The sequence below is a fragment of the Lewinella sp. W8 genome (assembly GCF_004375085.3).
In the GTDB taxonomy this organism is placed as follows: Bacteria; Bacteroidota; Bacteroidia; order Chitinophagales; family Saprospiraceae; genus Neolewinella.
In genome coordinates this window covers 57,672-115,342 of record NZ_SNAQ03000005.1, presented here as the reverse complement: position 1 = coordinate 115,342, position 57,671 = coordinate 57,672, and the positions used below count along the sequence as shown (strand labels likewise).

Annotated in this window: 40 protein-coding genes and 1 tRNA gene (2 of these 41 cut by a window edge); 18 read left to right on the top strand and 23 right to left on the bottom strand. The window is 57.5% G+C overall.

Translation table 11 applies throughout. From position 1 onward, the window contains the following. Positions 1-2,670 carry the 3' portion of an ExeM/NucH family extracellular endonuclease gene (locus tag E1J53_RS07620; protein WP_134272388.1) on the top strand. It extends 489 nt beyond the left edge of the window, so only the last 2,670 of its 3,159 coding nucleotides appear in the window; its start codon lies off the left edge, out of view; its stop codon occupies positions 2,668-2,670. On the opposite strand, the gene E1J53_RS07615 is transcribed toward E1J53_RS07620, so the two are convergent. Both E1J53_RS07615 and hemE read right to left on the bottom strand, forming a co-directional pair. Continuing rightward, positions 2,671-3,609: a M23 family metallopeptidase gene (locus E1J53_RS07615; protein WP_134272389.1), complete on the bottom strand. Its 939-nt coding sequence runs from the start codon at positions 3,607-3,609 to the stop codon at positions 2,671-2,673. 75 nt (positions 3,610-3,684) lie between these two features. After that, positions 3,685-4,713: a uroporphyrinogen decarboxylase gene (hemE, locus tag E1J53_RS07610; protein WP_134272390.1), complete on the bottom strand. Its 1,029-nt coding sequence runs from the start codon at positions 4,711-4,713 to the stop codon at positions 3,685-3,687. 109 nt (positions 4,714-4,822) lie between these two features. Here hemE and E1J53_RS07605 point away from each other — a divergent pair, with 109 nt between their 5' ends. The 4 genes from E1J53_RS07605 to E1J53_RS07590 all read left to right on the top strand — a co-directional run bounded on the left by E1J53_RS07605 (position 4,823) and on the right by E1J53_RS07590 (position 11,324). Continuing rightward, positions 4,823-5,818 carry a GRP family sugar transporter gene (locus E1J53_RS07605; protein WP_134272391.1) on the top strand — a complete coding sequence of 332 codons (996 nt, stop codon included), beginning with the start codon at positions 4,823-4,825 and terminating at the stop codon, positions 5,816-5,818. A 39-nt stretch (positions 5,819-5,857) separates the two neighbouring features. Continuing rightward, complete coding sequence (rbsK, locus tag E1J53_RS07600) at positions 5,858-6,739, top strand: ribokinase (RefSeq protein ID WP_134272392.1); 882 nt, start codon at positions 5,858-5,860, stop codon at positions 6,737-6,739. Between the two features lie 248 nt (positions 6,740-6,987). Beyond that, a complete protein-coding gene (locus tag E1J53_RS07595) occupies positions 6,988-10,161 on the top strand; it encodes a glycosyl hydrolase (protein WP_134272393.1) in 3,174 nt (1,057 codons plus the stop codon). Next, positions 10,158-11,324, top strand: a complete 1,167-nt coding sequence (locus E1J53_RS07590; protein WP_134272394.1) for an aminotransferase class V-fold PLP-dependent enzyme — start codon at positions 10,158-10,160, stop codon at positions 11,322-11,324. The genes E1J53_RS07595 and E1J53_RS07590 overlap by 4 nt, the downstream gene beginning before the upstream one ends. A gap of 26 nt (positions 11,325-11,350) precedes the next feature. Here the strand turns inward: E1J53_RS07590 and E1J53_RS07585 are convergent, their stop codons facing one another. Beyond that, a complete protein-coding gene (locus E1J53_RS07585; protein ID WP_134272395.1) occupies positions 11,351-13,477 on the bottom strand; it encodes a HAMP domain-containing sensor histidine kinase in 2,127 nt (708 codons plus the stop codon). A gap of 80 nt (positions 13,478-13,557) precedes the next feature. Between E1J53_RS07585 and E1J53_RS07580 the strand changes: the two genes are divergently transcribed. Both E1J53_RS07580 and E1J53_RS07575 read left to right on the top strand, forming a co-directional pair. After that, positions 13,558-14,298: a LytTR family DNA-binding domain-containing protein gene (locus tag E1J53_RS07580; RefSeq protein ID WP_134272396.1), complete on the top strand. Its 741-nt coding sequence runs from the start codon at positions 13,558-13,560 to the stop codon at positions 14,296-14,298. Between the two features lie 217 nt (positions 14,299-14,515). Continuing rightward, positions 14,516-16,246 carry a T9SS type A sorting domain-containing protein gene (locus tag E1J53_RS07575; protein WP_134272397.1) on the top strand — a complete coding sequence of 577 codons (1,731 nt, stop codon included), beginning with the start codon at positions 14,516-14,518 and terminating at the stop codon, positions 16,244-16,246. Between the two features lie 169 nt (positions 16,247-16,415). On the opposite strand, the gene E1J53_RS07570 is transcribed toward E1J53_RS07575, so the two are convergent. Further along, positions 16,416-18,050 carry an acyl-CoA carboxylase subunit beta gene (locus E1J53_RS07570; RefSeq protein ID WP_134272398.1) on the bottom strand — a complete coding sequence of 545 codons (1,635 nt, stop codon included), beginning with the start codon at positions 18,048-18,050 and terminating at the stop codon, positions 16,416-16,418. Positions 18,051-18,306: 256 nt separating this feature from the next. Between E1J53_RS07570 and E1J53_RS07565 the strand changes: the two genes are divergently transcribed. Beyond that, entirely contained in the window at positions 18,307-18,537 is a 231-nt protein-coding gene (locus E1J53_RS07565; protein WP_134272399.1) for a hypothetical protein, read from the top strand. 61 nt (positions 18,538-18,598) lie between these two features. On the opposite strand, the gene E1J53_RS07560 is transcribed toward E1J53_RS07565, so the two are convergent. After that, positions 18,599-18,684 (bottom strand) — tRNA-Leu (locus E1J53_RS07560). Between the two features lie 488 nt (positions 18,685-19,172). On the opposite strand from E1J53_RS07560, the gene E1J53_RS07555 reads away from it, so the two are divergent. Next, a complete protein-coding gene (locus E1J53_RS07555) occupies positions 19,173-19,937 on the top strand; it encodes a patatin-like phospholipase family protein (protein ID WP_134272400.1) in 765 nt (254 codons plus the stop codon). Between the two features lie 106 nt (positions 19,938-20,043). Here E1J53_RS07555 and E1J53_RS07550 read toward each other — a convergent pair whose 3' ends face one another. From E1J53_RS07550 to E1J53_RS07540, 3 genes are all read right to left on the bottom strand, one after another. After that, a complete protein-coding gene (locus E1J53_RS07550; RefSeq protein WP_173021399.1) occupies positions 20,044-25,947 on the bottom strand; it encodes a gliding motility-associated C-terminal domain-containing protein in 5,904 nt (1,967 codons plus the stop codon). A gap of 43 nt (positions 25,948-25,990) precedes the next feature. Continuing rightward, on the bottom strand, positions 25,991-26,947 hold the full coding sequence (locus E1J53_RS07545; protein ID WP_134272402.1) for a PorP/SprF family type IX secretion system membrane protein: 957 nt from the start codon (positions 26,945-26,947) through the stop codon (positions 25,991-25,993). 301 nt (positions 26,948-27,248) lie between these two features. Then, positions 27,249-28,328 (bottom strand): hypothetical protein, encoded by a 1,080-nt coding sequence (locus tag E1J53_RS07540; RefSeq protein ID WP_134272403.1) that lies wholly within the window; start codon positions 28,326-28,328, stop codon positions 27,249-27,251. A 277-nt stretch (positions 28,329-28,605) separates the two neighbouring features. Here E1J53_RS07540 and E1J53_RS07535 point away from each other — a divergent pair, with 277 nt between their 5' ends. Continuing rightward, the gene (locus E1J53_RS07535) at positions 28,606-29,649 is read left to right on the top strand and encodes a hypothetical protein (RefSeq protein WP_134272404.1); all 1,044 of its coding nucleotides are present in this window, start codon (positions 28,606-28,608) and stop codon (positions 29,647-29,649) included. A gap of 104 nt (positions 29,650-29,753) precedes the next feature. Here the strand turns inward: E1J53_RS07535 and E1J53_RS07530 are convergent, their stop codons facing one another. The 4 genes from E1J53_RS07530 to E1J53_RS07515 form a co-directional block, all read right to left on the bottom strand. Continuing rightward, on the bottom strand, positions 29,754-30,908 hold the full coding sequence (locus E1J53_RS07530; RefSeq protein ID WP_134272405.1) for a class I SAM-dependent RNA methyltransferase: 1,155 nt from the start codon (positions 30,906-30,908) through the stop codon (positions 29,754-29,756). Between the two features lie 43 nt (positions 30,909-30,951). Then, on the bottom strand, positions 30,952-32,091 hold the full coding sequence (locus E1J53_RS07525; RefSeq protein ID WP_216650021.1) for a glycosyl hydrolase: 1,140 nt from the start codon (positions 32,089-32,091) through the stop codon (positions 30,952-30,954). Positions 32,092-32,110: 19 nt separating this feature from the next. Continuing rightward, positions 32,111-33,211: a DUF3524 domain-containing protein gene (locus tag E1J53_RS07520; RefSeq protein ID WP_134272407.1), complete on the bottom strand. Its 1,101-nt coding sequence runs from the start codon at positions 33,209-33,211 to the stop codon at positions 32,111-32,113. A gap of 104 nt (positions 33,212-33,315) precedes the next feature. Next, on the bottom strand, positions 33,316-34,473 hold the full coding sequence (locus E1J53_RS07515) for a beta-ketoacyl synthase N-terminal-like domain-containing protein (RefSeq protein WP_173021398.1): 1,158 nt from the start codon (positions 34,471-34,473) through the stop codon (positions 33,316-33,318). A gap of 167 nt (positions 34,474-34,640) precedes the next feature. Here E1J53_RS07515 and E1J53_RS07510 point away from each other — a divergent pair, with 167 nt between their 5' ends. Next, positions 34,641-38,063, top strand: coding sequence for a HEAT repeat domain-containing protein (locus E1J53_RS07510; RefSeq protein WP_134272409.1), 3,423 nt, complete (start codon positions 34,641-34,643; stop codon positions 38,061-38,063). Here E1J53_RS07510 and E1J53_RS07505 read toward each other — a convergent pair whose 3' ends face one another. From E1J53_RS07505 to E1J53_RS07460, 10 genes are all read right to left on the bottom strand, one after another. Then, entirely contained in the window at positions 38,064-38,786 is a 723-nt protein-coding gene (locus tag E1J53_RS07505) for a DsbA family protein (RefSeq protein WP_134272410.1), read from the bottom strand. 143 nt (positions 38,787-38,929) lie between these two features. Then, positions 38,930-40,057 (bottom strand): M57 family metalloprotease, encoded by a 1,128-nt coding sequence (locus tag E1J53_RS07500; RefSeq protein ID WP_134272411.1) that lies wholly within the window; start codon positions 40,055-40,057, stop codon positions 38,930-38,932. A gap of 378 nt (positions 40,058-40,435) precedes the next feature. Continuing rightward, positions 40,436-42,013, bottom strand: a complete 1,578-nt coding sequence (locus E1J53_RS07495; RefSeq protein ID WP_134272412.1) for a M28 family peptidase — start codon at positions 42,011-42,013, stop codon at positions 40,436-40,438. Between the two features lie 158 nt (positions 42,014-42,171). Beyond that, positions 42,172-43,866, bottom strand: a complete 1,695-nt coding sequence (locus tag E1J53_RS07490) for a CoA-transferase (protein WP_134272413.1) — start codon at positions 43,864-43,866, stop codon at positions 42,172-42,174. Beyond that, positions 43,863-44,720, bottom strand: coding sequence for an SDR family oxidoreductase (locus E1J53_RS07485; protein ID WP_173021397.1), 858 nt, complete (start codon positions 44,718-44,720; stop codon positions 43,863-43,865). Before E1J53_RS07485 ends, E1J53_RS07490 begins: the two co-directional genes overlap by 4 nt. Before the next feature lie 197 nt (positions 44,721-44,917). Further along, positions 44,918-45,814: an amidohydrolase family protein gene (locus tag E1J53_RS07480; RefSeq protein ID WP_173021396.1), complete on the bottom strand. Its 897-nt coding sequence runs from the start codon at positions 45,812-45,814 to the stop codon at positions 44,918-44,920. 221 nt (positions 45,815-46,035) lie between these two features. Beyond that, positions 46,036-46,575, bottom strand: coding sequence for a hypothetical protein (locus E1J53_RS07475; protein ID WP_134272416.1), 540 nt, complete (start codon positions 46,573-46,575; stop codon positions 46,036-46,038). 646 nt (positions 46,576-47,221) lie between these two features. Next, the gene (locus tag E1J53_RS07470; protein WP_173021395.1) at positions 47,222-47,794 is read right to left on the bottom strand and encodes an outer membrane beta-barrel protein; all 573 of its coding nucleotides are present in this window, start codon (positions 47,792-47,794) and stop codon (positions 47,222-47,224) included. 272 nt (positions 47,795-48,066) lie between these two features. Then, entirely contained in the window at positions 48,067-49,218 is a 1,152-nt protein-coding gene (locus E1J53_RS07465; RefSeq protein WP_134272418.1) for a pyridoxal phosphate-dependent aminotransferase family protein, read from the bottom strand. Further along, the gene (locus E1J53_RS07460) at positions 49,218-49,916 is read right to left on the bottom strand and encodes an RluA family pseudouridine synthase (protein ID WP_134272419.1); all 699 of its coding nucleotides are present in this window, start codon (positions 49,914-49,916) and stop codon (positions 49,218-49,220) included. The genes E1J53_RS07465 and E1J53_RS07460 overlap by 1 nt, the downstream gene beginning before the upstream one ends. Before the next feature lie 77 nt (positions 49,917-49,993). On the opposite strand from E1J53_RS07460, the gene E1J53_RS07455 reads away from it, so the two are divergent. The 5 genes from E1J53_RS07455 to E1J53_RS07435 all read left to right on the top strand — a co-directional run bounded on the left by E1J53_RS07455 (position 49,994) and on the right by E1J53_RS07435 (position 55,097). After that, positions 49,994-50,914 (top strand): 1,4-dihydroxy-6-naphthoate synthase, encoded by a 921-nt coding sequence (locus E1J53_RS07455; RefSeq protein ID WP_134272420.1) that lies wholly within the window; start codon positions 49,994-49,996, stop codon positions 50,912-50,914. Between the two features lie 59 nt (positions 50,915-50,973). After that, a complete protein-coding gene (locus tag E1J53_RS07450; protein WP_134272421.1) occupies positions 50,974-51,855 on the top strand; it encodes a mechanosensitive ion channel family protein in 882 nt (293 codons plus the stop codon). A gap of 210 nt (positions 51,856-52,065) precedes the next feature. Next, positions 52,066-53,175: an AraC family transcriptional regulator gene (locus E1J53_RS07445; RefSeq protein WP_134272422.1), complete on the top strand. Its 1,110-nt coding sequence runs from the start codon at positions 52,066-52,068 to the stop codon at positions 53,173-53,175. A 102-nt stretch (positions 53,176-53,277) separates the two neighbouring features. After that, entirely contained in the window at positions 53,278-53,871 is a 594-nt protein-coding gene (locus tag E1J53_RS07440; protein ID WP_134272423.1) for a hypothetical protein, read from the top strand. Between the two features lie 32 nt (positions 53,872-53,903). After that, positions 53,904-55,097 carry a serine hydrolase gene (locus tag E1J53_RS07435; protein WP_173021394.1) on the top strand — a complete coding sequence of 398 codons (1,194 nt, stop codon included), beginning with the start codon at positions 53,904-53,906 and terminating at the stop codon, positions 55,095-55,097. On the opposite strand, the gene E1J53_RS07430 is transcribed toward E1J53_RS07435, so the two are convergent. Beyond that, positions 55,094-56,371: an aminotransferase class V-fold PLP-dependent enzyme gene (locus E1J53_RS07430; RefSeq protein ID WP_134272425.1), complete on the bottom strand. Its 1,278-nt coding sequence runs from the start codon at positions 56,369-56,371 to the stop codon at positions 55,094-55,096. The genes E1J53_RS07435 and E1J53_RS07430 overlap by 4 nt on opposite strands. 282 nt (positions 56,372-56,653) lie before the next feature. Here E1J53_RS07430 and E1J53_RS23940 point away from each other — a divergent pair, with 282 nt between their 5' ends. Together E1J53_RS23940 and E1J53_RS07425 are read left to right on the top strand one after the other, a co-directional pair. Beyond that, the gene (locus tag E1J53_RS23940) at positions 56,654-57,460 is read left to right on the top strand and encodes a hypothetical protein (RefSeq protein WP_173021393.1); all 807 of its coding nucleotides are present in this window, start codon (positions 56,654-56,656) and stop codon (positions 57,458-57,460) included. A gap of 10 nt (positions 57,461-57,470) precedes the next feature. Further along, positions 57,471-57,671, top strand: partial view of a T9SS type A sorting domain-containing protein gene (locus E1J53_RS07425; protein WP_173021392.1) — the beginning only. It continues 309 nt past the right edge of the window; 201 of the gene's 510 nt are visible here — the first part of the coding sequence; it begins with the start codon at positions 57,471-57,473; its stop codon lies beyond the right edge, outside the window.

Sequence of the window (57,671 nt, the reverse complement as noted above, 5' to 3'; positions counted from 1 at the left end):
AACTGGCAACTCGCCCCGAACGCCGTAGACGGGGAGCCCATCGGTAATTACGGAACCATAGTTCCCTTCGGCACCTATTCAACCACGCCTCCCGGACCCTCCGCGACGGTTGCCGCCAACGGCAACCTCTCCGAACCCGCCACCGACGGTGGCTTCACGGTCACCCTTTCCCAGACGGCTTCTGCTCCGGTCACGGTAAGCTACGCGCTGGCGGGGACGGCCACCCTGGGCGCCGATTACGCAGACCCCGGTGCCGGCTCCGTTACCATTCCGGCGGGCATGCTTTCCGCCGATATCTCCCTGACGGTCATCGACGATAACGATTCCGAACCCAGCGAAAGCATTGACCTTACGCTGACGGCCATTTCCGACATGACCTTCAGCCTGGGCTCGGGGGCTTCCATCTTCGTCCTGGACGATGAACCGGTAGCTGCGGTGCGTATCCACACCATTCAGGGGAGCGGAAACAGCAGTGCCCTGGTTGGGCAGGACCTCAGCATTGAGGGCATCGTCGTGGCGGACTTCCAGGGAGGAAGCGGCGTCGGACTCGGTGGATTCTTCGTACAGGAAGAAGACAGTGACGCAGACGGCGACCCCGCCACCTCCGAGGGTATCTGGGTTTTTGATGATGGTGCCGGCCCCGACGTGAACGTGGGCGATAAGGTGGCCGTTACCGGTCGGGTTTCCGAATTCGGTAACCTCACCCAACTGGACCTTACCGTAGGGGGGAGTAGCGTGACCATTATGAGCAGCAACAACACTCTGCCCACTCCAGCTTCGCTCGACCTACCCGTAGCTGCGCAAGGAGACTACGAAGCCTACGAGGGGATGCGAGTGGTACTGATCGACAACGTATCGATCACGAACAATTTCGGTCTGGCCCGATTTGGCGAGTTTGAGGTCAGCGAAGGGGAACGGCTCATTCAGTTCACGGAATGCGCTCCGCCCAACGCCGCCCAGCTGGCGACCTACAACGCGGCTCAGGATCTGCGCCGCTTAATCGTTGACGATGGCCGCAGCGGAGACAATAACTTCCCCATCCGCCTCCCGAACGGTACCAACCTGACGCCCTCCAACTCCTGGCGGGCAGGTGCCGTAATTACTGGCCTAACGGGCATCCTGGACGAACGCTTTACGGGCTACCGTCTGCAGGCCACCGGCCTGACGAGTGTGGGCGGAAACGAGCGTCCGGTAGCGGCCCCGGCCGTTGGCGGGGCGGTCAAGGTGGCCAGCATGAACGTCCTGAACTATTTTACCACGCTGGGCAGTCGGGGAGCCGATAACATTGATGAGTTTAACCGCCAGGAAGACAAAATCGTGGCGGCCATCTGCGCGCTGAACGCCGATATCGTCGGCCTGGTCGAAATCGAAAATAACGGCTACGGCGCCAACGGCGCCCTGGCACAACTCGTGGACGCCATCAGTACGAACTGCGGCATTGACTACGACTTTGTGATTTCCCCCAACGCCGGTGGCGACCAGATTCAGGTCGCCCTGATCTACAACACGGCCGTGGTGGAAGAAAGTGGCACGGCGGCGGCCCTCAGTACCCCGGCCAGTGTCTTTTCCAGTAACCGGGTGCCCCTGGCCCAGACCTTCCGGGTCATTCAGGCCGGCAACCCCAACCTTGGTCAACAGGTGACCGTCTGCGTCAACCACTGGAAAAGTAAGGGGGGTAGTTGCGGCCCCGGCGACGATGATACCGGCGGCGCGGGAAGCTGTGACGGTACCCGGACGGCGGCGGCTTCGGCCATCGCCGCCTGGATGGCCACCAATCCAACCGGAGTAGACGAACCCGATCAACTCGTAGTGGGCGACCTGAACGCCTACCGCTCCGAAGACCCCATTGAGACCATGTTGGGGGCGGGCTTCGTCAATACCGTTTCCGGCCCCGGTTTCCCCTGTGGCGGAAATGGCACCCCTTCCTACGTTTTCCGCGGAGAGTGGGGGAGCCTGGATTACATCCTGGCGAGCTCCAGTCTGGCCGGCAAGGTGACGGGGGCGGAGGCCTGGCAGGTAAATGCCGCCGAACCAACCGCCCTGGATTACGATACGGACTTCAACGATCCTTCCCTCTACGCTCCCGATTTCTACCGGTTCAGTGACCACAACCCCATCCTGGTGGGGATGAACCTGGGCGCTGCCCTGCCGGCGGAATTGCTCTCCTTCACCGGAGAAGAAAACCAGGGCGCGGTGGCGCTGAATTGGGCGACGGCCAACGAGGTAAATACCGATAAGTTCGAGGTGCAGCGTCGCAACGAAAACGGAGACTTCGTGACCATCGGCATGGTGGCGGCCGCCGGGAACAGCACCGAAACCATTAATTATGCCTTCACGGATGCCACTCCCTTTACCGGAGACAACGTCTACCGACTGCGGATTCTGGATCTGGATGGTTCCGAGGCTTTCAGTGATCTGATTACCGTAAACGTTGCGGGTACGACCTCGGTGGAGGTGCTCCAGACGGGCAACCGGCAATACCTGCTGAGCGGTGCACCGATCGGCACCCGCTATTTACTGACCGACGCCAAGGGCGCCGTCATCCGCGCCGCCGAAACCCGGGGGGACCTGACGGAAATTCAGGCCCTGGATTTACCGGCGGGAATTTACTTCCTTCTGGTGCGGATGCCCGGTCAGCAACCGGTTTCCTTCAAGGTGGTACTGCAGTAACTACTGCCCGGCTTTCGCTTTTTGGTACCGTTTGATTTGCCGCTTGGACATTTCCTGGAAAATGACCTTCTCGGGGTGCGTGCTCCGGTACGTTTCCCCAGGGAGGGGCTGCCCGATCTCGGAAAAGCGCGGGTTAACGTAAATGATTTCGGTGGAATGGGAACGATCTTTTCGTTTTTGCCTCATGACCTGGCGGGTGATTTCAGGGTAGTCGACATAAAAGCGAAGGTGACATCCACTGGAATAGGCTTCACCTTCATCGACTATTCCTAACGGAGTGCCGGCTTCCACCTCGTCTCCCTCCTTTACAAAAAGGGATTCCCGGTCAAAAAGCTCATAGTGTCCCCGGGTACAGTCTTCGTGCTCAATGGTCACGTAGGTTCTGAAGGAGGAATAATTCACGCCACGGTCAAACCCGTTACCCTCCACGGTTTTTGCGGTAATGACGATGCCTCGTCGACTGGCAAAAATGGTGTCACCAGGGGTGGCACTCATCCAGTAGGCAATCCAGTTTTGGGGGGCTTTTCGCCCCATGTACTTCGCTTCAAGATTTGAAAGGGTATCGATTCTGGTGGATTTTCCCGGAGCAATGGGTAATAGATACGTGACCTCTTTTGGTTCGGTATCAAGGCAACCCGTGAGGTAGGTATATCCGTATCCTGGAGTATCCCTGGTTTCAAACAGGGTGACCAATCGATTCATGCCGGGAGAAAGTGTGGTAATTACGGGTATTCCCCCATCGGCCCTTTTGTACACCCCACCGTTTAGCTCAAGGATGATGGTCTTCCGTTCAAATGAAGTGTTAGTAGCCGAAAAGACAATGTCGCGACTGTCTCCCCGTTGTTTTACGTCGCGATTGACCTTGACGGTGTGGGTTTGGGCGTAGGTGACGGCGGGCAGGGAGAACAGGCAGAGTAGAAATAACCAAAGGAATTTCATTGCGGATAGGTGTTTGGGTAATAATTGCCCCAAACATAAGCATTGCCTTCAGGAAGAAAAACTGCTGCTCTGCACTTAGTACCGGTGTGCCTTCACCGTATTGACGAAGGCCTTCACGCCATCCAGGGGGGTGTCGGGGTATACTCCGTGACCGAGGTTGACGATGTGGCGGTCGCCGTAGGCGCCGATCATCTTTTTGGTGGCGGCGATGATTTCCTCTTCGGGAGCGTATAGCTGCACGGGATCCAGATTGCCCTGCAGTACCTTATCACTCTGCACCTGCGACCGCGCCAACACCGGATCAGCAATCCAGTCCAGCTGAATTACCTGGCAGGGCAATTGTCCCAGTTCGGGGAGGGCATGGCGGGCATCCTTGGCGAATACGGTTACGGGCACCTCACTCAACTCCTCGCAAATCATCCGGATGTAGCGGAGACTGAATTCGCGGTAGTGGGCGGGCGGAAGTACCCCGGCCCAGCTATCGAAGAGCTGGATCAAATCCGCGCCGTGGCGGACCTTTTCCTTGAGGTAGGCGGCCGTTGCCCGCGCAATTTTTTCCAGGAGCAGGTGACTGGTAGCGGGGTCACGGTACAGCATCGCCCGTGCCTTGCTGAAGGTTTTGCTGCCACCGCCTTCGACCATGTAGGCGAAGATCGTCCAGGGCGCCCCGGCAAATCCGATCAGGGGAACGCGGTTGTTGAGTTCCCGCTTGGTGACGTCAAGGGCATCAAATACGTAGCGCAGGTGCCCGGGGGCGTCCTCCGCGGGGCGGAGCGCCTCAATATCGGCCTTGCTTTTAATCGTTTTGGGAAAACGGGGACCTACTTTCTCGACCATATTGTAGTCCAGGCCCAGGGCCTCGGGGATGACGAGGATATCGCTGAAGATGATGGCTACGTCCACGTCAAGTTCATCCACGGGCTGAATGGTCACTTCGGCGGCCAGGTCAGGCGTGGATACCAGTTCCTTGAATCCACTGAGTTTCGCCCGCAGCGCACGGTACTGGGGCAGGATGCGCCCGGCCTGGCGCATCAGCCAGACGGGGGGACGTTCAACTTGTTCGCCGCGGGCGGCGCGAAGGAATAAATCGTTGGCGTAAGACATGGTGGCGAAGATAATACGCCGGACGGCACCGACTGACTATCCTTGAATATGATGATGAAACGATTACATTTAAGGGGCGCTTTTTTCCGCCCTCGCAAAACCACCACTTATGTTTATCATCGGTTCCTACACCCTGGCCGTCGTTTTCTGCGTGATCACGATGTTCTGCTGGGGCTCCTGGGCGAATACCCAAAAGCTGGCGTCCGACCGCTGGCGGTTTGAGTTGTTTTACTGGGACTACGTCATTGGTATTGTCCTACTGGCCCTGTTTTTCGGGCTTACGATCGGGAGCGCCGGGGAAGGCGGGCGACCTTTTCTGGAGGACCTCGGCCAGGCCGATCATGCCTCCCTGCATTCGGCCCTGATTGGTGGGGTACTGTTCAACGCCGCCAACATTCTGCTGGTGGCCTCCATCGCGATTGCCGGTATGTCGGTGGCTTTCCCCACGGGGATTGGCCTGGCGCTGGTCATTGGGGTGATCGTCAACTACCTGGACCGCCCGGAAGGAAATCCCGCCCTGCTCTTCGGGGGCACGGCGCTCGTAGCCCTGGCTATCCTGTTCAACGCCTACGCCTATCGCCGGGCGAGTAAGGAGGAAAAAAGCGTTTCCACCAAGGGGCTCTTACTGGCCATCGTAGCTGGTGCGCTCATGGGACTGTTTTACAAGTACGTGGCCAACTCTATGTTCAGCGACTTTACCGTCCCGGAGGCCGGTAAGCTGAGCCCGTATTCGGCGGTCTTCGTGTTCTCCATCGGCATTCTGGTCAGTAATCTGCTCTTCAATACCCTCCTGATGCGGTTCCCCTTCGTGGGGGAACGGGTCAGTTTCCGGCAGTACTTCCGGGGGACCTCACGCGACCATCTGATGGGCGTCGTCGGCGGGGTGATCTGGTGCGTGGGTATGTCGTTCAGCATCCTGGCTTCGGACCAGGCCGGACCGGCCATCAGCTACGGCCTGGGCCAGGGAGCAACGATCGTGGCGGCCCTCTGGGGCATTTACATCTGGAAAGAATTTGCCGGAGCCCCCAGGGGGACCCAGACGATTCTCAACGTCATGTTGTTGTGCTACCTCGTTGGTTTGGGGATGATCGTCGCCGCCGGATAAGGGGCACCCAGTATCTTTCTCATCGTCTAATCCTGCAGTATGAAGCGCATAATTGTCGTTGGTTCTTCCAATACGGACATGGTGGTTAAAACCGACCGTTTTCCCCGCCCGGGGGAGACCATCGTTGGGGGTGAGTTTTTCCTCTTCGCCGGTGGTAAGGGAGCAAATCAGGCCGTGGCCGCCGCCCGCCTGGGCGGGCGGGTGCAGTTCGTCGCCCGGGTGGGGGAGGACCTCTTCGGGCAGCAAGCCATCGACGGATTCATGGAGGAAGGAATTGACTGCACCTTCATCGAACGGGACCCCGACCATGCGTCCGGTACGGCACTGATTACGGTAGACGGTCAGGGGGAGAACAGCATCGTGGTGGCTCCCGGAGCCAACGATGCCCTGCTGCCCGAACACCTGAGGGAGGTGGACTTTTCTGATGCGCTGGTCCTGGCCCAGCTGGAAACCCCCGTGCCAACGATCCTGGAGGCCGCCCGCCGGGCGGCGGGCGGGATGATCCTCAATCCGGCTCCCGCACGTCCGCTGCCGGAAGAAATTTACCCGCTGCTGCTGGCCATTACGCCCAACGAAACGGAAACCGAACTGCTCACGGGCGTGGCCATTACGGAAGAGCCCGGCACCCGCGACCTCGCCGCCAATAAATTACTCGCCAAAGGCGTCAAGCACGTCATCATCACCCTGGGCGCAAAGGGCGCCTACTACAGCAACGGCGAGGAATCCTTCATCGTTCCCGCACCGGTAGTAGATGCCGTGGACACCACCGCGGCGGGAGACGTCTTCAACGGAGCGCTGGTGGTGGCTCTGGCCCGCAACTACGCCTGGCGGGAGGCCATCAATTATGCGGTGAAGGCCGCCAGTATTGCCGTAACCAGAATGGGCGCACAAGCCTCGGCACCCAGGGAGGAAGAGCTGTAATCGAGCGGATCGGTCCGGGGCCCCGCCTTCCCACAATTCCTCTTATATTTCCCCTCAATTCATTAAGAGCTTGTTTGGAATTTAATAATCGACCTCAATTTGGCCTTTTTTGGCGCTAGTTTCGTTGGGAAAATCCTCATTTAGCCCTGCTAAACTCCGGTTTTCCCGCCTCGCTACCACCAAAAAATTCTCAAATTCGGCCAAATGAATAAAATCCAAACCAGCTCTAAGCACACACTTCCCAACCCATGCGGATTACCCATTTACTTCTCCTCCTGAGCCTGTTCTTCTGCGCCGACCTGGACGCCCAGCGTAAGCGCAAGAAGCAACAAGCCTCCAGCCCTCCGCCAGCGGCACTATCGATGATGCCCGCGGTGAGCGATACCCTTTTCCACGATTTGAAATGGCGCAACATCGGCCCCTACCGCGGCGGTAGAAGCGTGACTTCCGTGGGGGTGATTGGTCAGGACGGCGTCTACTACATGGGAAGCACCGGCGGTGGCATCTTCAAGACCACCAACGACGGCATCACCTGGGAAAACGTTTCGGACGGCTTTCTGCAAACGGGGACCGTGGGGGCACTGGCCGTGTCCGAATCCAACCCCAACATCGTCCTGGCGGGAATGGGCGAGCACGCCGCCCGGGGGGTAATGACCTCCATGGGCGACGGCGTTTACCGCTCCACGGACGCCGGTAAGACCTGGCATCATCTGGGGCTGGAGGAAAGTCGTCACATCGGGGACGTCATCATCCATCCCCGGAATCCGGACGTCATGTTCGTGGCCGCCCAGGGCGCCCAGTACGGCCCCGGTGGCGAACGGGGAGTGTACCGGACCACGGACGGTGGTAAAAACTGGGAACGGGTGCTCTACGTGAACGAAACCACGGGGGCCGTTTCCCTGGTGCTGGATTTCAACAATCCGCTCATCCTCTACGCCGCCATGTGGGATCACCAGCGCCGCCCCTGGACCATGATTTCCGGTGGCCCCGGTTCGGGCCTGTATAAATCCAGTGACGGCGGAAGCAACTGGGAAAAACTGACTAAAGGACTGCCCGAGGAGTTCGGGAAGGCGGGAATTTCCGTGTCCCGGGCTGACGGGGAGGTGGTCTATGCCGTTATTGAGGCCGAAGGGACCAAGTCGGGTGTTTATCGCAGCGCGGACGCAGGTGCCAGCTGGACCCAGGTGAGCAAAGATCGGGTGAACGTGGCCCGGTCGTGGTATTACATGGAGATCTTCGCCGACCCCCAGGAAGTGAATACCGTATACGTGCTCAACGCCCCGGTAATGAAGTCCACCGACGGTGGGCGTAGTTGGAATAACGTGTCCACACCCCACGGCGATAACCACCACCTGTGGATCAACCCCACGGACAACCGAAAGATGATCAACTCCAACGATGGCGGGGCCAACATCTCCAACAACGGAGGCCGCAACTGGAGTACCCAGCAGAATCAGGCGACCGCCCAGTTTTACCGGGTCATCACGGATAATCTCGTCCCCTACAACGTCTACGGTGGGCAGCAGGATAACTCGGCGATCCGCATCGCCAGCCGCACCAAGGACGGGGGCATCGACTGGAAGGACTGGGAATCCGTGGCCGGCTGCGAAAGTGCTTACCTGGCCTTCGATCCCGATAACCCCGCCGTCGTCTACGGCGGCTGTTACCAGGGCATCATCGAGAAGTACGTGATGGCCGCCAAAGAGGGAAAGTCCATCAAGGAATACCCCGAGCTGGCCCTGGGTAACGTGCCGGCCGACTTCAAATACCGCTACAACTGGAACGCCCCGATCATCAGCTCCCCCCACGACCGGAACACCATCTACCACGCCGGAAACGTAGTGTTCAAAACGACGGACGGTGGATTGAGTTGGTCCGTCGTCAGCCCCGATCTGACCCGGGACGAGGAAGACAAGCAGGGCCCCGGAGGAGGACCCTACACGAATGAGGCCGCCGGTGGCGAAAACTACAACACCATCATGTACCTGGTGGAGTCTCCCCACGAGGAGGGCGTGCTCTGGGCGGGAAGTGACGATGGCCTGATTCACCTGACCCGGAACGGGGGAGGCGACTGGACAAACGTCACGCCCCCCAACCTGCCAGAGGGCATCGTGAACAGCATTGAAGTTTCTCCCCACGACCCCGCAACGGCCTACGTGGCCGTCATGCGGTACAAACAAATGGACCTGAAGCCCTACGTTTTCAAGACGACGGATTACGGGCAGACCTGGACTTCCATTACCACGGGCATTACGGGCAAGCATACTTTTGTCCGGGTGGTCCGGGAAGACCCGAAGCGGAAGGGCTTACTGTATGCGGGCACCGAAACCGGATTATTTATCTCTACCGATGGGGGCGCCCAGTGGTCGCCCTTTCAGCTTAATCTGCCGGTAGTGCCGATCAATGACCTGTACATTCAGGACAATGATCTCATTGCCGCCACGGCCGGTCGTTCCTTTTGGATCCTGGATGATCTGGCGGCCCTGCAGGCCCTGCCGGATGACCGGCAAGCGGTGGAGCTCTTTTCGCCAAAACCAACCTACCGCATTGTGGGGGGAAGCAGTTCCCGTGGCAATGGATTAGGGCAGAATCCCGAATCGGGGGTGACGATGGACTATTATCTGGCGCAACCCGGAGACAGCGCTACCGTTACCCTGGATATTCTCAAAGATGGATTTCTGGTGCGCAGCTTCTCCAGCGAAGCGGTGAAGGATTTCAAGTCCTGGCCGGGTGGCCCTTCCCGGCCGGAAGTACTTCCGGCCAAAGCGGGCTACAACCGCTTTACCTGGGATTTCCGTAGGGAACCCCTCCCCGCGGTCGATCAGGTATTCGTGTACGGCAGTTACGCGGGCTCCATGGTGCCCCCGGGTACCTATACGCTCAGCCTGATGCAGGACGGAATGACGTCGGAAACCACGGTAGAAGTCTTGCCCGATCCGGCCATCCGGGCCAGTGCTGCGGCCTACGCCGCACAGGATGAGGTACTACAGCAAATCAGTACCGCCATCGGGGACATTCACACGGCGGTTGATCAGATGCGCTCCGCCAAAGAGCAAATTGCCGGGCACAAGAAGTTTTTCCCCGATCACGATCAGGCCGAGATCGTCTCGGCCATGGGAGATTCCATCGTGCAAAAGATTGATGCCTGGGAAAAGGCACTGATTCAACCCAGTCAGAAGACCTTCCAGGACGTAATCAACTTCCACAACCGCCTGAACGCGGAACTGATGAACCTCAAGGGGTACGTGGACGGTCCCATGCCCGAAGTTACCCAGGGAGCCCGGGAGCGATTGGCGGATCTGATGGCGGAGTGGAAGCAATACGCTGACCAGCACCGAAAGATCATTGAAGAGGACGTCAAGGAGTACAACGAAGCCTATGCGCGGCTCGACATGCCCGCCATCAACCTGGATAAACAATGAGGTTCTTCTCCGCGGACCATACAGCTAAATTCTGGCGAAAGATTCGGAAAGACTATGATCTTCCCGACGACGTCGTTTACCTGGAAAACGGTTACTACAACATCATGCCCCGTCCGGTCTTACGGGCCTTTCAGCGGCACGTGGAGGAGTTGAACCGGCGGGGCTCGCTGTACATGCGGACCCGCTTGTTTGAGGACAAGGACGTCGTAGCGGCCCGCGTTGCGGGGGTGATGGACTGTGCTCCGGAAGAGCTGATCCTCACCCGTAACACCACCGAGTCGATGAACACCATCATCAGTGGGCTGCGGTGGGAACGGGGAGATGAAGTGATCCTCTCCTACACCGATTACGGTTCAATGATCGATATGCTGCGGTTTCAGCGGGAATACGAAGGGGTGGAAACCAAAATCGTCAACGTCCCCCTGAATCCGCAGAGCGATCAGCAGATTCTTGACGTCTACGCCGAAAAGATGAGCCCGAAAACCCGGATGATTCTCGTGCCGCACATCATTCACCTGACGGGACAGATTCTACCGATCAAAAAGCTCTGCGCCCTGGCCCGCGAACGCGGGATCCAAGTGTTGGTCGACGGGGCCCATGCGGTGGGACAGATCGGGGTCTCGATGCGGGACCTGGACTGCGACTTCTACGGAACCAGCCTGCACAAGTGGATCAGCGCGCCCCTGGGGTGTGGTGCCTTATTCGTACGCGAAGCCCTGATCCCGGAGGTGCTGCCCACCTACGCCGACTATAATTTCGGAGAAGACGACATCAAAAAACTCAACCACACGGGCACCCACCCGGCGGCTACGGACCTGACCATCCCGGACGCGATCGATTACTATACCGCCATGGGTCCCCAGCGGAAAGAAGACCGGCTGCGGGAGTTGACCACTTACTGGACGAGCAGGGTCCGTGCTTTCGACCAGGTCCTGATGAACACACCGGAAGATTCCCGGCGGTATTGCGGAATCGCCAACTTCGGCATGCGGCACCTTTCGCCAAAAGAATTGCATACTGCGCTGCTGGAGCGCTTCAACATCTGGACGGTCGCGATTGATACACCGACCGTCAAGGGCGTCCGGGTAACGCTGAACGTGTTTAATACTTTCGGGGAACTGGATCAGTTGGTGGCGGCCGTAAGGCAGCTGAATAGGGTGTGAGGTTCTGAGTGTTGGCATCCACTAGCTTAGGAGTGGGCGGGCAGCCAAACCTGAAAAGCCGTACCTGTTCCTAGCGAACTTTGTACCTCAATGCGGCCCCGGTTGAGCTCCGTAAGCTCCCGCACCAACTGTAAACCGAGTCCAGCGCCAGTTTCCCCCGCCGTGCCCTGGCGGGAGCGCTGCGGACGCAGGAAGAGCTGGTCCAGTTGCCCGTCGGCCATGCCTGTTCCGGTATCCGTTACCTCGATGAGAATTTTATCATGGTGGACTGCTGCACTCAGGTTAACGTTTCCTTCTGGAGGGGTAAACTTCAGGGCATTGTTCAGTAGGTTTCGAACGATGGTGGCTACCGCCCGTGGATCGCTAAAAACGGTGAGGTCTTCCGAAGCAGAGACGGTCAGGCTAATACCCTTCGTGTTAGCCATTTCCCGGTAAAGTGTCAGGTTGTCCTGAAATACTTGTGCTACCGAAACTTCTTCGGGAGCATAGGGGATCATGCCCGTTTGGAGCAGGGCCCACTGCAGCAACTGGTTCAGCAAGTGCTCCAGTCCATTTGCCGTGGTGCTGATGTTGGCCGCCACGGTCTTGATTTTTTCCGGACGGTTACGGCTGAGGTGGAAGTTGACCTGTTCGTCAACACCCTGCAACGCGACGATTGGGCCCCGCAGATCGTGGGCGATGAGGCCAAAGAACTTATCCTTGGTAGCGTTCAACTCCGCCAGGCGTTCATTATTGGCCCGCAGTTTCGTTCTCGCCCGGGAGAGGAGCCACAGCAGGAGCCCACCAACGAGCAAAAGTCCGCCAAGCGCAAGGGCCAGTAATTGGAACGATCGACTGCGTGACCGGGCAAGCGCCGTTGCCAGCTCCGCCCGGTCGCGGGCGGAGCGTTCTTCTTCCACCTCCTGGAGCGTGCGTTCGTTGGCGATGGCTTGTTGGAGGTCCTCGTCGTAGATCACGTCCTGAAGGGCGGCGTGTTCCATGAAGTGATCAATGGCGATCTCGGGCCGTCCCCGGGCCCGCTCGATCCGGGCGAGAAACCAGTGAGAAATGGACGCTAATCGGGTATCCCCCTGACGGCGGGCCTGCTCGAGGGAGGCGGCTAAAACCGGAGGAATTTCGTCATAACGCTTCAGGGTATCCAGGTTACGGGCAATTTCGTAGTAGACGTACCGGCAGTCGGGTGGGGCGGACAACGGTTGACACATCTCCGCGAGCGGCTCTAATTCTGAAAGCGCCCGTTCAAACATTCCCCGGCCATTGTAATAGGTAGCGTAGTTACGCTGGATGGCAATCCGGCCCCCGGGGTTTTCCTCCGGATTCAGAAAGACCCGCGCTCGCTCCAGAACGATGGGCACCGAATCAAGTTCCCCCGCCTGAAGGAAATTGGCAGCCATCGAGGTGAGCGTCGCGACGGTACTCGTACTGTCGTTAATGGCGAGCGCTTCGTTCAGCCCACGTCGCATGGCCCGGCGGTATTGCTCCTTGTCGCCAGTAGCCCACAACACGGCAGCGTAATTATTCCACAGGGAGATGGTATTGGAATTAGCCGGCCGGTCTCCCCATAGATCCCGGAACTTGCGGAAGGCCCGCGTGGCTTCCGCGTAGTTTCCCTCATTTTTATACAGGTCCAGCTGACGGTCATAGCTGGCGAGCCGGGCTTCAGCAAATTTGCCGGGATACCCCTGCGCAAGGGTGTCAATCCGCTTCAATAGGGGGAAAGCCCTGGCCTGGTACCCGTAACTGGATAGCTGAAAACCGTAATAATTAAGGAAGGGAATCTCGAGCTCCGAATCTTCCAGGGTTACCAGATAGTTGTAGGCGGTATCCAGCAGTTTTACGTGTTCTTCCGGGTAGGCGGCCCATTGTTGAGCGGCAATGGAGTATTGAATGAAATTGAGGTGGTTTTCCAGGTCGGGTCGGCCTGGTGGCAGGACCGCAAGCGCGGAGTCGGCGTACTGCATGGCAAGGGCGTAATCTCCCGTAGCGTAGATCAGTCCGCTGAGCTGCCGCAGGGCGATACATTCTTCCGTTTGCTCTCCCCGGCTACGATGCCGTGCCAGTTCCGTAAAGAGACTGTCTATTTCAGTGGTCTGGGCGGGTATTTCCGAAGCGAGTACGATGACGAGCAGGCCGAGGAATACAGAGCGAGGCATGATGGGGGAGTTGTTCCGGTCGGTTATTGGTTAAATGTAAGCGTTATAACCGCTACCTTGTGTTGGTCGCGTGTTTGCCTATGAACATACTCATCATTGAAGACCAGCCCCTCTACGCCGATCAACTGGAAATTCTGTGCGAAAAACTGGGTTATACTGTGGTGGCTTGCTGCCCGGATGCTTTCACCGGCCTGGATGCCTTTCACCGCCATCATCCGGATCTGCTGCTCTCCGATATTCACCTGGCGGGTGACGTCGACGGCATTGATCTGGCCCAACAACTGAATGCACACCGACCCGTACCCGTCATTTTCATCACTTCGCTGCGGGACGCCGAAACCTTTGCCCGGGCACAATCAGTGCTACCGCTGGCCTTCATCGTCAAACCGTTTACCGAAATTCAGCTACAGCGCAGTATCGAGTTGGCTGTTGCCCGCCTGGCGGCCGCTGTGGACGGGGAAGAAGAGAAAACGGACTTCACGGAACGCGATTTGCACCACCAAAATGCCTTCTTCGTCAAAGTGGGGAATAAACTGGAAAAAATCTCGGTGGCGGACATTGCCTACGTAGCGGCCGACGGCCGCTACTGTATGATTCACCTCCGGTCGGGCCGAAAATTTGCCGTAAGGATTCCGCTTTCCGAGTTGTCCGGCAAATTGAGTGAGGAGGTTTTCGTCCAAAGCCACCGCAGCTATCTCGTGAACGCAGATTTATTGGAGAGCGTTAACCTCACCGAAATGACGCTACTGGTGTCCGGACAGGAGGTCCCCATCAGTAAAGGATACCGGGAAACGGTGTTGAATCGATTAGAGCAATTGTAAGCAAAGAGGGTAGGAAAAAGATACTTTACCATCGATGCTGATGGCCACCTTCAGCTCGTGACATAAATCGGGCAGTTCATGACCTCTCCCCGGTCGTTCGTGACCATTCGAAGGTTTCGCGTTCCCAAAGGGCTGATCATTGTAGGGTCAATGGGTTACACTAAGCCGTTGGCCATACCATAAATGCAGGGGCGTTTCGCCCGATAAATCCTTACTCATGCGCTTGCTTATCCTTGGCACCTTGCTGTGCCTCTCCACCGCTATGTCCGCCCAAATCCTGAACGACGAAATCAACGTTCTCTGGCGGGTTACCGAGGCTTTTGCCAATTTCGATGATGACTTTAACGAAGAGGAATATACCCTCACCTTTGGCACCTCCACTACCGCTGCGATTTCCAATCATTCCCTGTGCTACTTCATGGACGGGGAAAGTAGTGCCAGCTTTATCCCCTCCACGATCACGAACAGTGTAAATACGAACGTCCCCTTCACCAGCGAATTTTATATCGGCCTCCGGGCCTGGGAAGACGACGGTGGGGAGCGCTGTACCTACGATGACGGCGACGACGTATTCTACCTGGGGTTGGCCAGAATTTCGGGAGAGACGGTGCCCGGAACGGGCCGTTCCAGTCGCTGGTTAACGAACACCGGAAATCAGGGGGCGGAATGCGTTGGCGATGCCTTGTTACCCCCGATATCCAACCTGTATAACTTCTGCTACCGGGTGATCTGGCGGCACGTGAATGGTAACACCTTCAACGATCCCCTGGCTTTCGGCAACATTGTTTCCCTGGGACAACGCAATCACTTCAATTCCAATCGCCAGACCGCCGAACCCACCGGGGTTCCCGAAGCCACGCAGTACGGTAACCAGTACGGTGACCCATCTCCCGACGTGTACTACGTATTTTCTATCGACGAGGACCGGGAAAATGTGGTAATCTCTACGGACCACGATTACACCGATTTCGATACCCGCCTATATCTTCTGGACGCCAACGGTGACCTGCTTGTTGAGAACGATGACGTTAGCGGTAATAACCGCAAGTCGCGAATCGAACGGTCCCTGTGTGCGGGTACCTACTACGTGGTCGTGGAAGGCTTTGACGTGGAACGGGGAGATTTCCAACTCTCCGTAGAGGCCAGCGGTTTTCTGGCACCGGTGGAAGCCACGGCCACCATCACGAACGCCAGTTGTGACGGCGAGATTGATGGAGTCATTTCCGTGAACGCCAGCGATGGCGTCGCGCCCTACACCTACCGCTTGTTCAATGCGGAGCTGGAATCGCTGGGCAGCTTTAATCAGACCATTGACAACCTCAGCGCCAACACCACCTACTTCTATCAGGTCGTGGATGCCTGCGGACAGACGACTTCGGCCCAAAGCTTTACCGTTGGCGTTACCGACACCGAAGATCCCGTTGCCGTATGCGTTGGGGCTACCATCACCTTACCCGACGGAACGGTGGATTCTCCCTTTTCCGCCAGTGAAATCAGTCAATTGGGGGCCCGGAGTACGGATAATTGTGGGGTCACGGATGTGGAACTTTTCCCCAACGTCATTTCTGCTTCGGCCGGCGACACTCTGTTTGCCTACGAGCTGATCGTTTACGACGGAATGGGAAATTCTGATTCGGAAATTTGCTTCATTAACCTGATTGTCACCACCACGAGTGTGACCCAATTGCCGGCACTGGATGCTGCCCTGACCGCTTATCCCAATCCGACGTCCTCAGCCCTGACGGTGTCAATTGAAGATTTCCCGATCTCCACCGGAGTCCTGAGTATTCGGGACCTCCAAGGCCGGACCATTATCCAGCGAAGCCTCAACCATACCGGCCCCAACTGGTCGGCCCAACTGGATCTTGCCACCTATCCTGCGGGGATTTACACCCTGCAGGTAACCACTCCGGAAGGGCAGTTGACCCGCCGCATCGTCCGACAATAAACCACCCTAAGGCTCCGGATACTGGTAAGGTTCCGGAGCTTTATGGTTTAGAACCGGTCGTCAGGATTTCTCTTGACGGCCGGTTCTTTTCGTTTGGCGATGAACGTTACACTTTTTTCCCGGGGGCAATTGGAATAACGACCATCATTACCCGGGGAAGAGAAAACCATCAGGTCTGAAGAACCCCCACCTTGAAATCGTCTAACGGAGCAAAGGAAGCGGCTTCAATACCCGTGGAAATCCACTGCCGGGTGCTCCGGGGGTCGATGATCTCATCCACCCAGAGTCGGGCGGCAGCGTAGTAGGGACTGGTTTGCCGGTCGTAGCGGGCGGTAATTTTCTCCAGAAGTTCTTTTTCCTCCTGTTCGCTTACTTCTTCGCCCTTGGCTTTGCGGCTACCGACCTGAATTTGCAGTAGGACCTTAGCCGCCTGGGAACCTCCCATGACGGCTAGTCTGGCCGTTGGCCAGGCGAGCATAAGCCTGGGGTCGTAGGCCCGCCCGCACATGGCGTAGTTGCCCGCGCCGTAACTGTTACCGACAACGATAGAAAACTTCGGTACTACGCTGTTGCTCACGGCATTGACCATCTTTGCACCATCCTTGATGATGCCGCCCTGTTCGGAGCGGCTACCGACCATAAACCCGGTCACGTCGTGCAGGAAGACCAGGGGGATTTTCTTCTGATTGCAGACCATGATGAAACGGGCCGCCTTATCGGCGGCGTCGGAATAGATCACCCCCCCGAATTGCATCTCGCCCTTTCCGCTCTTGGTTACCTCGCGGTTATTCGCCACAATCCCCACGGACCAGCCGTCGATCCGCGCGTAGGCACAAAGGATCGTTTTGCCGTATTCCTCTTTGTATTCGGTGAACTCTCCGCCGTCCACCAGGGCACTGAGCAGTGCCCGTCCGTCGTAGGGCTTGGCCCGATCATCGGGAAGAATACCGAGCAGGGTATTTTCGGTTCCGGGGGCGTTCCGGGATTCGTCCCGATCAAAATCGGTGACGACCGTACGGGGAATTCTCCCCACCAGATCGCGAATGGTGGCCAGACAGGTCTGGTCGTTCTCACACTTATAGTCGATTACTCCACTGACGGAGGCGTGCATTTCGGCGCCGCCCAGGTCTTCGGCGTCCACGTTTTCCCCGATGGCCGCCCGTACGAGATAGGGCCCGGCCAGGAAGATGCTTCCGGTTCCATCCACGATGAGGCTCTCGTCACTCATAATGGGAAGATAGGCACCCCCGGCTACGCAACTGCCCATTACGGCGGCAATCTGGGGAATACCCAGTGCACTCATCCGTGCGTTGTTACGGAAGATGCGACCGAAGTGTTCCTTATCCGGAAATATCTCATCCTGCATGGGGAGGAATACACCAGCACTGTCCACCAAATAAATGATGGGCAGGTGATTTTCCATGGCGATTTCCTGAGCCCGCAGGTTCTTCTTCCCCGTGATGGGGAACCACGCTCCGGCCTTCACGGTGGCATCGTTGGCGACGATGACGCACAGGCGGCCGGCTACCCGACCGTATCCCGTAACCACACCTCCCGCCGGACAACCGCCGTAATCGGCGTACATCTCGTAACCCGCAAACGCGCCAAACTCCATAAATTCACTTCCCTCGTCAACGAGGGCCTCAACCCTTTCCCGGGCGGTCAATTTGCCCTTTTTGTGTTGCTTGCTGATCCGCTTGGCACCCCCTCCTTCGTGGATTTTCTCCAGGCGGTGACGCAGTTTGCTGATCTGGAGTAGCATGGCATCTTCGTAGGCGGCGGCCGTTTGCTCGGCTTTGGTCATGTATTTGGTCTTAAAGTGGCTAGAATACTGTTGGGTAGGGGAGTGGTCGCCCCGGAAAACACAAGACATTTGGGTAGTGCCGATGCATGGTCTTACGAAGCGGACGGGATTGTATTAACCGCAAAGCCCTGATCGGGTTCAGCCCGTGGTGAAGGCTGATCTTGCATCAATCAAGGTTTTTGGCCATCTCACCCAACGGTGGAATAATTGGTCGGCCGGAAATTACGACATTAGCGCCAACCCAACCGACCAAAACATGAATGCATCCGTCGCCGGACTGGTAATCGAAGTGATTTTTTTCGCCATTGGCCTTTACGTGTACCTATTTGCCCGGGGCTTCATCAGCTTCGGTAAGCCCGAAGTGCGGAAGAGGGCCGAGGAGTTCCGGAAGGAAAATGCCACCTGGATGCGGCTGTTGGGACTGGCTCTGGCCGCCGTGATGCTGCTCAATATCGTATTTCACGTGCGGGAATTGGTGGCCGGCTAAGGCGCGGTTGCCGAAAAAAAATAACGGCCCCCACCGTTAGGATGAGGACCGTCATTTACCGTGCCCGGAACGGGAATCGAACCCGTACTCTCAGTACTGAGAACTGGATTTTAAGTCCAGCGCGTCTACCAGTTCCGCCATCCGGGCGGCCGTGCACAAAGGTAATTTATCAAGGGCACTTCCGAAAGAAAAGTTGCGTTTAGGGGGGAAGGAATATTCTACCGTAATCCACTCAACCTTCGGCAACGGCCCCGAGTTCCGTTTAGCTCGTCGGGATCGCTGATTTTAAAAAAAATGCAGCGGCGTGCGGGTGCAAGGGAAATTGGCGAGAAGCCGTGCACCCGTGCCACAATTCACCATGAACTGTAGGCTGTTCCGTGAGTTAGTCAATTAATAATCAAGCCCCTGAATTCGAGTAGCGGCAGTTAAATACCTGCCGCTACCGTTTGTCCTACTGAACAACCGCGATTCTGTAGGAATCGCTGATGAAACCTCACAAAACAGCCTACCATAAATTGCATCTCGGGTAAGCCGTGGATTTTACTTCACTGCATCCCGGCAGAGCACGAGGATTCCATTGCATTGCACCTGCGGTGATCGCCCGTATCTTCGTCCGCATTGAACGGAAAACGACTATGGCAAACAAAACGATTGGACTGGTACTTTCCGGAGGAGGCTACCGGGGGGTAGCTCACCTTGGGGTACTGCGGGCAATGGATGAACTGGGTATTCGTCCGGACTATATTTCCGGAGCGAGCGCCGGAGCCATCGTGGGTGCGTTTTACTCGGCGGGCTACGGGTGGAAGGAAACCCTGGACTTTTTCCGGGAAGCAGACGTCATCAGCTTCCGCAACTATAATTTCCTCAAGCCAGGATTGCTGGATAGCCAGAGTTTCGTAGAACTGTTCCGGGAGTATTTTCCGGAGGACAATTTTTCTGCCCTCAAGATTCCGCTGTTCATCAGTACCACGGACCTGATTGCCAGCAAAACGAAATACTTTTACCGGGGACCACTGATTCAGCCCCTCATTGCTTCCGCGGCGATTCCCGGAGTGTTTTCCTCGGTCGAAATTGACGGTAGCCTTTACTGTGATGGGGGAGTGACCAATAATTTTCCTACGGACCCCTTACTGGCCTTCGCCGATCAAATTATCGGCGTCTACCTGAATCCCATTCCGGCCAGTAGCCCGGACGAACTGGACAGCACCCGGGCCATTCTGGAACGGGCCTACGTGATCATGAGGGACAACGCCTCCCGCCCCAAATTCAAAGATTGTTCCGTACTGATTGCCCCGGATGTCCTCAACCAATTCAACGCCCTCGATAACGAGCACATCGACGAAATCTTCGAGATGGGCTACCGGGAAGGACTCCGGCATCTGAGAACTTTGCGGGAGTAGTAAGATCAGCTTCGGCCCTAAACAGCGAAAGCCGGGCAGTTGCCCGACTTTCGCATTAGGTTCATTATTCAAAGCTCTAATTTCGAAATAATGAATCGCGCGGAGTTTACCGGATTACGGTAATGTCTCCTCGCTCAATCTTACCTTCTCCAATATCCAGTCGGAGAATGTAGTAGTAGGTTCCTTCGGGCACCAGGCTGCCGTCGGCGTTGGTACCGTCCCAATCATTATTGTAGGGAGCCGCTTCGTAAATGATGTCACCCCAGCGGTTGAAGATAATGAGTTCATTGTCGGGGAAGTCATCGGGACGTTGCAGGAGGATGTCAAAGATAAAGGTTTCGTTGAGACCGTCTCCGTTGGGCGTGATGGCGTTGAAAACCTGGGGATCTTCACCGTCGGCGCTGCTGTTCAGCGTCAGGGTAGATTCCGCGCAGAGGTTGGGACAGGCATTGCTACAAACTTCGTAGCGGATGACCGTGGTACCCGTAAATCCGATTGGTGCCTCGAAGGTGACGTCTCCGTTGAGGTTGACGATGATCTCGCCGAACTCGGGTTCGTCCAGGAAGGTCACCGTTACCGGGCCCGTCCGTTGATCGTTGGTCAGTACGTTGATCTGGCCAACGTTCTGCGTACCGCCCACGGTAAGCACATCCGGATTGGCCAGGGGAGACTCCTCGGGCGTTACCCGGATAGTATCCGCGCTGTAATCCGGACACCCTCCGGCGGAAAGGGTCCAGACCAGGGCCAGTCCGTCGGCGATCTCGGTAATGGTCGCTACGTTCCCCTCCACGGTGAAGGCCGAGCCTTCGTCGTTGAAGGCCGTCCATACCCCGGTGGTGCCATCGGGCTGGTTACCCGTTACGGTTACCGGCGTTTCACAGCTGGAGAAGTCTGCGGGCAACATGGCCGCCGACTGCTCCCGAAGCGTCACGGTGGTCGTCGAGGTATCGCTACAGAGGTTTTGCGTGTTGGTTACCACCAACTGGTAGGTACCGGGACCGGAAACAAAGGGCATCAAACCGTCACCACCGGTTACGATCATTCCGCCGTCACTGGCGGACCACTCGTAGACGTAGATATTGCCGTCGGGAGGCGTACTACCGCTACCGTCCAACTGGGGCATCTCGTCGCAATCCACTTCGATGGGTTCCCCGGCCTGGGCGAAGGGGGTATTGTTGGCGGCTACCACCGAAACGGTATCCCGCACGGTACATCCCGTCTCGTCGGTAATGGCCAGCTCGTAATCACCGGGGCCATTAACGGATACGATGAGGGAGCCCGTTTCCGGGGTAATCGTGTTACCGTCCAGGCTCGACCAGGCGATATTGGTGCCGGTGGCGCCATTGGCGTCCGTGTCGGAAGCATCGATGGTTACGGTGGTCACACTACAGTCGAAGGAATCGACCGGCATGAAGGTGATCATGGCAATGCTGTCCAGCAGGTCTTCGACCCGAATGGGGATGGTCGTTACGCAACTCGTAATGGGGTTGATGACGACGGCATTGTAGGTTCCCCCCTGGGTAATGGTGATGTTCTCCACGTCGTTGGGAAGATCGTCAACGCCCGCGGGACCAGACCACTGAATGGTGTAATCGTTCGGCTGGTCCAGAATATTGATGCCGATCATGGTTTCCCGCGTTTCGCAATCCAGCGTGGTGCCCTCAATGGGTTCCACGTTGGGGAAATCACGGGTATCCGTAACGACCAATTCCCGGGAAGCCGAGCAGTTTGTCGTGGTATTCAGGATCGTCAGGCGGTAGGTACCCGCGGTATTTACCCGCAGGGTGTCGTCGTTCTGAGTAGCAGGCGTCTCTCCGTCCACAACGGCCTCCCAGGTGTACTGGAAGTTAGGGCCGTCCGTGGAGGGCGAGGCGTCCAGTACGGCACGGCCGGATTCACAGGTGATTTCGACGGTGTTTTGCCGGAAGGCCACGAAGGGCAGGTCGGTGGCGTCGTCATTGACGAAGACACTGTCTACGGAAACACAGCTCGTAGCCGGATTCGTAATTTCTACGGTGTAGAATCCGGGGCGATCGGCGGTGGCGACGATGTTCGTGCTGATCTCATTGTCGTCGGGATCCAGCCAGCGGTAGGTGTAGGTGTCGACGGGGTCACTCACCCGAATATCGAGAGTGCTGGGGCTACAACCCAATCCACCTAGCGTATCCTGAAGGGTATACTCGGGGAATCCAACGGGGGCGTCGATGACGACACTGTCGATGCCGACACAGCCGCTGTTGTCGTCCGTTACCTCCAGGAAGTAGGTGCCGGGCTGACTGATCACGATGGATTGTGCGGCGCCCATGGGAACCTCCTGGCCGTTGAGCAGCCACTGGAAGCTAAGCGATGCTCCCGTGGTGGTGGACGCGCTTCCGGTAAGCGAAAGGTCCACACCACACTCCAGTTGGGCGGCGTCTCCGGCTTCTACCGTTGGCAGGATGCCGGCGGAAACCACCACGTCCATACTGTCCTGACAGGCACCGTTGCTGACCACCACCCGGTAAGTCCCCGCCCGGGTAACCCGGGGGTTAGGGAGGGTAACGTCCGTGATGACCAGCTGTCCATCGTCAGTTGACCACAGGTAATCGGTCTCGTCGTCGACGTTGGTGTAGGTAGGGGCGATTACCGTAGTGTCCGGATCACAGTTCAGGGCGACTTCGGCGGGTACTTCGATGGCCGGAACGCCCGCACTCTCCACAATTTCTACGGTGTCCTGATTAACGCAGCCCGTTAGCTCGTTAGTCATCGTGGCCACGAAAGTGTTGAGTTCCGTGGTGGAGAACATGGTCGTGTTGGACAATTCCATCGCATCTCCGAGGCGCGTCCAGGAATAGGTAACGTCATCTTCAGCGGGGCCGATATTGAGCTCTACGGGACTGCCGTCACAGTTGAGCGCCACGGAAGTCGGCAGGAGACTGTTGGGCAATTGCTGATTGTTACGCACCAGTACGGTTTCGCTGGAGGAACAGCCAAGGTCAAAGAATTCCACCGTCAGGCGGTACCGGCCGGGGGTGGTGGCCAGGTAGTCGCGATCCATACCTACGGTATCCACCACGTCGCCCTGAGGGGTAACGGATTCCCAGAGGTAGCGTACGTTATTGCCTTCGCTGGATCCTTCACCCGAGATAAGAATCTCGGTGTTGATACAGTTGATGGCGGTGTCTCCGGTCGTCATGGCAATGGGCAAACCAGCGCCAGTGACCATAACGGTATCCCGATCGGTACATCCGGCGGCACTGGTAACCTCAAGGAAGTAGGTGCCTGCTTCGGTTACGGAGGCTACCACGTTACCGTCGCCGGCTACGGTGCCCATATCCACGGATCGGCTGCCGCCATCGGCGAGCACCAGGAAGAGTTCGTAGGTTTCCCCAACGTTATTTCTACCGTTGATGATGGCCGTTTGGTTGACACAGCTTAATTCTGCGTTGTTGCCCGCGTCCGCTACGGCGGCGTTGGCGGGGTCCACGCCAACCATGATGGAGCCGGAAAGGCTCACCGATCCGGTGCTGTTGTAAATCACGTAGTTCTGCATACCAGGGAGCAGACCGCCGACCTGTCCGGTGTTACCAAAGCGTACGGGGTTGTCCACCCGGATGAAGAGATCCTCATTGTTGGGCCGGTTGGCGGTTTCGAAGAGGATTTGTCCGTCATCGTTGTCTTCACAGGTTGCGGGAATCGCTTCGATGTTCAGCAGGATGATTCGGTCTTCAATGCAAACCTCACCATCCTGGTAAATGATGCTGCCGTCGCCACCCGCGGTTACCGTTGCGGGCGTGGCACCGTCGTTTGCGGCCAGGTCGGCGCAGCCATCTTCCAGTCCGGTAGTAAAGCAGAGTTCGAACACCTGAACGGTATCCATGTCGGCAATATTCAGTCCTCCCGGATCACCCGTTGACCAGGTCAGGTTGAGCAACCCAAGGGGAGCGTTCCCGGCGTCAAAGTCTCCGGTGGTTAATCCCGTCCAGGGTCCGGTCAGTCGCACTTCGGAGTAAGCGAGCAGATTGGGGTCGAAGCTGAAGTCGACGTTTACGGAGGTGATGTCCGTGAAGCGGGTGACGCTTACGGGGACACAAACCGTGCTGTCAATCACCGAGCTGGCTTCGCCAATGATGAGTCCGAAACCGCGGGGGAACAGCACACAGGCTTCTCCACCGAAGGATTCAATGGGCACGGAATTGCCTTCACTTTCGGTGGTTACCACCGTTGAGGGCACAAAGGAGGCCAGGTCAATTTCCGCACAGTCTCCGGGAGCTGCATCGGATTCGGCAAAAGCACAGAAGCTACCCAAAATCGTTCCGTCGGCCAGCGTAAGCGCCGCACCGGAGTAGTTTATTTGCAGGAGGCCGGGGGCCAGGTCTACGAAAGTAACCCCGGCAATCGGGGAGGAAAAGTCAGAAAAAGTAAACAGGCTGGAGGAGTAGCTCACGAAGAGCGTGAAGTCCGTTACGTTTTCAAATCCATCCAGGGTGATGTCCAGACAGTTTTCCTGCGTACTGCTGAATCCGGTAGTGGCCGGGAAATTCACGGCGACCCCGTCTGGACGTTGAACCGTAATGGCACAGTTGGTGGGGTTGACGCCAGAGAAAAATCCGCTGGTCGCAGATTCAATGTCATTACGGAAATTACCGATGGTAATACCGCTCGTACCCCCGAAACCGATGGCGTTGAAACATACTTCGTAGATGACATCACCCCGGTTCAAGGAGAATCCATTATTGTTTACGTAGCTCCAGTCGAAGGCCAGGATACCGTCGTTGACGCGGTCGTATTCAAAGTCAGTGTTGAGATCAATGAAGAGACGAGCATCACGGTTCCGAATACTGGTATACTCCAGAATAGAGGGGTCCCAGTTAATGATGTAGTCGATGTCCGTCATGTCGACGAAATCGTCACCGGCCTGGATTTGTACACACACTTCGGTGTCACCGAAGTTCACGGGATCGGAGGGGCAATTGACGACCACGTCAAACCCGTTCGGGTTACAGTTGTCGACGATCAGTCGGGTGCTGTTGCCGATGACGGGAATGCTCGAAAGTCCCGGACCGTCGCCGTTGGCGTCAACGGGGCGGGTACTTCCGCCCGAGGTGGGGATTTCCGAAATCGTCAGATCCGTACGGTCTCCGCACTCACCCACCACTTCAAAACATACCGTTACCAGCGGAGTACCGTCCGGCAGAGATTCCGAGTCATCCGGGAAGGGAGCCCAGACGGCGTAGAAGGAGGTGCCGCCAAAGAGATTGTACCCACCATCAGTATTTTGCCGTAAATCCGTGTTGGCCGTGGCCGATACGGAACGCAGGACGGTGGTATCGAAGGTCATACCAAACTGGTATCCCTTGATGGAGTTGAAGCCGGAAGTTGCCTCAATATCGATACAGTAAATATCTCCGGGGAGGTAAATACCGTCGTCGTCGATTACATCGAGGATCAGCGGGCTGACCTCAATACTCACCGAGCCGTCTTCAGAAAACGGGAAGGCCGAAGAGGGCAGACGACAGGTTGATCCCCGGTTAAAGCTGATGGGAACGGAGTCATCAACGCCATCAAAAGGATCATCGTCGGGTTTGTTGAAAAACCGAACGGGTTCGAATCCGGCTACCGGACCGGAGACATTATAACACACTTCGAAGAGGGTGTCACCATCGTCCAGGGAAATCCGGGGAACCTGATCACAGTCTTCCTCATTTTCGTAATTCTGCCACTGGACGGTAATCAGTCCGGAGGCGACGTAGGTGGTCAGGTCAAAGTTGGCCAGCGTGAAGTTGGGGATGTCTCCGTTCAGGTTGGCAACCCGGGAGAAGGTCAGGGCACCACCGTCTGAGGGCGGGGTCCACTGTAGGGCAAAACCAAAGCCAACGCTTCCCGTGAAGTCAACTACGGTTACCGGAAGGCAGACCTCGGAATTGTTGTTAGCCGTGACGTTAGGCAGCGTATAGGTAACTGACCGGTTATCCTGGGCCTGAGCTACAAAACCTAGCAGTAGTGAGCAAACTAATAGTAAATACCGCATTTGGGTAGAATTTCTTGAACGTGGGGAGTATGATTTGTAAAAACTAGCGGTTGAGCGCGACGGCCAGCTGAATTTCGTGGGTGCCTCCCACACTCGGGCCAAAGCTACTGAAGGAGTAATCGTACGCGTAGCCGACCCGGAAATTGGATTCGGCATTGTATGACTGTCCTACATTAATGCCCGCCTCGAAGTGAAAGATTCCGGAAGAACTGATACCGGCACCCAGGTAGGGAGCATTGGGGAGTTGGTAGCGGACGGTCAGGTCAGCGTTCAGCGGGGCTCCCTCCACGTATTTGATCCAGGTACTCAATTCCAGGTAGCTGTCCTGTCCCGTAAAGTAGTACCAACCGGCAGTTCCGTAATAGTGGCGAAGACGCTGAACGTTAAACTCTCCGTTGTCATTTTGGAAGGTCAGGTCAAACCCAAGTAACTGGGGTACTGAAATACCGCCGTAAATCAGATTGTCGTCGTTCAGAAACTGGTAGGCGTAGATGCCAACCCCAATGTCGGGATGGCTTTGGGATTGGTCAACACCGGTCAGTGGATCGCCATCGTCGCGCACGACGAGTTCGCTGCTGCGTACCCGGAACCCAACGTAGCCAGCAGACAGTCCAATACTGATTCCTCCGCTTTCGGGGTCGGCCCCAAGGACGGTTCCAATTCTTCCGTAGAAGCCGGTGTAGCCGGTGGGGCCCGTCTGGTCATTGAGCAGATAGGCACCGGCCGTAAGGGTGGCCCCACTGCGGTAGGGGTTAATGTAGGAAAAGCGGATGCTCTGGGTTTCCGGAGTGTTTTCCTGTCCGGCCCACTGCCGCCGGTAGTTTGCCCCGAAGGACATATTGTACCCAAAGGCCAGAAAGTCACTTTCCATGGCCGCCGGATTCAGCAGGGTGGCGTTTTCCCGGTATTGAGTAAAGAGTGAAAGCTGTTGTGCGGAAAGAGCACCGGCGCTCATCAGGGCCAGCAGCATGCCCAAACCTAAGAGTCGGGTGTACTTCATAAACAGTTTTTTGCGGCCCATCTGGGATTGGGCATGGGACTACGATTTTCTATGATTACGGTCAGCAGCAAACGCGCGTTCCGGAGAAGCAAACGTCAACTACTACCCCCTATTGTTAACGGTCGTCGGTGTTTACGAAAAGGTATTCAATGCAAACGAAAAGGAATGAATTTTGGGGCTAATCGGACCCAAATCTACTTTCCGAATAAGCGGCGCAAAAATAGCATCTTTTTCGGCACCATTTTGTTAAGGTGGTCCTGCTTTAGGGTACGGTCGTTGCGGAATGGGAAAAGGAGAAGGCTCATTTGCACTGACCACTTTTCCTTTGGTAATCCTGCAGGTGAACGTATTTCATTTGGCTCGTTTCCTGCCGATGCCTGGCCGCAGCCAGCTTTCGGGAGGAAGCGTCGGGTAACCTCCTGATTTCCTGACGGTGCCTGCGTCGGAGTTGCTTCAGGGCAGTTTTCTGGTCACGGCGAAGCTGCCGGGCCATGGCCCGGCAATTCAGGGTACTCACGGTGGTGGCTTCGGCCATCACCGTAATGGTCGACTCGTTGAGGGAACGGAATACCTGGTAGGCACAGTAGGGCTGCTGGCGCAGCCTTCGGGCGGCCGATCTTTGGAGGGTCTGATCCTTGATGTAATTACAGATGGCTGGCCAGTTGGTGAGCCGCTCGTCACCGAACACCTCCTCAAAAGCGTAAAGCACTTCACTGAAGAAAATACCTCCGTCACGACTCATGAAGGTCTCGTACTCCCGGTCCGCACTAACCAGATCAATAACCTTGGTGTAGCCCTCCTGGTCGGAGAACAAGACGTGGTAGGCCTTCTGGCTGCGGTCGCCCGCCGCTAGCCGGTTTTCCGCACCGCCGGCATCCTCCGGAATTGTGGGCGGGACGCGGTGATCTCCCTGAACGGCATTACAGGCCACGACCAGATTGATCAAAACGCTGGGGTTCTTTTCCAGCAACCGGATTCTCAGGTCGTCACCTTCCAGAGCGTCGTGATAGCCCCGGAAGTACAACTTCGGGAGCTGGTTGTTGCTGCCCCGGTCCCGGTAACCGTGCCCGGCGTAGACAAAAACGATGATGTCTCTTTCCTGGTAGGCCAGTTGATAATCAACCACGAACTCCAGGGCTTCCCGACTGAAGTGCATACCGTTGAGCCGGTAGTAGTGAACGTCCGAAATGCCCAGGGCATCCTGCATCCGGTCAATCTCGCGTTGCACCCCGTAGTCAATACTGCGGCAACCCTCCCGGATGAGATAAGTCGGGCTGTTGTCGTCCAGCATTTGAATGACGTGAATGTGTCGGGTTTCGGCGGTTAGGGAGAGCGAAAGACAAGCGAAAAGGCATAACAATAACCATCTCTGCTGGGGCATGAGTAAGGTTTTACATGATGGGTAAATCACCGAGTTGGGGAAGGTAGCAGTGAAACGTATTCATCACCAGCCGTAGTGTGCAGTGGCAGCCCGGGAGCCGTTTTTTGTCCGGTAACCCGTTGGATGGACCGTCAATTCAGTTGTCCCGCACTTTATTCAGGATCCCTTTCTCGAGAGAACTCACCGACCTGAGCTGCCGGTCACGGATGTTCGTCGAAAAGAAATAGTGTTTCCGCGACCAATTAGCTACCTTGGTGACCACAATAAAAGAAGTACGATGCCACTCTTTAACGATCTTAAGAAAATCTTCTTTGGCGCTAAATCCGTCGCCAAACATCAGGCAAGTAAGGCGGGGGAAGCCGCCCGGGAAGCTACCGATGACCTCAAGGCGCAGAGCGATGAACTCATTGATGCCACCAAGCAGGCCGCCAGAGAACTGGTCGACAAGGCTCCGGAATACGTGGAAAAAGGAAAAGACGCGCTCGAGGACCTCACGGATAAAATCTGGAAAGAGGCCGATGCTGCCGCCGATAAGGGCCGCGAACTCAAGGACAAAGCCAGCGACGCCATTAACCAGAAACTGGAGGACCTCTCTCCCCGCTCCAGTACCGACGACGCCCTCGATCTGATTGATGAGGACCTCTCTCTGGGAAGCCTGGATGAAGTTTCCGCCCACGATGCTCCCAAGTCCGGTACGATTGACTTCGAGGCCGATCTGGTCGAGGACACCGATGCTTCTCCGAAGGGAAGCCGGATCAAGATGCCCAAAATTCCCGATGGCGTGAAGGATACTGCCAATAACGCCCTGGATGCTGCCGCGAAGGCGGGTGCTGCGGCCAAAGAACAGGCCGACAAACTAGCGGGAAAAATCGGGGAGGTGAGTGAACAGGTCGGCGGAAAAATTCTCGAAAAGGGCGACGAAGTGCTCAACCGCGCCGCCGAGGCGGGGGCTGACCTCAAGGGTAAATTCGACGATTTTGTCGATCACGCCAACGAGGAGGCGGAAAAAATGAAGATGGAGGACGCCATCGAAGACGCCAAGCGGGCCGCCGAACAGGCCGAAGCTCGCGCCCGTGCTTTCGACGGGAAGGAAGCCGCTCGCGACACTTCCGAATCCACCCTCTCCGGAACGGATTCTTTCTTTGACCGCGCCTCCCGATTCGCGGAAGGTGACTACCACAACGAGGGAGGAAAGGAAATGACCATCAAAGAAGACAAGGACGCCCCCAAAAAGCCAGAAGGCGGCATCATCGCGGGATTCCTGGATTCAGATGGAGATGGAGATAGCCTCATCGACGACGCCATCATCGAGGAGGAGTAAAGCTTCGGTATTATACTGCTAGACAAATGCGTTTTCTCCCTCTCCAAGACGCTGCGCTGGAGAGGAACCAAAACGTCCATTTGTCTAGCGGTGTAGCTTCAGTACTATTCCGAGGCCTCCTTTTTCGACCCTTCGTACAGGTCATAACGACAATACCGGGTTTCCACCGGACCGTTCATCAGCATGATCTTCTTGCTGGTGCGCAGTCCCACGCTTTTTACCGCGGCAGGGTTTGCGGAGATGAGCCAGGCCGTGTAGCCCGTCCACTTCGTCTTCAGGGTGTCACCGATGGAAGCATACAGTGCTTCGATATTCCCCGTTTTCAGCCGCATTTCGTAGGGTGGATTGGTAACCAGCAGGCCACCCGCTTCGCCCACCGGCAGCGGGTCCAGGTCCGCGAAGGGCCCGAAACGAAACGTTACGTGGCGGAGTAAACCCGTGCGCTCCAGCGTCACCTTGGCCAGAGAAACCGTCAGCTCATCAATGTCGGATCCCAGAATGGGCTGTGGGGGTGTTTGGATACGGTTCAGCGCCGCCTGCCGCACGGAAGACCACAGGGCGGGATCGAAATCGGGCCAACGTTCAAAACCGAAATTCCGGTGCAGTCCCGGTGCCTGGCCCGCGGCGATCATGGCCGCCTCGGCCAGTAAGGTGCCCGAACCACACATGGGATCAACGAACGGAAGGCTGCCGTCGTAGTCCGCAAGGAGGAGCATCCCGGCGGCCAGGACTTCATTCAGGGGAGCACCACCGGTGCGCTTCCGGTAAGCCCGTCGGTGCAGGCCCTGACCGGAAGCATCCAGGCTGACGGTGACCTCATTGTTTTTCGTCAGATGCAGTTGCACCCGTAAGTCCGGATCGTCCTTACTCACCGACGGCCGCTCACCCGTCCGTTCCCGAAATTGGTCAACGATGGCGTCCTTGGTCAACTGAGAAAGGTAGAAACCATTGCGGAACCGAGGCGATTGGGTAACCGCATCGATCAGGAGCGTCCCGTCTTGCTTCAAATGAGGACTCCAGTCCATCCTCTTCAGGCGGTCATACATCTCCTGTTCGGAGCGGGCCCGAAACCGACCGATGTTAATCAGTACCCTGATGCCGGTGCGGAGTTCCAGATTGGCCCGGTACAGGAAGGTCTTATCTCCGCGGCAGGTAACGACGCGCCGACCGACGGTCACGTCCTGTCCGCCGATGGATCGAATTTCTTCGGCAAGTACTTCTTCCAGGTTCTCAAAGGTGGTGATGGCGATTTGCAACATGGCCGCAAAGGTATACGGAATCACCCACAGTGGTCATTTTCTTTTACCGGCGATACATATTCGGCAGTTCGTCCAGAAAAAGCATGTTTTCACTTCCGGCAAATTCCCGGAAGTTCTCCGCGGAGGGGTGACCCGGATAGGGACCGTAATGATGGTCCTTGCGGGCGTTGCGCCACAGCAGTACCCAGGCAATTCGCCGGGCCTCCGGACTGGCCTCCAGATGCCGCAGCAGGGTGTCCGTCCACCATTTCCGTTCCGGGACGGCTTCGTAACCCGTTTCCGTCAGGGCGGCCACCTTACCCCGCTCTTCCGCCAGCTGCACCAGCATACTCAGGCGTTTGGTGAGCTGCTTCGCCCGGCCCCAGCGACCTACGTCGTGGTAATCGTCCAGGCCGAGAATATCCACGTATTCGTCTCCGGGATAGTATTCGAGGTATTCCTCTTCATTCTTTACCACGTCCGGAGAATAACAGTAGAGCAGTTGATGAATCTGCTGCTCGTCGCGCAGGTAACTGACCGTGAAACGCCAGAGTGCTTTGTACTGCTCGGCCGTGGCGTGGGGCTTACCCCACCAGAACCAGTTTCCGGTATGCTCGTGAAAGGGACGGAAGATGATGGGCACCGGGCGTTGCACGGGGAAGCCCACCTTGAGTTCACGCAGGAAATCCGCGAAGAGGTCCAGCTTGGCCCGGTACTGCTCGTGGTGGGTGCCTCCGGGGAGGATGGCCGCCACGGTAGGGGTGCCCGTGGTCCAGGAGTCGCCACCGAGGAAATTGTCCAGGTGCCAGCTGATGGTGTTGATGCCCCCCATACGGTAGGCCTGCCGAATCCAGCCCTGCATGGCCCGGAAGTCCACGGTGTCGATGTTGTAGGGGCGTTGTCCGAGTTTGGAAACGTCCCATCCAAACACGGCGGGATGCTGGCCGCACACGTCCTGAACGTCGGAGCGGCGCCGGTGCCAGTGCTTCCATTCCACGCCGTAGGCGAAGGCGTCCTGGTGGCCGAATAGCGTCTTTTCGGGGGCGAGTGCCCGCAGGTTCTCGTACAAAGACTGGGTAGCTTTCGTAGCGTCAGGATCTACCATGGACGTAGGAAGTAATTGGGCCCCGAGGGGCAGGTGCAGGCCGAGCAGGATGAGGAGCAGGGCGTTGCGGAGACAAAATTTTTCGGTTCGTATTTCCACTTTCCCAAGATAGGTCATCTTACGGTAGGAGGGGACGATCGCAGCATTCTTCCAGCCACGCATCGTACTTCCCGATCATCCGTTCCCACCGGTATTGCCGGATATGTTCCCGCAGGGCAGCGCTTTCCGGAAGGGATCCCTCCCGCAGCAGGTCAACGCAACGGGCCGCAAGCTCCTCCTCTCCGCGGTACAGTACGCCGTCGCAATCGGGCGGCAGGTGTTCCGGGAAAGCCAGGCGGTCGGGCAAGAGGGGCCAGGCCCCCGCATGCATCCCCTCGACGGCGCTGATGCCAAAGAAATCCTGCCGACTGGTCACGGGCATCAGGTCCGCCATCCGCAATAATTGCCAGTAGGTCGCCCGGTCTTCCGCGTAACCCCAGTGCAAAATTTGCCGGGAAAATTCGCCCCGGGCGGTATGAAATTCCTGTGGATACCGCTGGGTGTGCTCCCCGAGCACGATGAGTCGGAACGGAACCTTAGCCTCCTTCAACCGACGGCACACCCCGAAAAAAGCCGCGGGGCCCTTATCGTATTCCCAGCGGTGGTTCCAAAGTAGGATGGGTGGCCCCGGTGCTCGCGTGGACGGAGGGAGTGACGGTAAATCCACCCCCAGCGGAATTACCTTGCTCTTGCCCGTAATGGTATCGACGGTATCCGGAACCTGGTCGTCGGGAAAGACCTTCAGGAAGTCGGGAAGTGCCCCCAGAAAAGATCGTTGGTGATAGTGGGAGTTAAAGGCAATGGCGTCGGCGGCCAGGGCGCTGACGTAGTTGATCCAACCGTAATGGCGGTCCCTCTGCAGGGGTACGTCCTCGTCGGTCGGGCTCCAGGGGTAGGTGATTTGATTTTCGTGGAAGTAGAGGGCCACCGGGCACCGATGGCGACACAGGGCCCGGAAGGTCGCGACGTCCAGCATGTCGGTGGCCAGGATCAAATCGGGAGGGGGCAGCTGGTTTACCTCCCCGGCCATGGATACCGCCGCTCCGTGCATCCGCCACTTCCAGAACCGGCCGGGCCGGCCGATGAGGCGAATCTGGTGCCCGCTGTGACGGACCAGCCCTTCGGCCCACCGTTGGTGGGAACCGGTGAGGTAGGGCTCCAGTAGGTAAATCCTTTTCATCACGGAGGTAAGATCGGTGGTTTAGGAATATTCCCCAATCCGCCGCAGGCCGTACCTACCTTGCCATACCCATTTACCTGGCACCTGCGTTAGCCAAATTTTACTTAAGGCTTCATTTCCAGGCGAACGCTGACCGCATTGCCCCCGAAACCCGTGGCGTTGACCATGACGGCCCCCAGCGCCCAGGGCGTGTTCATATAGTTGGGGTAGGGTAGATAGATGGCTTTTTGGTGAACCATCATGCTGATGGCCGCGTCCAGGGCCAGGGGGCCACTGGCGCCGAAAGTATGGCCGGTGGCCCACTTGAGGGAAGTTAGGGCGGGATCCCCCGGAACGTTCTTCCACAGCTTTCGGACGGCCCTGATTTCCGCGGCGTCCCCCTTGGGGGTTCCCGGGGCGTGGGCGATGATAAGGTCGGGTAAGTGCCGGCCGTCGGTAGCCATTTTCATGGCCGCCAGTAAACCATCTCCCTCCGGACTGATGCCCGTGGCGGTTTTGCCCGATTCCCGGGAAAAGCCCAGGCCGGTAATGCTGGGTAGGGTGTTGGAAAGGTTGGGCCCGGAGGGCAGGTGCCGGGGTAATCGGCTGAGGGCCAGGAACGCCGCACCTTCCCCAATCACCATACCGGAAGGCGTCTTAGCCAGGGGTGTGCAGGCGTGCTGCCCGGCCGCTGGCCGGGTGGCGTAAATGCGCAGGGCCTGCATTTGCTGCAGCGTAAAGGCGGTGAGGGGAGCTTCGGCGCCCCCCACGAGCACCCGGTCGGCCATGCCGGCCTCCAGCAGGGCGATGCCGTGGAGCAGGGCGTGCATACCGGAAGAACAGGTGACGCTGAGGCTGCTCGCCAGCGACCGATTGCCAAAGTATTCCCCCAGGGCGAAGCCGATGCTGCCGAGGGTAGTGGAGGGAGAGGTGCGGGTTTCCAACCGCCCCGTTGCGCTAAATTCCGTGAAGTGTTTTTCCCATTCGCCGGTGGGGCCACGGCTGCAGCCCACCAGGATGGCAAAATCCTGGTCTTCCCAGCCAGCTTCCCGGACGGCCTGCTCGGCGGCCATGATGGCCAGCATGGCGGTTCTTCCGTGCTTTCTTTCCGCGGCGTACCGGTAGGCGGGCGCGTTCGGGTCGGGCTCGACGGGGTAAACCGGAAGGGAAGCATCGGGCGTCTTTTTCCAGGTGGGTTGCCCGGATAAATAGGTCTCCCAGGCGGCCACAGGATGCTGCCCCGCCGCCGAAATGCTACCCCGTCCGTGGATATGAATGCGCAAGCCTTGATTTTTGGGACGGCAAAGGTGCGGATATTTGATGGGTTTAGGCAACTTCTCCACATCACGTAAAAGTCATTGCTTTGGTGATGTCCCGGTAGTCCGACCATTTCGTCGTCCTAGAAGAGAAAATTTATTTTTGTCCCTCGATCTACAACAACGGTAACCATATGCTACGCACCCGGAGTTCTGCCCTCATCACCATCTGCCTGCTCACTTGTTTGGGTATGGGCCTCATTACCTGCGAGTCCGCCCCCACTGGGCCACGCTACCCGGATCGGTCGATCACCCTTAATCCGGACGCCGCCCGGGAACTGGCGGGAAAACTACGGCAGGAGGTTAACGTTCAGGTCGATGAAGCCCTGGAGTTGTCCCTCTGGGCCACGGATTCACTCATTTCCGACCCGATTGCCATCAGCGTTGCGCCCGACGGTCGCATCTTTTACACCAGCGCCACCCGACAGACAAACTCGGAATTTGACGTCCGGGGGCACCGCAACTGGATGACGGCCTCCATTTCCTTCCAGACCGTGGAGGACCGCCGCGAATTTTTGCGGAAGACCTTTAGTGTGGACAGTGAAGAATCGGTGGCCCACCTCAAGGACCTCAACGAAGACGGGGTCCGGGACTGGCGCGACCTGACCGTAGAAAAGGAACAGGTATGGTTTCTTACTGATGAGTCTGCCGACGGCGTCGCGGACCGGGCGCAGCTCTACCTGGAAGACTTTGGCGAAGAGATCACGGACGTAGCCAACGGCATCGAATTCCACGACGGTGAGGTTTACATTGGGGTAGGGCCGGACCTCTGGCGCACGGTCGACGAAGATCAGGACGGACGGGCCGATAAGACTACCTCCCTGGCGCACGGCTTTGCGGTGCACATCGGGTTTAGTGGTCACGGGATGTCCGGTGTGACCGTTGGCCCCTTGGGCCGCATCTGGTGGGGCATCGGGGACATTGGCATGAACGTGGTGGATAAGTCCGGCAAGCGGTGGAAGTATCCGAACCGCGGGGTGGTGGTCCGTTCCGAACCCGACGGCAGCAACTTCGAGGTTTTTGCCATGGGGGTGAGAAATACCCACGAATTTGTCTTCGATGATTACGGCAACCTCATTTCGGTGGACAACGACGGCGACCACCGGGGGGAACGCGAACGGCTGGTGTACCTGATTGACGGCTCGGATACCGGCTGGCGGATCAACTGGCAGTTCGGGAAGTATTCCGATCCCGACAACAACACCTACAAAGTGTGGATGGACGAAAAACTGCACGTGCCCCGCTGGGAGGGACAGGCCGCCTACATCCTGCCGACCATACAGAATTACGTCAACGGTCCGACGGGCATGGTTTACAATCCCGGTACGGCCCTGGGGCCGGAGTGGTACCAGCATTTCTTCGTGGCGGAATTCCGGGGCTCTCCCAGTAATTCTCCCGTGCATGCCTTCACCCTCAAACCCGACGGGGCGGGTTTCGCCCTGGATTCCACCAAAGCCATCGTGAGTGGACTGTTGCCCACGGGTCTCGACTTCAGTGCCGACGGTAGCCTCTACTTCGGGGACTGGATCAACGGTTGGGGCACCAAAGATGCGGGCCGCATCTGGAAGCTCGACGTTCCGGGTGGGGCGGACGACCCCATCCGGCAGGAAACGAAGGGGCTGTTACTGGCCGATTTTACCGCAAAATCTCCCGCTGAACTCGGCGCCTTACTGGGGCACCAGGACCAACGGGTGCGCCGGCGGGCCCAGTTTGAACTGGTGGATCGTGAGGACGAAGGTCTGTCCACCCTATTGGAGTCGGCCCGGGCGGCCGATAATCAACTGGCCCGCATTCACGGCCTCTGGGGCGTGGCCCAGTTATCGCGGCAGGATGCCGCCGTAGCCGAAAATCTTGCGTCCTTTCTGGCGGACCGCGACCCGGAGATCATGGCCCAGGCGGCTCGCCTGATCGGAGATGTGCGGTATGCCGGAGCCGGGGAAGCATTGATTACCTTGCTGGAGCATGAATCGCCCCGCGTCCGATTCTTCGCCATGGAGGCCCTGGGCCGGACGGAGGAAAAGTCTGCCGTGGCCCCCATCGTCGAATTGGTGCGGACCAACGACGGGGTGGACACCTGGCTCCGTGCCGGCAGCATGATTGCGCTCGGTCGGATTGGGGACGAGGACGCCATGGCGGCACTCGCCAACGACCCCTCGCAGGAAGTGCGTACGGCCGCAGCCGTAGCGCTGCGGCGGATGGAATCGCCCCAAATTTCCGCATTCCTCCAGGACGAGAGCGAGTACGTGGCAACCGAAGCGGCCCGGGGAATTAACGACGATTTTTCCATCGAGGCGGCGCTGCCGGACCTGGCCGCGAGCCTGGCGGGGACGTCCTTCACCGGCGCGCCCTTTTTGCGGCGAGCGATCAACGCCAACGTGCGGGTAGGGGATGACGCCTCCATTGACCGACTGGTGGCCTACGCCAACAAGGGTGCGGCTCCCGCGGCCATGCGGGCAGAGGCCCTGGCGGCCCTGGCGAGCTGGGGCAGTCCCTCCGTATTCGACCGCGTAGACGGTCGCTACCGGGGCGTCATCAAGCGCGATTCTGCCGTGGCGGGAGAACGGGTGATGGCCATCATCGACGGCCTGTTTGCCGAGGAAAACGGTGAACTGCGCCTGGCGGCCATCAACACCGCGGGAAGACTGGGGCTGAGCGGCACCACTGAGCAGTTGGCGCAAATTCTGACCGCCGCTCCGGCCGCTGATACCCGGAAGGCTGCGCTGCAGGCTCTGAACGCCCTGCGCGTAGCGAATATGGATGAGCATCTGGAAACGGCCCTGGCCGACCGCGACGCCGGGGTCCGGGCACTGGCGCTGGAAATCCTCCCTGAGTCCTCCATCAGCGGAACGCGGGCGGTTACCCTTTACGGTGAAGTCCTGGCGAAGGGCTCCGTGGAGGAGCAGCAGTCGGCGCTGCAGGGGCTGGGCGTCATCGACGATGATGGAGCCAGAAATCTACTGCGGGAGGAAATTGAAAAGCTTGCCGCCGGAGGTATGTCCCCCGACGTGGTGCTCGATCTGGTCGAGGCCGTGGAAGCCCAGGAAGATGCATCGCTGACGGCGGAACTTTCCCAGTACGCGGAGCAACAGGACCCGGATCTGGGGCTTTACGCGGCCGCCCTCAGTGGTGGAGACATTCGTCGTGGTGCCCGGATATTTTACGGAAACGAATCGGCCCAGTGCACCCGCTGCCACGCCGTATTCGAATACGGCGGTAACGTGGGGCCTGGCCTGGCCGGGGTTGCTGACCGACTGAGCAAAAAGGAGTTGCTGCTTTCGGTCATCAAGCCCAGTTACCAACTCGCCCCCGGCTACGAAACGGTGTTGGTGACCCTGGCGGATAGCTCCGCCATCGCCGGCACGGTGCTCGAACGGGCGGAGGATTACCTCAAACTACAGATTGGTAAGGAGGACCTCCGGACCATCCCAATGGAAGAAATCCTCGAGCAGGAGAGCCTCCCGTCCAGTATGCCAAGCATGGATGGGGTGCTCACCAAAAGACAGATTCGTGATCTGGTGGCCTATCTGGGGAGTTTGGAGGCGGAGGAATCGAAGTAATCAGGCTTCCTGAGACAGCTGCTCTACCGCGTTCCACATTTGCTCGAAGGTGGCGTAGCCGCGGGCGATGGCGAAGAGTTGGTCCTGCTGGCGGAAGATGACCGTCGGGAATCCTGTGACGCCCCAGGCCCGACTGCGCTGAAAGTCGGCTAGGGTAGCCGACCGCATGGCTTCGCTGGTGAATTGCTCGACAAAGGTTGTGAAATCCAGTCCGAGCTCGTCGCAGATGGGGCGGTAGAAGGCTTCGGTGCCGGGGTCTTCGTTCCGGACGTAGAAGTGGTGCTGAATCAATTCAAATGCCCGGGCCTCCAGCTCGGGGGCCAGGTGCCGGACCGTGACGACCGCCCGGCAGGCGGGTTCGGTATTGTACTGGAAGTGGTCGCGCTTGAAGAGTTGGGACCCGAAGGGCTGCCCGCTGCGCCGGTTGACCTCTTCCCAGTGGTGGGCGAGGAATTTTTTGAAGTCATCGGTCCATGCTTCCGTGTTGTCCGGCCGTAAGCCACCCAGCACGGTGCGGTAGGGTATGCCGTTGGCCTCCGCCGCTTCCTTCAGGCGGAACAGTGCCGGGGAGATGCCCCAACACCAGGAACACATCGGGTCTCCGACGTAAATGACCTCCACGTCATTCCGGAAGACATCCGGTTGGGGGGCAGCCGCCAGAGCGGCTGGGGTACAGAGGCCGGTTGCGGGGTCGCAGTGAGTGGCGGGGGGAGGAGTGGTCATGGGTAATGGTTGATCAGGGACGGATACCTGAGCAACGCGTGAGGAGGGCTAATTGATTTGGGGTAGGGGTGGGAAACTGACACTCCGCTGCGTCGGCTAGGTGTAGCCAGGCGAGGCAGCGAAGTGCCGAAAATTCAGTTCAGTTAATTAACCGTTGCGTAGTAAGAACCGGAGGGTGCACCGAAATAGTCCCCCTCAAAATTGCTCAACCGGACCCGGTAATTCCAGGAGCCGGTGGGCGTCGGAACCGTGATACTTCTGCCGGTATTGCCGCATCCATCAAGCAGCAAAGTTCCGGAAACCCCGGCGGGACTACCCGTGATCCAGGGAAAATACCGCTCTACCTTGGCGGTGACGGGATCGTCGTTTCCCGTATTCATGGTAAACTTGATGTAGCGGTTAGACCCAGAATAGCATACGGTATGGCCGGTGATGGATGGGCCCGCAAAGTAGCCGGGATACATTTTGTGAGAGGCCAGGCGTTCATCAGCACTTAGGTCTGCCAGTCCCGATATTCCGCCGGCGGCTCCGCCGGACTGCATTAAATTCCCCGTTTCGGAGGTGAGGGTACACAGGAGGTGAACCTTACTGAAGGAACCACTTTGTCCGTTATTGATGGTTAAAGGGACGTGTCCGAGATTGGAATGCGTAAAGCCAAGTGCATGACCCATTTCATGTTTCACCAGCAGGCGGAACTGGGTGTTCGTAGCACCCGCCACGCTGGAATCTTCATTATTGATGGCGACCCAACGACCAACGTTTCCGTTCTGGGGAAACCAGGCGATGCCAAAGGCGGATGATTCCTGCATTTCTTCCGGCAGGGAGCGATAACTGAAGTTGGTGACGATCATGTCAGCATCTTTGTAGCCTCTGGCCCGGCGAAAATTGATGGCACAATCGGTGATGTTACTCCATTCGGCTGCGGCCATGTCAATCAGGGATATTTCGGTAGGGGTGAAGGTCCAGGGTGTGATGTAGTAATCAATCGTTTGTACGTTGCTGTAGCTGACTACTTCGGTAAGGACGATGGCTTTCTGGAGTAAAGCCTGTTTCTCGAACACGAGATCACCGTCAACGAACACGTGATTCTCCCAGATTTCCAGTGAACGGGGGGTGATTCCCATGTTATCCAGTGCATTCAGGTAAGCTGAGGCATCCTGCGGGGGGGTGGGTTCATGGTGTTCTCCCAAACTGAGGTCTTGGGTACACGAGAAAAGAAGCAAGAGCACCAGGGAGGAAAGAAGAAGGTGAAGGTTAGAGCGAGAACGCATAAAACGAGCTTAACGGGAAGACCATTCCGAAGGCGAGATAAGGCACGAGTACGGAGTGGGGCGGGTCCCAGGTGAACAATGGATGCAGCACCTCGCGTAGATGAGAATGCGCCGAGCTGGTACTACAATTGGACCCTAAGTATAATAAATATTATTTAAATATCAATTCGTATGGGCCTGTAAGACTGGCTGTGTACTGTCAGCGTGAGCTGGTGTATTCCTAGTCCATAACCTCATTGCGCCCCGCGAATATCCACGGCACCCGCCCCCCGGGCCCAAAATATCTGGCTTCCTCACTCTTCAAAAACCCGCCAATAAAAACGCCCCCCACCAAATATCTGATGGGGGGCAAATCCGTAATGTCGGAAGGCAAAAGGATTATCTTCCTTCGGTCTCGGCTTCTTCCTTTACGGGCTTGCGGGGCAGCATCTCGTCCCGCATCGCGGTGTGCATGATGAAGGAGGAGATGATGGTGGCCGCCTGGGCGAGGTCTTCCTCCACGAGGTGGTCAAAATTATCCATGTTGGAGTGGTGGGTGCGGGCGAAGTAGGCCATGGGCTCCTGGATGAACTGGAAGCCGGGGATGTTGACGGCATCGAAGGCCAGGTGATCCGTGCCACCGGTGTTGGACATGGAAACGGTGGTGGCGTCCAGGTCCGCGAAGGGCTGCAGCCAGGCCCGGAAGATGGGGGCGACCGCTCCGTTGCCCTGGAGGTAAATGCCCCGGATCTTTCCGGTGCCGTTATCCAGGTTGTAGTAGGCGGAAATTTTCTTCTGCTCGGGTTTCATGTCCCCCTGGGGGGTGTAGCCATTGTCGCCGAAATCGGCGAAATGCTCCGCGGCGTATCCCCGTGAACCGAAAAGTCCCTGCTCTTCGCCCGTCCAGAGGGCGAGGCGGAGGGTGCGGCGGGGCTGCACGCCACTTTCCTTAATGGTTTCCAGCAGGATGCGGGCGGCTTCCATCATAACGGTCGAGCCGGCGGCGTTGTCGGTCGCGCCCGTGCCGGTGTGCCAGGAGTCGAAGTGGGCACCGAACATCACTACTTCATCCTTCAGATCCGTTCCGGGAATTTCGGCGATGATGTTGTGCTCCATGCCGTCGGGGTTGGTGTAGCGCGCCTCGAGCTCCACGCTTAACTCCACGGGAACGCCCCGCATGAGGTTACGGAGGATGCGGTTGTAGTGCTCTACGGACACGGTGAACTGGGGCACTACGTTCTGCCCCTCGTCACGGGCGCTACCACCGGCGGCGCGGGCGCCGCTGACGAAAACGGTTCCCAGGTCTCCCTTGTAGCTGCGGTCGAGGATGGCCAGGGGCGCTTCCTTGTCGAGCATGTCCCAGAGGGCCCGGCGGAATTCAAAGCGACCGAGGTTGCTGTAGTTCCGGCGCGGACGGGGGGTAGGCTCGGGAGCATTGGCCAGGCGCAGGAGGCTTTCGGCGTCGTGGCGGCGGGCCATGGGGTCGAAGGGTTCCTCTACGTCCCGGATGGTGTCCAGCAGGACGAACTTCCCGGCGAGCTTGCCCTCGTACTTAGCGAGATCCTCTACGGTTTTGGCGTCCAGGTAGACGACTTCACCGGTTCCCTTGACCGAGGGAGACCAGGCCTTTGGGTAGGCGATGATGGGCCAGTAGCTCGGTCCGGAGTGGTGCATTTCGAAGTGGGACATCTCCCAGCCACGACCGAAGGGGCCCCATTTTTCCAGGTGGACGTTCTTCATGCCCCAGTCTTTGAGGCTTTTGACGGCCCAGTCGGTGGCCTTGTCCAGCATGGGTGAGCCGGTGAGGCGGGGGCCGTAGACGTCGGTCATCCATCCGGCGTGCTCCATAACCTTGCTCTGGTCGAGCCCGTGTTTACGGATGATGGTGTTGAGTTCTTCGTTGACGGGCTCCTGGGCCGCCACGAAGGAGATGGCCGCCGTGAGCAGGAGGCCAAGCAATAAGATACGGTTTTTCATATGGTGAGGTGAACTGATTAAACAATACGGGAGTTGGGGCCAAGGGCCTGACCAGGTCCCGCGTCTTTGGTGTAGATGAGACCGGAAGGTAAGCGATTTTTTGGACCCACAATTTCCGCAAGGGTTGAATACCCGTCCGCGGCACCGAGGAGTGCGCACTAAGCTTCGGGAATTTCCGCAATGGTCAGCTGGCGGTCCAAATTGAGGAGAGTTGGTGCTCCTTCGGGGGGAAGCACAAGTGCTGCTTCGGTTTGGTCAAGGACATCCCGTTGCGGGTCAATGCCCGGGAAGATGCCCCGTAATTCGAGTCCCCCGGGCGTAAGTTGGAAGTAACCGACGTTCGTGACGTAGTATACCCTTTTGCCCCGGCGCAATGCTTCCTGGCCGTTGAAGGTGATTTCTCTGACTCGCCGGACGAACTTGGGGCGGCCGGGCCGTTCCAGCGTAATCTGTCCCGCCGATTCGCGAAACACGCCTCCCTGCATCCAGTGACCGATGAAGATGATGTTGCTGGCGCCGTAGACGATATCGGGGAAACCTCCCGGCCCCACGTAATCGGTGATGTTTTCTCCCCGTTTGGAGACGTTGACGTTGCCCAGTTCATCGACTTCGAGGAAGCCGAGGACGGCCATGTCGATGCCCTGATGGTAGCGTGCGAACATGGTGGAGGAGGATTCGAGGTGACGGGGAGCCACGGCCGCGCCGAAGAAGATTCCGGGGGCGGGCAGTCCACCGTAGGCCCCGGCTTCCGTGGTGAACACGTAATTGTCTTCCAGACCCGCTTCAATAATCTCCCGCGCCACTTCCTCGGGGAAGCCGACTCCGATGTTGATCATCCCCCGTGGTGGGACGGCCTTTACGAAGAGCTGGGCGGCCAGTTTGGCCATCCGGTTATCTACGGCACTGCGCACCGGGGTTATTTTCAGGAGGGTATTGATGAATTTCAGTCGGTCTTCGGCCGCCCGGATGTCTCCCCCGAACTGCGGAGTAAACAAGGGCCAGAATTTGTTTTGGGGGACGCTAACGGTTTGTTCGTTGAAGGGATTGACCACGATGTGGTCCACCATGCTGGAGGGGATACTGATGGATGCTTCCGCTTTCGGGATCAGGTTGGCGACCGCTACCAGCACCTTTCCTCCGTGCCGCTTCACCGACCTGATGGACGGAATATTTTCGGTGATCGTCGCCGCATCACGGAAATAGATGTTGCCTTCTTCGTCGGCGTAGGGTGCGCTCAGCAGCGCCACCTCTGGCTGGGGCATCGTGTAGCGCAGCCGCTCACCTTCCCGCGTGACGTAGGTTTCGGTAGCGTTTGGGGTGAGGGCCGGGCCACCCGCGTAGTCGGGATCAACGAAAGTGTTCAGACCTACTTCGGAGAGGTAGTGCGTTCGTCCTTGCGCCTGCTCCTCCAGCAGCCGGGAGATGATGCCCTGGGGGAGGGTATAGAGTTCCAGCTTCCCGTTCTGACCGAGTTGCAACTGGGCCTTGGCCGTTTCGATGTGGGCGGTGAGGTACCGTTGCATCAAACCCGGCAGCCCAATTTCTTCGATGGTGCCGGGGACCCGGCCGCGGGACCCCTGGGCCCCGCAGTTGATCCAGGTAAGTTCCTTCGGGTGCCCATCGTGTTGGTAGCGGTTGCGGAGGGCGTAGAAAAATATGGAACAGCGTGCGTTGCCGGCGATCCCGCTGGAAAAGACGGTGGCGCCGTCCGGAATCAGGCTTGCGGCATCCCGGGCCGTGATAAACTTTTTCCGGTCGCCGCGGGGGGGCAGGTAGTCCAGGGCGTGGTTGCTCCAGCTGAGCCGCCAGCGTAGAATGTGCCAGAGGAGTCGTGCTTTCTCGGTCCACTTCATGCGCCCGATGGTTTTTTGAACGAGAAGAATTCTTTCAGCTTACGCAGCCGCTTGATGGGGTGATTGCGGATGAAGCGACGCAAAAACCAGGGGGAAATTCGATTGATCAGCAGGGTGATCCCCTCGGTGCCGCCGACAAATACTTCTTCTTGTTTGGCCAGGAAGGCACGGACAATTTTCCGGGCGGCCTTGTCTGCGGGATACGCGCGCTGAAAGGTCTTGTCCACCTTACCGAAGTTTCCGCCGTCTCCGGTCAGGGCGTGGGCGGTAATTTCGGTTTGGATGATGCCGGGAATGATGATGGTGATGAATACTCCCGAATTCACAATTTCACTCCGGAGGGTCTCGTAGAACCCGTGCAGGGCGTGTTTGGAGGCGGCGTAGGAAGAGATCTTTGGGACGCCGTATTTGCCCGAGAGACTACTGATGACGACCAATTGCCCCGAACCCCGTTCCAGCATGTGGGGCAGAATTCCCTTAGTGAGGCAAAGGGGACCAAAATAATTGATGTCCATGACCTTCCGATCCACCTCAAGCTTGGTGGCGGTGACCCAGTCTTTGAGCGCAATGCCCGCATTATTGATCAGCACATCAACCCGACCGTAGATCGCCAGGGCTTCCGTCACCTTATTGGGAAGTGTGTCCAGTTTCTCAAGATCAAAGGCAAGAACGGCAATCCGAACGCCGTGCACCAGGACTTGCTCCCTTACCCCCGCTAATTTGGTTTTGCTTCGGGCCGAGATAATCAAATCCGCGCCCTCCCGGGCACAGGCGTGGCAGAGTTGTTCCCCGATGCCCGAGGAGGCACCGGTGATCCAGACTACTTTTCCCCGTAATTTTCCGTCCTGTTTCATCGGCCAAAGCTTTCCGAAAAAATACGGGGAAAAGCGAGGCGAATAGCTGATCATCGTCTGAAGGGAGGATGATTCTCATCAGGATTGGGCAGGAGGGGAGTTGGTCTGTTGGTGATTTAGTCTGTTGGTCTGTTGGTCTGCTATTTGCCAACGGGGTGAAATACTGAATAAGTTGCTTGAAAGTCTAGGAGGAGCATCTACTTTTGGGTCAGTTGGTGCAGGGCGTTGAGGTCTATGCCCAGCGGGTTCATGAGTATTCGGGCGTATTCCGCACTGGTGTAGAGGGGGTAATCGGAGCCGAAGATCAGAATATCCGGATCGACCGCCTGAAAATACTCGTTTAGCAGGGTGACGTCCTGGGGCGTCAGTGGGGGAATGTCTTCTGCGTTTTCCTGGAAGGCAACGGCAGAAAAGTCGAACAGGAATTGATGCCCTTCGGGAATTTTTCCCCGCCGTTGACGATCGAGGAAGGCGTTCAGTACTTCCAGGTTTTGGGGGGAGAACCTACCGCCCCGGCTGCCTAAATGCGCAAGTCGTAATTCAAGTGGGGGGAGGTCAACCAGAACGGAATCCAGTAGTAGGGAGAAGTCGCGGCGGCCGAAGTTTGGGTCCTGGTTGTCGAAATGGAGGAGAACTGGAGTATTCGCCTGGGCCGCTTGATCCAATACTGTTCGCAGACGATACCGGTGTTCGGGTTCCGACAGGAACAGGCGAGAAACCCCGGCGTGGATTTTTACACCAAGCTTAGGGTTGATTCTCCGGCACCGCTCAATCTCGCCCACCGGATCCTCCATCAGGAGGTCGATGGCCACGAAGGGCCTTACCCGCTCGGGGCGACGGGCGGAACAGCGCAGGATGAAGTCGTTTTCCGCCGATAAGCGTTCGCGACCATCCGCTCCGGAATACATTCCCGGACTGGTGAAAAAATATCCCACGCTGATGAGGTCAATGGACTGAGCACCCAATATGGAAAGGATGGTGTCAATGTCCGTATAGTGGGAAGAAGGCCGGCTGATTGGTACCCCGCGATTTCGCCAGATTTGTAACAGTTCGGGGCTGAGGGCATGCACGTGACAATCGTGGAGCTTTTCCATGCCCAAACGATGCGAGTTTGGGGCTTCGGGCGTACAGCTAATGAGGGGGCATAGTAAAATGAGCAGTACGCTGGTAATGCCCACCGATTTTGCCGATAGAAGAAAGCTAAAAGAAACTAACCGTTTACTCACTTGCATTCATTCTTTTGGGGCCAGCAAGTATCAACTGGGCGACTTGCTCATTGGGTACACCGTTAAGTTAAGCACGAATGAATTGGGAGTCATGGGAAAGTTCGCACTTCGCCACGATAGAAGCCCGTTGCTTCATTTCCCCATCGGTCGGTCATGGTGAAGGTTAGGTCCAATTGGTCACCACTGAGTGTTAGGTCTAGCTCTCCCGAAATCGCTCGATAAAAGGTGCCCCGAACAGCATTACAGTCTTCGGTGGTGGTTTCAACCCCCCGGAGCACCGCGAGTTGCCACATGGTGTACGTTTCGTCACTTCCTTCGGAAAAGGTGTAGGTTCCAGAAATTTGAGCTCGATTGTCGGGGATATTCAAGCGAAATACGACGGCATCGCCCTTACCATCATTGCACCTACCTTCTTCGATGACCGTAAGTTCATCGGTTGTGAGGTCCAGGTAGTAATGCATTCTTGAGGTAGGGTCTGCGGTATATTCGTATATGTGAGCGTTCGGCAACTTTTGCGTTTCACCCATGAAGGTAAACGCTCCGTCATTCATCGGGCTAGGATCGTCATCGTTGCCGCAGCCAAAACAGCAGAGGGTCAGGCAAAAAAGGAATAGGTGGGGGATTTTCATGGGGTAGGGCGTTTGATGTTTGAAGTAGGGGTAGGGTCGTTGGTGCTGGGGTGGTAATTTCTGGGGAGGGACGTTTGATGTTTGAAGTAGGGGTAGGGTCGTTGGTGCTGGGAAGGTAATTTCTGGGGAGGGACGTTTGATGTTTGAAGTAGGGGTAGGGTCGTTGGTGCTGGGGTGGTAATTTCTGGGGTGGGACGTTTGATGTTTGATGTAGGGGTAGGGGCGTTGGTGCTGGGAAGGTAATTTCTGGGGTGGGACGTTTGATTTTTGAAGTAGGGGTAGGGTCGTTGGTGCTGGGAAGGTAATTTCTGGGGTGGGATGTTTGATGTTTGAAGTAGGGGTAGGGTCGTTGGTGCTGGGGTGGTAATTTCTGGGGTGGGACGTTTGATGTTTGAAGTAGGGGTAGGGTCGTTGGTGCTGGGGTGGTAATTTCTGGGGTGGGACGTTTGATTTTTGAAGTAGGGGTAGGGTCGTTGGTGCTGGGAAGGTAATTTTTGGGGTGGAACGTTTGATTTTTGAAGTAGGGGTAGGATCGTTGGTACTAGGATGGTAGTGCCCGAGCAGGGCATTTGATTTAGGGATTAGGGGCTTAGACGTGAGAGGGGAAAATCTTGGAGGCTCCGTCCTGGACGGAGCCTCCGGTACGTCAATAGCGGTTCGGGATGACGAAAGAAACGGAAACGCCGATGGCGTTAGCCGAAAATACGCCGTCCGTTTCGCTGGTGTATTCCATGGCCGTGTAGCTTAGGCCAATCCACTTGTAGGCGAGTTCGAAGCGGGGGCCAAGGTTGCTCGTGTAGTCCGTGTCCGGCAAAAAGCCGTCTCCCTTCAGTCGGATATTGGCGTGGGAACTCACGCCGCCACCCACGCGGATGCCGTTGGAAAACTCGTAGAAACCCACCAGGTTGAGCGGAAGCCGGGTCAGGCGGATGTTGGCGTTTTCCGCCGCCGTGGTTTGGTATAGAAACCCGAGGGTGCCCCGCAGGGAGATGTTCTCCGTGAAGTGAAGCGCAGCGCCCGCCGCCAGGTATCCGCCCTGGCCGGCGTTGAGGTCCTGGTCTTCACCGTCGGTGAAAATGACGGTGGCCAGGGCGTCTCCGCCGAAGCTGATGCCGCCCTCGGCAACGAGGCCAATTTTGGGGTAGGTTTGGTTGTCCTGACCGATCAGTGAAGCACCGAAAAGGGCCAAAAGGGTAGTGAGAAAAAGAAGCTTTTTCAAAGGAAGATGTTCATTTTGATTTGAGGAACAAAGAAACGGGGTTAAAATCAAATTGAGAATAAAATATAGTTAAATAATCTTATTGATTACATGTTTTAACGTCTACTCTATCCCCTGGTCTTATACCATTTAGACGATTGGCGGACCAGGATCGTCACCTTAAATAATGGAAGAATAGAGAGGCTTTCCCGGGAGAATCCTTCGGGATGAGGTAATAAACGGTTGCTTTTAAACAATTGAATTTTAGAGTTTTACGATTTGGGCACGGCCTCTCAACCATGGCCCAAAACGCCGATCAGGCCCGCTACTTCCGCTTCCGTATTAAAAGCGTGCAGGCAAATCCGTATGCGTTCCTCTCCACGGGCCACCGTGGGGTGCCGGATGCCCTTCACCAGGTAGCCCGCGGACCGGCAGGCGGCCTCCAGCTCCATCACCCGATCGCTGTCGCCGAACACCAGGGGTTGAATGGGGCCACTGGCCCCGGCGGCAAGGAATCGGTTAAGTCCCGCATCCTTGGCCAGCCGTTGAAAATGCTCCGTAATCCGTTGCAGGGCCGCGTACTGCCCGGCGTGGTGGCGGGATAACTTTTGGTAGGCTTGCTCGATGCCCGCCCACTGGGCGGGCGCGGGCCCGGTGGTGTAGATGAAAGCTCGACTCCGGTTGATCAGGTATTCCCGCAGGGTGGGGGCGCCCAGCACCGCGGCGCCGTGGGCGCCGAAGGCCTTGCCGTAGGTGATCAGGGTGGCAAAAACCTGGGACTGTAGCTGACGGTCCGCCACCAATCCCGCGCCCGATTTCCCCTCCAGTCCGCCCGAGTGGGCTTCGTCCACGATGAGGTGTGCGCCGAACTGCTGGCATACTGCGCTGAGCGCCTCCAGCGGAGCCAGGTCGCCGTCCATGCTGAACCGCCCTTCGGTGAGGACGAAGACTTCTCCGTCCGGACGCACTTTCCCGAGTTGGCGTTGCAGGTCTTCGACGTCGTTGTGGGCAAAGCGCAGGCTGCGGGCCGGACTCATCCGCATCCCGTCACGCACGCTGGCGTGCACCAGCTCGTCGTAGAGAAAGGTGTCGGTGCGGGTCCCGAGGGCGGAGAGGAGTCCGAGATTGGCCAGGTAACCGGAGGCGTAGACGAGGGCAGCGGGATAGCCGTGGTATTCCGCGATGGCGGATTCAAGGAGGTGGTAGCGATCGTCGTCGCCCGAAATGGAGCGGGAGCCCGTGGCTCCGGAAATAAAGCGGGGCACCGCTGCTCGCTTTTCCAAGAATTGCTTTGCATCCTGCGGTCCCTCGCCCAGATTATCGGTCAGCCGCGCCAGTCCCAGGTAGTCGTTGGACCAGAAGTCCACCCCCGCGACGCTGCCGCCGAGACTGCGGTAAACGCCCCGGGAACGCAGTTCTTCCAGCCTTCGCTCCAGGAAATTCATTACTCAATCCCGTCGAACAATTCCCACACCTGATCGTCTTCCGGCGGCTCGGCGGTGATCAGTACGGGCTCCTTCCGTACCGGATGCTGGAAGCTGAGCGAACGGCTGTGGAGGTGGATGCTGCCGTCCTCGTTGGCGGTGTGGAAACCGTACTTGACGTCTCCCCGGATGGGGGTTTTGAGCTGCTCGGCCAGTTGCACCCGGATCTGGTGCGGCCGCCCCGTGTCGGGGGTGATCTCCAGGAGGATGTTGGATCCGATCCGGCCCACCAGGCGGTAGTCCAGTTGCGCCTTTTTGGCCCCTTTGTGGCGATTGGAATTCGCCTTGGGGACGATCTTGCTCACGTTCCTTTCGGCGTCCTTGTGGATATACCCGGTGAGGGAGCCCTCGATGGGATCGGGCTGATCACTCACCACCGCCCAGTATTTTTTGGTCACCTTGCGGTCGCGGAACAGATCGTTCATCCGGGTGAGGGCCTTGCTGGTGCGGGCAAAGAGGATGACCCCGCTTACCGGCCGGTCAAGGCGGTGAATGGAGCCGAGAAAAACGTCACCGGGCTTGTTGTAGCGGTGCTTGATGTAGGCCTTCGTCCAGTCCATCACCGTGGTGTCTCCGGTCCGGTCGCTCTGACTCAGAATGCCGGCGGGTTTGTTGACCGCGATGAGGTGATTGTCTTCGAATAAAACCTGAAGTTGCATGCAATTGTCTTTATGGCATCTCCGTAACCCCGCACGAAGCTTTTCGGCCTTCCGTGCGGGTAAATAAACGCCGTAAGATGCAAATATCGCTGGGCTTTAGTCCCTGTCCTAACGATACCTTCATTTTTGACGCTCTGGTGCACCAACGCATTGATACCGAGGGCCTGAGTTTTGACGTGCGCCTGGGCGACGTCGAAGAGCTTAACCGGCTGGCCTTCGCCGGCGCCCTGGACGTGACCAAGCTGAGTTACCACGCCTTCGGATACCTGACCGAGCAGTATGCCCTGCTGAACGCCGGAAGTGCGCTCGGGCGCGGCGTGGGGCCCCTGCTGGTGACGGCGGACGAGGCTCTGGCGGAAAAGTTGGTTGCTCAGGGCGACGGTCCCGAGTTCCGAACCTCGTCGGGATCGTCGCTTCAAATTGCGGGCGACGGAGCGCAGGTGCAACGCATGTGGGCGAGTGGCAAGGTGGCCATTCCGGGTAAGTACACCACGGCCAATTACCTGCTCGGACTGGCCTTCCCCGCCATCGAGCACAAGGAGGCCATCCTCTTCAGCGACATTGAGCGGGAGGTACTCGCGGGCAACTTTACCGCTGGCCTGCTCATCCACGAAAACCGCTTCACCTACCGCGACCGCGGGCTCCACAAAATTGCGGACCTCGGCGAATTCTGGGAAAGCACCACGGGACTGCCCATCCCCCTGGGTGGCATTGTGGTGAACAAAAAGCTGGACCCCGCAGTCCAGAAAACCGTCGATCGGGTACTGGCGCGCTCCGTGGCCTACGCCTTCGAGCATCCGGAGGCCTCCGCGGCCTACGTCGCCGCCCACGCTCAGGAAATGGACCCCGAAGTGCGGCGAAAGCACATCAACCTCTACGTAAACGACTTCAGTCGGGACCTTGGCCCCGAAGGACGACGAGCGGTAACGGCTTTCTTGCAGCAGGGTAGGGAGCGTGGCGTAATTCCGGCCGGACCGGAAGATATCTTTGTGGCCTAAAGCTGCTTATCCCAAGCTATCTTTGACCGGGGAATACCCACCGAAATCAGTTTTGCGGCATGCGTACCTTTTTCCTGGTTTTTATTGAGTTGGCGATTCTGGCCGGCATTCTGGTGCTGGAGTATTACTATTCCCCCCTGATGGAGGATCACCCCACCGTTCCGCTACTCCTCAATTTCCTGGCCTTCATTCTGGTGGTGGACGTAATCACCCGTCTGGTCAAGAGCTTCTACAGCCGCCGGCACCAGCTACCCCGGGGGGCCAAGGATAATTTCCACTTCGGGGTGGAGAACATCAGTAAACTGCTGATTGGCATCGGTCTGGTGGTCACGGCCTTTGGGTTTTTTGGCATTGACTTTCGGTCTTTGGTGACGTCCCTGAGTATCGTTGCGGCCGCCATTGCCATCATCTCCAAAGAATACATTAACGATTTTCTGGTTGGGCTCTACTTCAGCTTCACCCGTAACCTGAAGATCAATGATTACGTCAAGATCGGGGAACACAAGGGCAAAATCCTGGAAATCGAAATGCTCAAAATGCGGCTACTGGACGAGAATGACGACGTGGTCATTTTACCGCATTCGAAGATCTACGGCGGCGAAATCATCAACTACACCCAGCGTGATATCCGCTCCATGAGCATTGACTTTCAGGTGGACATCAACTCCATCGAAAGCCTCGATAATTTTGAGCAGGCCCTCATCCAGGCGCTGGATGAATACGCCGAATACATCAAGCCCGGTTCCTTCAACCTCAAGGTGGTGGACATGAAAAAGGATGCGCTGGACGTCAAGTTTCAGTACACCCTGCACCAACTGGACCGTGATCTGCAACGGCAGATTCGCCGCAGTACCGTGCGTAAAATCTTTGACCACCTTGCGCGGCGGCGTACCCCCAAAAGTGGGGCAACGTCTGGTGAGGGTCAGGAGTCGGCGACCTAGCTCATTCTCCCTGGCAAAACAGGGGATAATGCCACTGGATCGCGTAACAACTTTTCCGTACTGACTCATCCTTTTCGCTGACGATTTTAGCTGACTACCGCAACCAGGCATGAATTCATTCGGCTGCGCGGAAGGACAGGCGGGCCGGTTGCAATTTTGATCAGTTGGTAATACCTTCCCCCTAAACCTCTTTTTGAACTCAACTGCTTCATGTCCATAACCCTCATTGGATTATTTGCCCTGTTGGGTGCACTACAGGGAGGCATTCTTGCGCTGGTTTTACGCTACTCTCCCTACTTTTCCACCAAAGCCAACCGCTACCTGGCCATTACCTTCCTGACGGTTGGCATCATGGGGGTATGCATATTTTTGCAAACTTCGGGCACCGAATCCCCGTGGTTGGTGATCGTGAACGACATTATGTGGGAGTACCTCTTCCCCGTAACCCTATTGTCTTACTTCATCGCCCTTCTCCGGCCCGGCCTCCTGAATCGGCCAGCAATTAAGCTCTTGTACCTACCCTTTTGGATCACGCTAGTGGTTAACCTTATCCTCGACGGCTCCATGGAACTCGGTTGGTACGACATCGGCCTGCTGGAATCCGACCCGGGCGTTCAACTCTACTACCAACTGGAGGATGCCGGTACGGTGCTACTTGCGCTCTTTACGATGGTGTTTTCCTACCGGATTGTACGCGGGGCCCGGGCTACGCCCGAGGGAGACTGGGGGCGGGAATTCTGGTACTGGTCTTCGGCCCTGATGGGATATTGGGTGATTGTTTGGTTGCTGGATCAAATTTTTCAGCTGGATGTTCTGGAGTGGGCCTGGATACTCATCAGTATGCTTTTCTACTGGGTGAGTTACCGCGGTGTCCTCCAATTTCAGTTGGCCGAGGAGCGGTTGGATTTGCGAAACCTACTCAAAGATCGTCCGGTAGATCCCGCTAAATCCGACCTACCGCAGGCAGAACCCAGACGCAATGAATACCTGCTCGCCCTGGATCGCCTGATGCGCGAAGAGCATCTCTACCGCGACTCGGAGCTCAGCCGCGAGGCCACCGCCGAAAAGTTAGGCATCAGCAACAGCTACCTGTCGCGCCTGATGGCCGAACAGTTACAAACCGGCTTTACGGACTACGTCAATGGCTTTCGCGTTGAAGAGGTCAAACGACTCCTGGCAACCGAGGAATTTGCCCGTTACAGCCTGATGGCAATCGGGTACGAGGCTGGTTTTAATTCCAAGTCTGCCTTCTACGCCACCTTCAAAAAACTGACAGGTGAAAGTCCAGGATCCTACAAAAAAGCACTTTCCTCGGCCTAAGATGTCCTGATTTCTCTAGTGTAGACATTCACGGACCGCCATTTCCGAACCTACCATCACCTTCGGACTACCAATCAATACCACCTGAACTAGTCCGACATTATGATCCGTGTATTCACCGGGATATTTTCCCTCTTTTTCCTGCTCTCTCTTCCCGTTACCGCGCAATCCTCCACGGAGCGACCTCCCCTGGCTTTGCGGCTGACGCTGATGGATGAGAGCATCTCCTTCCCCGATCTGTCTACTTTCCGTTATCCCCTAAACCCCGCCCTTAGCCTCGGGGCGGAGTATACCCTTAACAATAGGCCGAAGCACGCCTGGATACTAGGAGGGGAGTTGGGATATTACTACCATCGGCACCTGCGGGCCACGGCCTTCCTTAATCTCGGCCTTGCCTACCGCCGGCAACTGGGGCGGGCATCCCTCACGGGTCGCCTGGGACTCGGTTACGGACTGGCCTTCGCTACGGCTCCGGTCTTCACCGCCCAGGATGGAGAATTTTCCGAGGCGCCGAATTCCGGTTCTCTAGTGTTCATGCCCACTACCAGCCTGAAAATCGGTTACCGGTTGTCTGCCGCCCCGCGTGCCCCCGAGCTTTTCTTGAACTACCAGTTTGCCGTGGAGCAACCCCTGGCGGTGTTGCCCTTCCCTCACCTGCTGGCCGGAATTGGCCTGCGATTTACCCCCTTTAAATAAACTTCCTGATGCCTCACTTTAACCGCTCCACTATGATCCGTTTGTTTTTTCCCTGCCTTTTCCTCCTCCTGTTTGCCTGCGATAACATCATTCCCGCCCCCGAAGCGGGTTACGGATGTGCCCTGACCGACCCTCCGTCGGAGCATCCGCTGGCGGATCAGCTTCAAGCCGCCATTAATCAAGCCATTCCGCTCACCACGGGCATTCAGGCTGCCGTCACATTCTCCGACGATAGCCAGTGGACGGGGAGCGCCGGGTACGCCAACATCGACGTTCAGGAAAATCTGCAGCCCTGTCACCGCATCATGATTGCAAGTATCTCGAAGACGGTGACTGCCACCATGGTGCTCCAGTTGGAGGACCGCGGATTGCTGTCCATCGATGACCGGTTAAGCGCCTACCTCGAGGAGGACCTCATCGGGGAGATTGCCAACGCCCGGGAGGCGACCCTGCGCCAATTGCTCAACCACACCAGCGGCATCCCGGATTACCTGAACGCACGTCAAACCTTTAATACCTTTAACGAACCCTTCTTCCGGGAAACCCAGCGGGAGAAACTGGCCTACGTTTACGGCGAGGAAGCCCTCCATGCCCCCGGAGCGGATTTTAGCTACTCTAATACTAACTACGTTCTCCTGGGATTGGTCATCGAACAGGTAACGCAGCAACCCCTCTGGAATGCGGTGGAGGAGCAGGTCGTCCGTCCCCTCGCATTGACCCGTTTTGTCATGGGGACCGAAGAAGACCCCATTCCGGAGGACGTGGCTCGACCCTATTTTGCCTTCAGGGGCGGAAAGTTCATCGACGTCCTGGAATCCGCCGTTTCGGACGCGGCAACCGGTGATGGCGGCATTGCCGCCAACATGCAGGACCTCAACATTTTCGCCCGTGGGCTCTTCGGTGGAGGGTTGATTTCCGAGCGGGCCCTCGGTGCGATGCAATCGGACATGATCCTGGTAGGGGAGGAAGAAGCCGATTTTTCCGAGTGGCCCGATGAGGCCTACGGCCTCGGCCTGAACCGCTACCAAACGCCCTTCGGTACCGCCTACGGGCATACGGGGTCAACGTCCAGTTACAACTCCCTGATGCTGCACTTCCCCGATGAGGGCATCACCATTTCGCTGATTTCTACCGGTCTGGATTTGGAGAGACTGGAGGAGTACGGTGACCTGGTGGAAGTGCTTCGGGATCAACTGATCGATCTTGCCTTCAGTTGGCCCAACTAAGCATCCAGCACCTGCCGCAGTGCCTCCACCAGGTAATCCACGTCGGCCTTAGTGTGGTAGATGGCCAGGGAGATCCGCAGCCCGTTGAGCCCATGGGAGCCCATCGGCCGGCAATCGATGTGGAACTCATCGGCAAGTTTCTGCTTGACTTCCCCCACCTGGTGTTCCCGCAGTTCGACCGTTTGAATACCCGCCGAAAGTAGATCCGAGCCCGGGGTTTTGAGAACCAGTCGCTCATCTTGCGCAATGGCTTCCCGGAGGTAGGCCTTGAGGGCGTAAATCCGTCGTTCAATTTCTTCTCCGCCGATCAGGTTGCGGTAATCCATCGCCGCTCCCAGCCCTAGGAGTTCGGGCAGGTTTCGGGTGTTGTAGTTTTCCAGCCGGCGAATGCTTTCGTCTTCGTAACCCCGGCAAACGATGAGGGGACGAAGGTGTTTCTGTGCCGCTTCCCGCGCATAAAAGACGCCCATTCCCTTGGGGGAGAAGGTCCATTTGTGACTGCTCGAGGTAAAGAAATCACAGCCCAGATCCTCCAGGTCAATGTTGATCATGCCCATGGATTGGGCACCGTCCACGGCCACGAGGATGCCGTGCGCGTGGGCCATTTCCGAAATGGCTTTCACCGGCAATATCATGCCATTGGTATTGGTAAGGTGCACCAGCGAGATCACCCGGGTCCGGGGCGTAATGGCCTGGCGAAAGGCCTCCACAATTTCCTGAGGGCCTTCGGGGATCAGCGGTAGGTTGACCGTTTTCAGGACTACCCCTTTTCCTTCCTGCCAGTACTTCCAGGGGATGCGGGCGCTGGTGTGTTCGTGGTTGCTCAGCAAAACTTCGTCCCCCGCCGCAAGGTCCATACTGGACGCGATGAGGTTCATCCCTTCGGTGGTGTTGTGGATAAGGGCGATAGTTTCGGGGGAGACGTGTAGCATCGCGGCCACCTTCCCGCGCACCGCTTCTTTTTGGTCCTGCCAGCCACCCCACATGTACTTCGAAGGGAAACCGTCGAGGGTGGCGCGAAATGCGTTGGTGGCCTCCACTACGTAGGTGGGGCAGGCCCCCAGGGAGCCGTTGTTGAAGTACCGCAGGTTTTCCGCGAAGGAGAAATGCTCCCGGACGAGCGCCCAGTATTTCTCACTGTCCGGGTCTCCGGAGAGCTCACCGTCAAGCCGGTGCTGATGCCCGCGAAGGGCCGATAAGCGTTGGGGAGTCAGCAGGGTACTGCCGGCCAGGCCAAGGACGGAATTGCGGAGCCAGGATCTGCGTGAGGTCATGGGAAAGGGGACTGTTGGTTTGGTGGCTAAATTAATCACGACGGGGCTGGATTGCCCGGGGGGGTAGAGTGGGAGGGAGGATTTAGGTTTAAGGATCTGCCCTTCCCTGAATCCTGAATCCTCCGGCCTACCTCCTCACAACCCGGCACCTGCGCGCTAGCGCCCTCGTACTCAGCCGGGGTCCGCGGCAAAAGTTGTGGACCCTCGTGCTCGGATGGAATAATCACCATGAACCCGTAACGCACTGCACCACCGGCGCATAAAGGCGCAAAAACACCCATTATGATGCGTTACTGCTTACTCCTATTCTCGTTTCTGTTTGCTGCGGGCCTTTTCGCTCAGGTGCCGCAGGGAATCAATTACCAGGCCGTGGCCCGCGACGGTGACGGTGCCCTGCTGACCAATCAGACCGTAGACCTCGAAATTAATTTCCGCCCGGTGGGCGACTTGATTGCCTTCTACACCGAGACCCACCAGGTCACCACCAATGAATTTGGTCTCTTCACCATCGTGCTCGGAGCGGGAACCCCCAGTAGGGCTACTACCTTTGAGGAAATTGACTGGACCGTGCCCCAGGAACTGGGGGTCACCGTAGACGGTACCAACCTTGGCTACACGCCCTTTCAAAGTGTTCCTTACGCGCTGGGCGTTGGACCCCGGGAAACCATCCTCAGTGTCCCCGCGTCACTTTTCACGCCAAATAATAATGCGGCAAGCTTCGTGAATTCCGTCGGCAACGGAGGGGTGACCATTATCTCTACCACCGGGGCTCCCGCCACAACGGTCCTGAATGCTCCCATCTCTTTACCGCACGGAGCGCGGGTGACCGAAATGACGATTTACTACGAAGATGCTTCCGACGAAGAACTCCGTTTTTGGCTGGCCAAAGAATTCTTCAGCACCGGCTTTTCCATCCCGCTGGAAATCATCACCCAAGGTAACGAGTCGGGGATCCGCAGCGCGACGATGGCCGCTAACGTCACCATTAATAACCTGGACGGTGGCTACTACCTACGGGTATTCTGTACGGACTGGGACGCTGCGGGAGCCAAGCGCGTTAAGGGGGTTACGGTTACGTACACCTACTAAATCTGCCATCATGAATCGCAAAACAATTGTACTTCACGGTCTCCTTCTGGCGATGGCCTTACCCCTCTCCGCGCAGGTTTCCCTGGAGCGGCAAGTAGTGGGTAGCCTGGGGGGCTACAGCACCTCCGCCACGATCCAGCTCTCCGCAACGGTAGGAGAACCCGCCGTCACCACGCTGGAAAACGCAACGATCATCCTGCTGCAGGGCTTC

Coding starts and splice junctions, on each gene's coding strand:
- hemE (WP_134272390.1), bottom strand. CDS start 4,713: ATGTCTTACGCCAACGATTTATTCCTTCGCGCCGCCCGCGGCGAACAA.
- E1J53_RS07555 (WP_134272400.1), top strand. CDS start 19,173: ATGGCAAACAAAACGATTGGACTGGTACTTTCCGGAGGAGGCTACCGG.
- E1J53_RS07545 (WP_134272402.1), bottom strand. CDS start 26,947: ATGAAGTACACCCGACTCTTAGGTTTGGGCATGCTGCTGGCCCTGATG.
- E1J53_RS07565 (WP_134272399.1), top strand. CDS start 18,307: ATGAATGCATCCGTCGCCGGACTGGTAATCGAAGTGATTTTTTTCGCC.
- E1J53_RS07460 (WP_134272419.1), bottom strand. CDS start 49,916: ATGCAACTTCAGGTTTTATTCGAAGACAATCACCTCATCGCGGTCAAC.
- E1J53_RS07505 (WP_134272410.1), bottom strand. CDS start 38,786: ATGACCACTCCTCCCCCCGCCACTCACTGCGACCCCGCAACCGGCCTC.
- E1J53_RS07475 (WP_134272416.1), bottom strand. CDS start 46,575: ATGAAAATCCCCCACCTATTCCTTTTTTGCCTGACCCTCTGCTGTTTT.
- E1J53_RS07540 (WP_134272403.1), bottom strand. CDS start 28,328: ATGCCCCAGCAGAGATGGTTATTGTTATGCCTTTTCGCTTGTCTTTCG.
- E1J53_RS07500 (WP_134272411.1), bottom strand. CDS start 40,057: ATGCGTTCTCGCTCTAACCTTCACCTTCTTCTTTCCTCCCTGGTGCTC.
- E1J53_RS07520 (WP_134272407.1), bottom strand. CDS start 33,211: ATGAAAAGGATTTACCTACTGGAGCCCTACCTCACCGGTTCCCACCAA.
- E1J53_RS07440 (WP_134272423.1), top strand. CDS start 53,278: ATGATCCGTGTATTCACCGGGATATTTTCCCTCTTTTTCCTGCTCTCT.
- E1J53_RS07590 (WP_134272394.1), top strand. CDS start 10,158: ATGAGGTTCTTCTCCGCGGACCATACAGCTAAATTCTGGCGAAAGATT.
- E1J53_RS07510 (WP_134272409.1), top strand. CDS start 34,641: ATGCTACGCACCCGGAGTTCTGCCCTCATCACCATCTGCCTGCTCACT.
- E1J53_RS07465 (WP_134272418.1), bottom strand. CDS start 49,218: ATGAATTTCCTGGAGCGAAGGCTGGAAGAACTGCGTTCCCGGGGCGTT.
- E1J53_RS07480 (WP_173021396.1), bottom strand. CDS start 45,814: ATGGAAAAGCTCCACGATTGTCACGTGCATGCCCTCAGCCCCGAACTG.
- E1J53_RS07450 (WP_134272421.1), top strand. CDS start 50,974: ATGCGTACCTTTTTCCTGGTTTTTATTGAGTTGGCGATTCTGGCCGGC.
- rbsK (WP_134272392.1), top strand. CDS start 5,858: ATGAAGCGCATAATTGTCGTTGGTTCTTCCAATACGGACATGGTGGTT.
- E1J53_RS07550 (WP_173021399.1), bottom strand. CDS start 25,947: ATGCGGTATTTACTATTAGTTTGCTCACTACTGCTAGGTTTTGTAGCT.
- E1J53_RS07585 (WP_134272395.1), bottom strand. CDS start 13,477: ATGCCTCGCTCTGTATTCCTCGGCCTGCTCGTCATCGTACTCGCTTCG.
- E1J53_RS07530 (WP_134272405.1), bottom strand. CDS start 30,908: ATGTTGCAAATCGCCATCACCACCTTTGAGAACCTGGAAGAAGTACTT.
- E1J53_RS07605 (WP_134272391.1), top strand. CDS start 4,823: ATGTTTATCATCGGTTCCTACACCCTGGCCGTCGTTTTCTGCGTGATC.
- E1J53_RS07490 (WP_134272413.1), bottom strand. CDS start 43,866: ATGAAGTGGACCGAGAAAGCACGACTCCTCTGGCACATTCTACGCTGG.
- E1J53_RS07485 (WP_173021397.1), bottom strand. CDS start 44,720: ATGAAACAGGACGGAAAATTACGGGGAAAAGTAGTCTGGATCACCGGT.
- E1J53_RS07570 (WP_134272398.1), bottom strand. CDS start 18,050: ATGACCAAAGCCGAGCAAACGGCCGCCGCCTACGAAGATGCCATGCTA.
- E1J53_RS07580 (WP_134272396.1), top strand. CDS start 13,558: ATGAACATACTCATCATTGAAGACCAGCCCCTCTACGCCGATCAACTG.
- E1J53_RS07535 (WP_134272404.1), top strand. CDS start 28,606: ATGCCACTCTTTAACGATCTTAAGAAAATCTTCTTTGGCGCTAAATCC.
- E1J53_RS07595 (WP_134272393.1), top strand. CDS start 6,988: ATGCGGATTACCCATTTACTTCTCCTCCTGAGCCTGTTCTTCTGCGCC.
- E1J53_RS07455 (WP_134272420.1), top strand. CDS start 49,994: ATGCAAATATCGCTGGGCTTTAGTCCCTGTCCTAACGATACCTTCATT.
- E1J53_RS07615 (WP_134272389.1), bottom strand. CDS start 3,609: ATGAAATTCCTTTGGTTATTTCTACTCTGCCTGTTCTCCCTGCCCGCC.
- E1J53_RS07445 (WP_134272422.1), top strand. CDS start 52,066: ATGTCCATAACCCTCATTGGATTATTTGCCCTGTTGGGTGCACTACAG.
- E1J53_RS07430 (WP_134272425.1), bottom strand. CDS start 56,371: ATGACCTCACGCAGATCCTGGCTCCGCAATTCCGTCCTTGGCCTGGCC.
- E1J53_RS07575 (WP_134272397.1), top strand. CDS start 14,516: ATGCGCTTGCTTATCCTTGGCACCTTGCTGTGCCTCTCCACCGCTATG.
- E1J53_RS23940 (WP_173021393.1), top strand. CDS start 56,654: ATGATGCGTTACTGCTTACTCCTATTCTCGTTTCTGTTTGCTGCGGGC.
- E1J53_RS07495 (WP_134272412.1), bottom strand. CDS start 42,013: ATGAAAAACCGTATCTTATTGCTTGGCCTCCTGCTCACGGCGGCCATC.
- E1J53_RS07435 (WP_173021394.1), top strand. CDS start 53,904: ATGATCCGTTTGTTTTTTCCCTGCCTTTTCCTCCTCCTGTTTGCCTGC.